Source organism: Rhodococcus opacus, assembly GCF_012396235.1.
GTDB classification, from domain to species: domain Bacteria; phylum Actinomycetota; class Actinomycetes; order Mycobacteriales; family Mycobacteriaceae; genus Rhodococcus_F; species Rhodococcus_F opacus.
On the sequence record NZ_JAAXPA010000003.1, the window covers coordinates 112,389 to 170,059 of the forward strand.

Consider the following 57,671-nt stretch of genomic DNA (forward strand, 5'->3'; position numbering starts at 1 on the left):
GTGGGTGTCGGCCGCCAACGGCATCCCCGCCCCCGGCGGAGCCGCACCGACCGGATTCATGGACGTCTTCAACGCGAGCACCGGTGCGAGCCTCGAGGCGCTGTCGCTGGCGAACACCCGTGCCTTCCAGGTCAAGATGGCGACCCTCGGCGCGAAGAACGTCACCTACAGCTTCCCGCCCCGCGGCATCCACACGTGGCGTTACTGGCAGCAGCAGATCCACGATCTGGCGGGCGACCTCGGCAACACGATCGGGTAGCTCGGAAGTAACAATTGCACCAGCTGTAACAGCGCGGCACTCCCACTCGTCTGTCGTTTGCGTGTAGAAAGAACCGGAACGCGAGGCCGTGCTCCGTGTTGGCCTCGACGCGCAGAGAGAGAGTGAACGTCATGCGAGTAGGCCTGTTCAAGGCAGAACGTCAGCGTTCGTCGGCCGGGAATGTCCGAAGGCGGACGCTGGCCTCGCTTGCCGCTGTGCTCGTGGTGCCGGTGGCGGTCGGGTTCACCCAGACCGCCACCGTCTCGGCTGCGCCGGTCGCCGCGCAGGCTCCGGTGGCCACGCAGGCTCCGGGCGGCGCGACGATCCATCACGTCGACTGGCTCACCGACCGTCGCGTGGCGATCTGGATCAACTCTCCGTCGATGGGCGTGCCGATCCAGGTGCAGATGCTGCTTGCGCGCGACTGGAACTCGAAGCCCACGGAGAAGTTCCCGTCCGTCTACATGCTCGACGGTCTCCGCGCGCAGGACAACGAGAACGGCTGGACGCTCGAGACCGACGCCGAGTCGTTCTTCGCCGACAAGAACATCAACGTCGTCCTCCCGGTCGGCGGCCAGTCCAGCTTCTACTCCGACTGGGTGGCCCAGGACAACGGTCAGAACTACCAGTGGGAGACATTCCTCACGAAGGAACTGCCCCCGATCCTCGAAAGCGACTGGCGCACCACGCAGACACGCGGCGTCATCGGACTCTCGATGGGCGGCACGTCCGCGATGTTCCTCGCGGCCCGCAACCAGGGATTCTTCACGTTCGCCGCGTCGCTGTCCGGCATGCTCACCACCACCGCGCTCGGGATGCCGCAGGCCGTCGCGTACGCGATGAGCGACGCAGGCGGATTCGACGCGGACGCGATGTGGGGACCCCCGACCAGTTCGGCGTGGGAGGAGCACGACCCCTACCTGCTGGCCGACAAGCTCAAGGGCGTCAGCCTGTACATCTCCAGCGGTAGCGGAACCACCGGCCCGTACGACCAGCCGTCCGGAATCCCCGGCGTCAGCACCAATTACGCGGGTATAGGCCTCGAGATCCTGTCGCGGCTCACGTCGCAGACGTTCGCGACCAAGCTCAACAAGCTGGGCATCCCCGCCCAGGTCAACTACCGGCCGTCCGGCACACACTCGTGGCCGTACTGGCAGTTCGAGCTCCACCAGCTGTGGCCGCAGCTCGCCGGCGCCGTCGACGTCGAACCCGACAAGCCGGTGTGCACCACAGGCGGTTCCATCGCCGGGGTCGCCGGCGCGAACCCGTGGATCGGCGACTGCCTGACCCCCGAGTACAGCCTCGCGGGCGGAACGGTGCAGGACTTCCGCAACGGCCGGATCTTCGCCAAGTCCGACACCGGCGCGCAGCCGGTGGCCGGCGCCATCGGCGGCGTCTACCAGGCGACCGGTGGTCCGGGTGGGCCGCTCGGCTACCCGACGACGCCCGAATTGGCCACCCCCGACGGTCGCGGCCGCTTCAACCACTTCGAGCACGGGTCCGTCTACTGGTCGCCGCAGACCGGGGCGCACGCCGTCCGCGGCGCGATCCGCGACGAGTGGGCACGTCAGGGCTGGGAGGGCGGACCGCTCGGATACCCGGTGGCCGAGGAAGTTCCGACGCCCGGCAAGGACGGCGCGGTGCAGGGCTTCGAGATCGGCGCCATGTACTTCAGTCCCGCGAACGGCACCCACCGCGTGCAGGGAATGATCATGGGCAAGTATGCCGAACTCGGTTACGAGGGCGGGTGGCTCGGCTTCCCGAAGACCAGTGAGATCGCCGTCAAGGACGGCGGCCGGTTCAACCAGTTCGAGGGCGGCAACATCTACTGGAGCCCGCTGTCGGGTGCGTGGGCCGTCGAGAACGGACCGATCTTCGACGCCTGGAAGAGCGCCGGCTACGAGGGCGGCCGGCTCGGCTTCCCGATCAGCGACAAGTTCGCCATCCCCGGCGGCGTCCAGCAGAACTTCCAGACCGGTTACGTCACAGTGATCGACAACAAGGCCGAGATTCACTGATGGCCGGATCGCAGTAGAAATCTCACTCGCAGCGGGCGGGGCCGGGTCCGGCGGACCAGGGTTCCGCCCGATCTGCGTCTGTACCCTGTCGAGAGACAACGACTTGGAAAGCAAGGACGGAAATAGATGCCGCAGCACTCACGTATCAGCACCACCTTCCGACGGACGATCGCCGTAGGCGCGCTCGCCGTCGCAGCGAGCGGATTGTTGGTCGGGTGCGGCAGCGACGATTCCACGGCGACGTCGAACCCGTCCACCAGCGCCACGACGACCGCTGCGGCGTCCAGCTCCGCCGAGAGCTCGGCGTCTGCCGCGCCCAGCGCGAGCGCCTCGGCCCCGGCCTCCGCGCCGGTGACGAGCCCGGGTGAGGCGGCGACGGCGCCGCCGGAGCAGCCCGAGGAAGTTCCGGGCGACTTCCCCGGCCCCAGCGAGGTCCCGGTCAGCGCCGAAGGCCAGAAGTTCCTCGACGCGCTGAAGGCCAAGGGCATCGAGCCGGCCGCCGACGGCACCATGGCCGTGAGCACCGCCGACTTCATCTGCCAGGCCAAGGCCGAAGGCAAGAGCGACGCCGAAGCGATGGTGTTCGTCACAGCGATGGTCGGCACCGAGGCGTCGGCTGCGGGTCAGGAACTGACCCAGGAGCAGGCGACGGCCAACGCCCAGACCTACATGGATGTCGCCCACGCGACCTACTGCAAGTAGACGTCGATGTCGTTGACCGGGCGCGGAACGCGGAAGAAGAAGAGCAGCCTCCTGCGCAAGCTGGTGGTGCTGATCGTGATCCTGCTGGTGATTCTCGTCGCAGTGATCGCGCTCTGGTATCTCCTCGCAGGGCGACTGCCCAAGCCGATCCCGACCCCGCCCGGTCCCGAGCGTCCCAACGCCCAGCCGGCCAGCTGCCCCGACGTCCAGGTGGTGGTCGTCCCGGGCACGTGGGAGTCCAGCCCGACGGACGACCCGTACAACCCGTCGGCCAACCCGGCGTCGCTGATGCTCAACGTGTCGCGGCCGCTGCAGGAGCAGTTCGAGCCGTCGCGCGCCGACGTGTACACGGTTCCGTACGTCGCCCAGTTCTCCAACCCGATCGCCTTCCCGCCGGACGGGCAGCAGTCGTACAACAACAGCCGCGGCGCGGGCACGGCCGCCACCAACGACATCCTGATCCGTCGTCACGCCGAGTGCCCGCTGACCAGCTTCCTGCTCACCGGCTTCTCCCAGGGCGCGGTCATCGCCGGCGACGTCGCGTCGAGCATCGGTGCAGGTGACGGTCCTGTTCCGGCCGATCTCGTGCTGGGTGTCGGGCTCATCGCCGACGGTCGCCGCGACCCGGCCGCCGCCACGAATGTCGGCCAGCCCGTCACCGGCGTCGGAGCCGAACTGTCGTTGGCCGGTCTGCAGATCCCGGGTATCACAATGACCGGCCCGCGCCCCGGCGGTTTCGGTGATCTCACGGACCGGGCGGTCGAGATCTGCGCCCCGACGGACGGAATCTGCGACGCCCCGGCGCAGGCGTTGAAACCGAGCAACTGGATCGGAAGCGGACTACGTCTACTCGAGTACAACAACAACCCCGTCCACGCGATGTACAACTCGTACGTCGTCGACGACTCCGGCACGACGGCCACGCAGTGGATCGCCGGGTGGGCTGCCGAGAAGATAGACGCCGCCCCGACCCCGGCACACAGTTGATTTTGTGGCGGGTGGGTTCACCGTGGTCGGTGAGCCGTGAAACGTCCCAAACAGATAGGCGAGACGCGTACTGGCCGGTAGTGTGCGTTTCTCGGCACCGGTAGAGTGCTGCACTGTTGCGGCATCACCGGTGCCCGACCCCACCGATGTTCACGTCCTGAAACGCGGGCGTTTCACCACAGGAGAAGCTATTCATGAGTTCCGACGCCAGCTCGTTGCGTAAGTTCCGATTCGCGGCAGGCGGAGAGGGCAACGCGGACGAGGGCGGCGCGCGTCGGTTCGTCAAGCTTGCGCAGAAGGCCGAGGAACTCGGGTTCGACAGCTTCATGATCCCCGACCACCTGGGTAACCAGGTGGGACCGATCGCCGCTCTCGGCGCACTCGCGATCGCCACGGACAAGATCCGGCTCGGCACCGCCGTCCTGGCCAACGGCTTCCGGCACCCGGCGATCCTCGCCAAGGACGCCGCCACCATCGACGTGCTGTCGGGGGGCCGCCTCGAACTCGGCATCGGCGCCGGCTGGATGAAGGAAGAGTTCGACAAGGGCGGCATCGACTACGAGCGCCCGGGCATCCGGATCGCCAAGCTCGAGGAGACCCTGCAGATCCTCGACGTGCTGCTGCGCGGCCAGGAGTGCAACTTCGACGGCAAGTATTACCAGATCAAGGGCCTGACAGGCAGCCCGCGACCGCGGCAGGGCCCGCGTCCCCCGATTGCCGTCGGCGGCGGCGGCCCCAAGATGCTGGCGCTCGCGGCCAAGTACGCCGACATCATCTCCGTGGCGACGCCCACCAGCAAGGAAGGCAAGCTCCTGCTCTCGGGTGTCACGCTCGAGAAGACGATGGAGCGCGTCGACCGTATCCGGGAAGCTGCCGGTGACCGGTTCGACGACATCGAACTGAACTGGACGATCACCACCATCGTCATCACCGACGACCGTGAGCAGACCGCCGAGATGGCGCTCGCCGCACTCGATCAGGGCTTCCCGCCCAACATCGAGGTCGACACGAAGCTGTCCGTCGAAGACATCCTGAGCTCGCCGTATCTCGCGATTGGAAGCTTCGAGGAGATCGCCGATCAGATACGCATGGTGCGAGAAAAGACGACAATGTCTTACGTCGGTGTGTTCCCCACACAGATGGATGCGTTCGCGCCGATCATCTCGCAACTGAAGGGCGAGTAGACGCAGCGTACCGAGGGCGGCGATGCCAATCTGTAACATATCGATGGTTTGGAATCGATGAACTTATTCGGGTGAGTGGCGAGTTACGTCATTCCCCACGAGTTGTACAAGATCCGATTCGGCGAAGGAAGTCTGGGGCGCAGTCATGCCGGTGGCATGCCTGTGTGATCGCTTCGGAGGAGATGGAATGAACGCGAAGTTCGATGATTTTATCGACGAGAAGGGCCATATCAGGCTCGACTCGGGAAGCACGCTGGTCGACTACGTCCAGCGGCACACCCGGGAGAACTCGGACGAGCTGGCATACCGCTACATCGACTATTCGCGGGACAGAGACGGCGAAGCGCAAGAGCTGACCTGGGAACAGTTCGGCCACCGCCTGCGCGCCGTCGCTGCGCGCCTCCAGCAGGTCACCAAGCCCGGCGACCGTGTCGCCGTCCTGGCGCCGCAGGGTCTCGACTACGTCATCTCCTTCTTCGCCGCCATCCACGCCGGAACGATCTCGGTGCCGCTGTTCGACCCCGACGAACCCGGCCACACCGACCGTCTGCACGCCGTCCTCGGTGACTGCAAGCCTGCCGCCATCCTCACGGCCACCTCCTCCGCCGCGGGTGTTCGACAGTTCTTCCGTTCCCTCCCCGCCGCCGAACGCCCCCGCATCATCGCCGTCGACGCCATCCCCGACAGCGTCGGCGAGTCCTGGGTGCGCCCCGAGATCGATCTCGACGACATCGCGTACCTGCAGTACACGTCCGGTTCCACCCGTGTGCCCGCCGGTGTGGAGATCACGCACCGCGCCGTCGGCACGAACGCGCTGCAGATGGTCGACTCCATCGAGCTCAACGAGAACTCGCGTGGCGTCACGTGGCTGCCGCTGTTCCACGACATGGGTCTGCTGACCGTCATCCTGCCCGCCCTGGGCGGCAAGTACATCACCATCATGAGCCCGCGCGCGTTCGTGCAGCGGCCGTACCGGTGGATCAAGGAACTGGCAGCGGTGTCCGACGGTGCGGGCACGTTCGCGGCCGCACCGAACTTCGCGTTCGAGCACGCGGCCGCCCGCGGTCTGCCGAAGAACGGTGAGAGCCTCGATCTGAGCAACGTGATCGGTCTCATCAACGGCAGCGAGCCGGTCACCACGTCGTCGATGCGCAAGTTCAACGAGGCATTCGCGCCGTACGGCCTGCCGAAGACGGCGATCAAGCCCTCGTACGGCATGGCCGAGGCCACCCTGTTCGTGTCCTCCACCCGGCACTCGGACGAGGCCCGCGTCATCTACGTCGATCGCGACGAGCTCAACGCAGGTCGCGTCGTGAAGGTGGACCAGGACGCCGAGAACGCCATCCCACAGGTGTCCTGCGGGTACGTCGCGCGCAGCCAGTGGGCCGCCATCGTCGACCCGGAGTCGCGCATCGAGCAGCCCGACGACCGGGTCGGAGAGATCTGGCTGCACGGCGAGAACATCGGCATCGGCTACTGGGGTCGCACCGACGAGACCGCCGAGACGTTCCACAACAAGCTCACCAACCGGCTCGCCGAGGGCAGCCACGCGGAGGGCACCCCCGAGGACGCCAACTGGATGCGGACCGGCGACTACGGCGTCTACATCGACGGCGAGCTGTTCATCACGGGCCGCGTCAAGGACCTCGTGATCGTCGACGGCCGCAACCATTACCCGCAGGACCTCGAGTACTCGGCGCAGGAGGCGAGCACCGCGCTCCGCCCCGGCTTCGTCGCCGCGTTCGCGGTCCCGGCCAACCAGCTGCCCGCCGTCGTGTTCGAGAACACACACTCGGGTCTGAACTACGACGCGGGCGACTCGTCCGAGCAGCTCGTGATCGTGGCCGAGCGCGCACCGGGTGCGGGCAAGGCCGACCCCCAGCCGATCGCCGACACGGTGCGGGCGGCGTTGTCGAGCAGGCACGGGGTCACCGCGCGCGACATCCTGCTGGTGCCCGCGGGCTCGATTCCTCGTACGTCGAGCGGCAAGATCGCCCGCCGCGCGTGCAAGGCGAGCTACATCGAAGGCACCCTGCGCGGCGGATACACGCAGACGGCCTTCCCCGATAGCGTTTCCGAATAGTCCACTTCCTGACGGGTAGCTTGGTGAGTTGATGGCTGAAAAAGATGATGACCGGACCAGCAGCACAGGTGACATGACGGTCGCGCAGCTGCGCGAGTGGCTGCGCAACTGGATTGCCGACGCAACCGGGCAACCGGTCGGTCAGATCACCGACGACCGTCCGATGGAAGAGTTCGGTCTTTCGTCTCGCGACGCGGTCGCGCTCAGCGGCGAGATCGAGGAACTGGTCGGCGTCACGCTCACCGCGACGGTCGCCTACCAGCACCCCACCATCGCGTCGCTGGCCACCCGCATCATCGAGGGCGAACCCGAGCAGCCCGACGACTCCGCCGACGCCGCGTACTACGCGTCGGTGCCGACGTCGGACGCGCACGACATCGCGATCGTGGGTCTGGCCTCCCGCTTCCCCGGCGCGGGTAAGACTCCCGCCGAGATGTGGCAGATGCTCGCGGAGGGCCGCGACGGCATCTCCGACCTGCCCGAGGGTCGATGGGAGGAGTTCACCTCCGACCCGCAGATCAAGGCGGCCGTCGAGAAGGCCAACACGCAGGGCGGCTACCTCGACGACGTGAAGACCTTCGACGCGGAGTTCTTCGCGATGTCCCCGCTGGAGGTCGCGAACGTCGACCCGCAGCAGCGCCTCGCGATGGAACTGACGTGGGAGGCCCTCGAGCACGCCCGCATCCCGGCCAGCGACCTCAAGGGTGAGCAGGTCGGTGTGTTCATCGGCAGCTCGGCCAACGACTACCAGTTGCTCGCGGTCAGCGACCCCGTCCACGCGCACCCGTATGCGCTGACCGGTACGTCGACGTCCATCGTCGCCAACCGGGTTTCCTACTTCTACGACTTCCGCGGACCGTCCATCGCCCTCGACACGGCGTGCTCGTCGTCGCTCGTCGCGGTGCACCAGGCGGTGCGCTCGCTGCGGTCCGGTGAGTCGGATCTCGCGCTCGCCGGTGGCGTCAACATGCTCGTCGCGCCGCCCGCCACGCTGGGCTTCGACCAGCTGGGTGTGATGGCCCCCAACGGCCGCATCAAGGCGTTCTCCTCCGACGCCGACGGCATGATCCGCGCCGAGGGTGGCGGCCTCGTCGTCCTCAAGCGTCTCGAGGACGCCGAGCGTGACGGCGACGAGATCCTCGCCGTCATCGCCGGTAGCGCGGTCAACCAGGACGGCCGCTCCAACGGTCTCGCGGCCCCGAACCCCGACGCGCAGGCCGACGTCCTGCGGCACGCGTACCGGGACGCGGGCATCAACCCGGCCGGCGTCGACTACATCGAGGCGCACGGCACCGGCACCATCCTCGGCGACCCCATCGAGGCAGATGCGCTCGGACGCGTCGTCGGTCGTGGCCGCGCCGACGACAAGCCCGCGCTGCTCGGCTCGGCCAAGACCAACTTCGGTCACCTCGAGGCCGCCGCAGGTGCGGCGGGCCTGATCAAGGTCGTGCTGTCGATGCGGGAGGACACACTTCCGCCGACGCTGAACTTCGCCGGACCCAACCCGTACATCGCGTTCGACAAGGCGCACCTGCAGGTCATTCCCGAGGGTGCGGCGTGGCCGCGCTACACGGGCACGGCCGTCGCCGGTGTGTCCGGGTTCGGTTTCGGTGGCACCAACGCGCACGTCGTCGTGCGTGAGTACACCGGACCTGCCGCGGACGACGCGGCCGAGGTCACCGAGCCCGCTGTTCCCACCGAGGAATCGGTGTCCGAGGCCGTCGAGCCGACGATCGTGCTCGCGGTGTCCGGTGCGTTGCCGTCGCGTCGCCGCCGGGCCGCCGCGGATCTGGCCGACTGGCTGGAGACCGAAGAGGGCAGCACCACTCCGCTCGCCGATGTCGCGCGTGCTCTCGCCCGCCGCAACCACGGCCGCTCGCGCGCCGTCGTCCTGGCGAAGACCCGCTCCGAGGCCGTCACCGGGCTGCGCGCCATCGCCGCAGGGAAGCCCGGGCAGGGTGTGTTCTCGGCGGATTCGCCGTCGTCGAAGGGCGCCGTCTGGGTCCTGTCGGGCTTCGGTTCGCAGCACCGCAAGATGGCCAAGCAGCTCTACCTGGAGAACCCGGTCTTCGCCGCCGCCATCGACGAGGTTGACGCGCTGATCGAGGACGAGGCCGGCTACTCCATGAAGGAGAAGTTCCTCGACGACGCGATCGACTACGACGTCGAGACCTCCCAGGTCGGTATCTTCACCATCCAGATCGGTCTGGCGGCCCTGCTGCGTCACCACGGCGCCGAGCCCGAGGCCGTGGTCGGGCACTCGATGGGCGAGGCTGCCGCCGCGTACATCTCGGGTGGTCTGCCTCTCGAGGACGCGGTGCGGGTGATCTGCGCCCGGTCCCGCCTCATGGGCGAGGCCGAGGCCACGCTCGAGGGCGACGACATCCGTCTGATGGCGCTCGTCGAGTACAGTGCGTCCGAGATCGAGACCGTCCTCACCGACTTCCCGCACCTCGAGGTCTGCGTGTACGCGGCCCCGACGCACACCGTGATCGGTGGCCCCGAGCCCGAGGTCAACGCGATCGTCGCGCGCGCCGAGGGCGAGGAGAAAATGGCCCGCGTCCTCAAGACGAAGGGCGCCAGCCACACCTCCCAGGTGGATCCGCTGCTGGGCGAGCTGGCCGCGGAACTGGCGGGGATCGAGCCGACCAAGCTGAAGCTGGGCGTGTACTCCTCGGTCGACCAGGACACGTACTACCGCGCCGGCCACGAGCCGATCCACCGCGAGGAGTACTGGACCAAGGGTCTGCGCCACAGTGTGTACTTCACCAACGCCGTGCGCCTCGCCGTGGGCAACGGGCACACCACGTTCGTGGAGCTGGCGCCCAACCCGGTGGCCCTGATGTCGGTGGCCGCCACCGCGTTCGATGCCGGCCTGCACGACATGCAGCTCATCCAGACGCTCAAGCGCAAGGAGGACGAGCCGCTCGGTGTCCTCGCCGCGCTCGCGCAGCTGTACGTGCACGGGCACGCCGTCGACCTGTCGTCGCTGCTCCCCGAGGGCGACTTCGCGTCCGTTCCGCGTACCGCGTGGATCCGCAAGCCGTACTGGGTGGAGACCCGCATCGACTCCAGCGGCAACACCCGTGTCCCCGGTGCGCACGTGTCGCTGCCCGACGGCCGCCACGTGTGGGAGGTCCAGGCCGGCGCGGTCACCGACCTGCCCGCACTGGTCACCGCCGCCGCGTCGCAGGTGCTGTCGGACGTGACGCTCGCCGCGTCCGTCCTGCACGCTCACGCTCCCGCGGAGGGCACGCTCACCACCACGCTCAACCCGCATCCGGGTGGCGCGTCGCTGCAGGTGCACGCGAAGAGCGGCCCGAGTTTCACGCTGCTGTTCGATGCCGCCGTCACGTCCGGTGCGGCGTTGCCCGAGCCGGTCGTCGCGCCGCCGGTGCAGTCGACCTCCCCGGTGGAGGAGCTGCCCGAGGTCGTCGAGGACATCGGCGAGAAGTGGGACCCGAACGGTTCGCAGACCCTCGAAGACCGTCTCGCGCTGATCGTCGCCGAGTCCATGGGCTACGCCCCGGAAGACCTGCCCGCCGAGATCCCGCTCATCGAGCTGGGCCTCGACTCGCTGATGGCCGTCCGCATCAAGAACCGCGTCGAGTACGAGTTCGACATCCCGCAGCTGCAGTTGCAGGCGGTCCGGGACGCGAATCTGATGGAGGTCGGCAAGTACCTGCGTTACGCGGTCGAGAACCGCGAAGAGGTGCAGGCGCTGGCGGACAAGCAGAAGGCCGAGAAGGAAGCGGAGGAGGCCGCGGAGGCCGCGGAGGCCGACCGTGACTCGGAGGCCGCTCGTGAATCCGAGGGCGCCGCGTCTCCGCTCGACGCGGAAAACACGTCCGTGGAGGCCGAGGCCGAGGCGATCCTCGCCGCGACGCCGGTGCCGGAGACGGCTGCTACTCCCGAGGCGGCCGCCGTGGACAGCAAGGAAGCGTTCGCCGACGCGACCGGTTCCGACGTTCCGCCCCGCGACGCCGCCGAGCGTCTGACGTTCGCCACGTGGGCCGTCGTCACCGGCGAGTCCGCGAAGGGCATCTTCAACACGCTGCCGATCCTGAACGACGAGACGGCGGAGAAGCTGGCGGCTCGGTTGTCGGAACGCGCGAACGGTGAGATCACGTTCGACGACGTTCTCGACTCCACCACCATCGAGGAACTCGCCAATGTGGTGCGCGGATTCCTCGAGGATTCCGGCAAGATCGACGGACTGGTCCGTGCGCTGCGGGCCCGCCCGGAAGGATCGGATGCCGTCCCCGTGTTCGTGTTCCACCCGGCCGGTGGTTCGACGGTCGCGTACGAGCCGCTGCTGAAGCGTCTGCCCGAGGGCACGCCGATGTACGGGTTCGAGCGCACCGAGGGTCCGATCGAGGTCCGCGCGGCGGAGTACCTGCCGCTGATCCGTGAGATCCAGGGTGACGGACCGTATGTGCTGTACGGCTGGTCGCTGGGCGGTGTGCTGGCCTACGCGGTGGCGAAGCTGCTGCGCGAGTCGGGTGCGGACGTCCGGATCGTCGGCCTGATCGACACGGTGATGGCCGGGGAGAAGGTCGAGGACACCCCCGACGAGATCCGTAAACGCTGGCAGCGGTACGCCGCGTTCGCGAAGAAGACGTACAACGTGGACTACCCGCTGCCGTACGACAAGCTCGCTGCGGCGGAGAGCGACGAAGAGCAGATCAAGATCCTGACGGAACTGCTCAAGCTGAGTGGTACGAAGATTCCCGGTGGAATCATCGAGCATCAGCGCACGTCGTGGCTCGACAACCGGGCCATCCAGACTGCCGAGCTCGAGCAGTACGACGGCGACGTCGTCCTGTACATGGCCGACCGCTACCACGACGACGTGATGAACCTGGAGCCCGCGTTCAAGACCCGGAAGCCGGACGGCGGCTGGGGCGACGCGGTGAAGAACCTGGAGATCATCCACGTGGGCGGCGATCACATCCAGATCGTCGACGAGCCGTACATCGCGAAGGTCGGTGCCGACCTCACCAAGAAGCTGGCGGCGATCCAGGCCGCCGGAACCGGAGCGCATCAGTGACCACCACGACCGCAGAGAAGCTTGCCGAACTGCGCGAAAAGCTCGAAACGGCGAAGGAACCCGCGGGCGAACAGGCTATCGCCAAGCGCGCGAAGAAGGGTATTCCGAGCGCGCGCGAACGCATCGACATGCTGCTCGACCCGGGAAGTTTCATCGAGGTCGGCGGCCTGATGCGCCAGCCCGGTGATCCGGGTGCCCTGTACAGCGACGGTGTCGTCACGGGCCACGGGACCGTCGAGGGACGACCGGTCGCGGTGTTCTCGCACGATCAGACCGTGTTCGGCGGTTCCGTCGGCGAGATGTTCGGCCGCAAGGTCGCCGCGATCATGGAGTTCGCCGCCAAGATCGGCTGCCCCTGCGTCGGCATCAACGACTCGGGCGGTGCCCGGGTGCAGGACGCGGTGACGTCGCTGGCCTGGTACGCGGAGCTCGGCCGTCGGCAGGAACCGCTGTCGGGGATGTGCCCGCAGATCTCGATGATCCTCGGCAAGTGCGCGGGCGGCGCGGTCTACGCGCCGATCAACACCGACGTCCTGGTGGCCACCGAGGAGTCGTACATGTTCGTCACCGGGCCCGACGTGGTCCGGAAGATCACCGGTGAGGACGTCAGCCTCGAAGAACTCGGTGGCGCCCGGAACCAGGCGCAGTACGGCAACCTGCACCATGTGGCGGCCGACGAGAAGGCCGCGTTCGAGTGGGTGCGCAAGTACCTCAGCTTCCTGCCGTCGAGTTGCATGGAGAAGCCGCCGGTGGTCAACCCGGGTCTCGAACCGGAGATCACGGACTCCGACCGCGACCTCGACACGTTCATCCCGGACGCCGACAACGCCGGCTACGACATGCACGACATCCTGCTGCGGATCTTCGACGACGGCGAGTTCCACGAGATCGGCGGGCAGGTGGCGCTGAACATCATCACCGGCTTCGCCCGCGTGGACGGACGTACGGTCGGGGTGATCGCGAACCAGCCGCTGGTCGCGGCGGGCGCGCTGGACGCCCAGGCCTCGGACAAGGCCGCACACTTCATCCGTATCTGCGACGCCTTCGACATCCCGCTGGTGTTCGCGGTCGACACCCCCGGGTTCCTTCCCGGCCTCGAGCAGGAGCGGATCGGCGTCATCAAGCGTGGTGGCCGGTTCATCTTCGCGTTCGTGACGGCGACGGTCCCGAAGGTGACCGTCGTGATCCGCAAGGCGTACGGCGGCGCGTACGCCGTCATGGGCTCGAAGCAGCTGGGCGCCGACATCAACTTCGCGTGGCCGACCGCCCGCATCGCGGTGATGGGCGCGGAGGGTGCTGTCGACCTCATCGGGCGCAGGCAGATCGAGGCCGCGGGTGAGAACGCTCCCGCGGTTCGCAGGCAGCTGATCAACTTCTACAACGAGAACATCGCGACGCCGTACATCGCGGCGGAGCGTGGCTACATCGACGCCGTCATCGAGCCCGCCACCACCCGGCTCGAGATCCGCAAGGCGCTGACGATGCTGCGCGACAAGAAGGTGCAGCGCAACCCGCGCAAGCACGATCTGATGCCTCTGTAGGTCGCCACCGCGGCAGTGACTCATGCCGACCGCAGCTTCGGTTCGGTGTGGACGAACACCGGCGGCCGGGGGCGCGACGCCGCCAGCGTGCGCGCCGCGCGGAGGTCGGCGAGCACTGTCGCCGGGTCGGCCTGAATCTGCTTCGGCAGGTGCGTCACGACGATGATGTCCTCGCGCTGCATACGCGCCCGCCGCCTCATCGTCGCCTCGTGGAGTTCCGGCGAGAAGTGGTACTTCAGCGAGTCGATCTCCCAGGCGACGGCGACGTCGTCCAGCCAGCCGTCGGGACGGGCGATCCACAGCCCGGCGGCGGACAGGACGTCCACGTTGTGCAACATCGGCGGAAGACCGCTCGTCGCATACACCTTCTGCGCGTGCACCTCGGCGACGGAATGCGCATCGTCGCTCAGTTCACGCAAGACCGCGCGGGGCAGGCGGCTTCCGCGGTCGCTGCCGTGCTCGAGTTCACGCACGAGGTCGTCGACAGTCACGTCGCCGCGCTGGATCCCGCCGGCGAGGAGCGCCCGACAGCTGTCGGCCTGAAGCGTGCGACGACCGGCGTCCAGGAGGCTGCGCGCCGGGGGAGCGAGGCGCAGGAGCCCCCGGTGGACCGGTGCGGGCATGCGCCACGTCCGCTCGACCTTCACGTACGCCCAGTCCCGGCGGTGCCGGGTGGACGGGATGAGCAGCAGCACGTCGTTCCGGGACGCCGACGAGGTGTAGCCGAACGCGGCGAGCGCGGCGTGACCGGACAGCAACGCGTCCGGACCGCCGTATTCGAGCGCCGCCAGATTGCGCTGCAGCATCGTCGGCGGCCCGTTGTGCAGCAGGACGACGCCGGGGAGGATCCGCTGCCACGGACCGCCGTCGGCGCAGCGTGCGGAGATGGTGTCCTTCGCGACACCCAGCCGTTCCAGGGTGGCCGCGCGGACCACACCGTCGCGGCTGACGGCGGCTATCGCAGAGGGATCTTCGGCCCAGGTTCCTCGTCGCATGGGTCAGAGCATGCCGCGGGCGAATCGGACCGTCGCCGGAAAGCCCACGTCGGAAATTGCCCTGTGGATGGACGGAAGGTTGTGGACAACTCCGCGGGCGGCGGAGCCGTTTCGCCGTGTCGGCCCGCCCAGCGCGGCGCCCGATGTGACATTCGTTCAGTCAGAGTGAACGCGTGTGACATCGGGCGACGCAAGCAGAGCAGAAGCGAATAGGCAGGTCTACGGGCTGCTGTACACCCGCAGGGTGCCCGGCTTCCACAGTCCGGATCGGGTGGCGGTCTCGGTGTCGACCGTGGCCGCGGTGGCGTCCGGGTAGTACCGGTCGAAGCGCTCGAGGGAGCCCCAGTCGCGGCCCCAGTCGTCCCGCATGTAGGTGGGGATGGCGGTGGCGCTGGCGAGTAGTTCGGTGAAGCCGAGGGGGCCACCGTTCTCCGGGGACTGCCAGGTGTCGGTGGAGCTGACGGCCAGCGGACGGTCGGGGAGGATGCGGTAGTTCGGCATCTCCGCGACACCGTACTGGTGGTCGAACGGACGCTGGCACGGGAACTGGAGCCCGACGGCCCAGTCCAGCAGCACCGGCTGCGAGCTGCCGATCGTCGAGTTGAGGGTCTCGAGCTTCGGAACCCGCGGCGGGGTGAAGGCCAGCCACTGGTCGCCGGTGAGGTTGGGGTCGTTGGCGACGATCCGCACGGAGTCGGCGTCGGGGGACAGTTCGCTGATCGGGACGCGCAGGTTGCGCCACGACGGTGCGGGCCCGATGTCCTTGGGCAGGTAGGTGCCCTGAGCCTGCACGGTGCCGTCGGGCTGACGCTTGCCGTATTCGAGGAGCAGTGACTGACCGTAGGTGAGGGCGCCGGTCGAGTCGACCGACCAGATGCGGCCCGCGGCGGACATGACGATCAGCGGGGCGTCGTCGCTGCGCTCGGGGAGTGCGTACCAGCTGGACGACAGCGTGGCCGGTTCCTGCACGCCTTCCTGGTAGCTGCCCATGACGGGTGTGGTGCCGGGGTCGAGGCCGAACGGCAGCTTGGCGGTGCTGCCGTTGACGCCGACGTTGCCGGTGCCGCCGCTGGTTCCCGCGCTCGATCCGGTCTCGAAGCTGGGCCCGACGCTCTGGTTGTCGGTGTTGCCCATGCCCTGCTTGACCTCGACGTAGTCGGCGGTCAGGTCGGACGGCACCCCGTTGGGGGAGAAGCCGACGGGGTTGGCGCCGCCGAGCGGGTCGGCGGGGTTCGCCAGCGGCTGCGCGGGATCGTTGAGGGGTGTGAGGTTGCCGCCGTTGGTGTCGCCTTCGACGAGGACGTCCTCGGCGAGGCCGCACGTCTGCCCGGTGAGGGAGTCGAAGTTCGACCGTGCCAGCGAGTACGCCGGGTACTGGGAGACGGCGCCCTTGAGGAGCGAGAGGACTTCGAACAGCACCATGATGCCGGCGATGACGGTGAGCGGGGCGGCCGCGAATTTCCTGATCCGCCTGCCCTTCTCGGTGTTGGCGCGGGCGGGTGGCGCGGCGAATCCCTCACGCAGGTACTGCCAGGCGGCCAGTGCGACGGCCAGCCCGAACAGGACGAGGAAGAACGTGTTGGACTGGCGGCCGCCGATGGAGACGGTCTTGTCGAACCACGGCACGCCGTAGCTCGAGACGTACCAGTAGCCGTTGATGCCCGCGAACGTCAGGGCCAGCATGAGGAGCAGGCCGGCGAGGAAGATCGTGCGGTTGCGGCGCGACCGCAGCGCGGACGCCGACACCGCGACGGCGGTGAGTGCGGCCAGGGAACCGGCGATGCCCGCGTACGCCCCGAAGTGGTGGGTCCACTTGGTGGGGTTGAACATCATGAAGAAGATCGTGCCGAACACGACACCGAGCAGACGCCACGACGGGCCGGTGGCGGCGCCGGGGATCCGCTTGCGGCGCAACAGGATGAACAGCGTCGTCAGCAGGCACAGGATCATCGTCAGGAACGCGAAGCGGCGAGCCACCGAACCGTCGACGGTCGGGACGAAGAGGTAGTAGTAGCGCAGGAAGTCCTTGTACCACTCGAGGTTCGGGCCGATCAGGGTGCGGACCCGGGTGGCCTCCATCACCGCGGCGACGGTCTGGTCGGCGAACACCACGACCAGGACGATCGTGCCCGCGGCCGCGATCGGAGCCAGCAGCGGCAGCGTCCCCACCTGGCGGTGGCGCTTGACGACGATCCGGACGAGCGGACGGGCGCCTGCGAGCAGGGCGGCCACACACATCAGTCCCGTCGGGGCGGCCGCGAGCGTGAACGCGCCGATCAGCACGGCAACAGCCGCGGGGAGGAGACGTCCGGTCGCGATGGAACGCTCGATGGAGCACCACGTGAGCAGGGCGCCGAGCGCCACGATGGGCTCGGGCCGCAGGCCGTTGTTGTAGGGCAGCCAGAACGCGAGGAAGACGAGTCCGCCGGTCCACAGCGCGACCTTGTTGCGCCGGACGGACCGGCCGAGGCGGGGAGCGACCTCCCGGCTGATCACCATCCAGCACAGGATGCCGGCGATGAGGGCGGGCAGTCGCATGAACGGGCTGGCCGTCGAGATCTTGGCCATCGCGGCGAGGACGTCGTAGTACCAGCCGAACGGCGCCTCGGGGACACCGAACCAGCGGAAGTAGTTGGCCATGTAGCCGGCGTGGTCGGAGACCCGGGCCATGGTGAGCAGGTAGCCGTCGTCGGACGTGTTGGCGCCGATGAAGTGCCACAGCACCAGCGTGCCCACGACGATCGTGTCGAGTCCGGTGAATTTCCACCAGTGCGACGGCAGGAAATTGCGGTGCCCGCGCCCGTCCGTGCCGTCGAGGCGGCCGAGGGCGACCAGGGCAATGGCCGTGGCGAGGAGGGCCACGATCATGGCGACGAGCTTGATGAGTGTGGGGCTCGACGAGAATCGGGAGTCCACGTTCATCGTGAACGACAGGCCCGCCGGCGCCGCCCCGTCACGGAGGTCGCTGAACACGCCCACCACCTGCGGGCGGAGGTCGCCGGTGAGGGAACCGGCGATCGGGTCACCGGTCGGAGTGGTCAGACCCACGAACTCGGCGGACGTCGCGTCGATGTTCGACGTGATGCGGATCTCGGTGCAGGCGCCCGACTGCACCTGTTCGCGCGGCGCCGTCGCGATGGTGACGTTGCGGTCGAGCACGTCCACGGACTTGTCCGACACCCGCACGAACATCGCGTTCAGTGCCGCACCCTCGCCCTGCGCGGGGGCCGTGGCCAGCAGGATTCCGCCCTGCGGGGGCAGCCCGGCCACCGCCGAACACGGGATCGCCGCCGACAGGTCGACCGGGACCTGCGACATCAGCGGTGCCTCGAGGTCGCCGACGACGCCGTTCTCCGGCCAGTTCACCGCTGCGGTGGTCTGCTGCACCGGCATGAACGGGGTGGCCACTGCCAGCACGAACCCAATGAGGCCGGTGACGATGGCGATCAGACGGGCGGTCCGGTACTCACTCCGCCGGTCCTGGCGAGCAGGCGGCGAAGTGGATGCGGGATCGGAGACGGAAGTTGTCAGAGCGTCGGGCACGGTTGTCGATGGTATGTCAGGAACCTGAGTAGGCATATTGCCGCCTACCAGAGGGTAGGGACACGTCTAGTAGTAGCGCACCGGTCCGGGCGACCAGGTACCCGACCTGGTCACCTGTTCGGATTCGACCCGCGCGGGCGTCGCCGACTCGTCGAGCGACGTGTACCGCTCGAGCGAGCCCCAGTCGCGGTCCCAGTCGTTCGACAGGTAGGTGGCCAGGGTGCTCGCCGACAGCAGCTGGTCGGTCCAGCCCAGCGGGCCGCCGCCGAACTTGTCCTGCCAGGCATTGGTGGACTCGGCACCGATGCGGTCGGGGAGGACGCGCCACTGCGGGACCTCGGCGACGCCGTAGCGGTGGTCGAAGGGCCGCTGGCAGGGGAATGCGAGCCCGACGGCCCAGTCGAGGAGCACGGGGTCGCTGGAGCCGACGACGGTCTGCAGTGTCTGCATCGACGGCACCCGGGGCGGCGTGACCGCCAGCCACTGACCGGGGTCGGTGTCCGGGTCGTCCGCGACGAGCCGGACCGTGTTCGCCTCGGCGGGCAGCTGGTCGAGTGGCACGCGCAGGTTGCGCCACGACGGGGACGGTCCGATGTCGATCGGGTCGACGGTGCCGAGCGCGGTGACGGACCCGTCGGGGCCGGAGACGCCGTACTCGACCTTCAGGCTCTGGCCGGGGGTGACGACGCCGTCCGCGTCGACCGACCGGATGCGTCCGGCGGCCGAGATGGTGAGGATCGGTGCGTCGTCGCTGCGGTCGGGCAGGCCGTACCAACCGGTGGTGAGGGAGGCGGGCTTCTGCTCCCCGCCCTGCTGATAACTGCCGAGGACCGGGGTCCGGGCGGGGTCGAGGCCGAACGGCAGCGTCACGGTGCTGCCGTTGACTCCGGCGGTGGCCTCGGTGCCGCCACCGGTACCGGAGCTGGTTCCCGTCGTCGTCTCGTCGGTCTCGGTGTCGACGGTGTTCGCGCCGCCGGTGGCGATCTTCTCGGAGTCGGCGGTGAGGTCGTCGGCGATGCCGTTGGGGGTGAAGCCTTCCGCGGCGGTCGTGCCGAATGCGCCTGCGCCGTTCGGGTCGGTGACCGGGGTGAGCGGCTGCAGCAGGGCGGCGGTGGGGTCGGTCTCGACGAGGACCTCGTCGGCGAGCGCACACGAGTTGCCGGTCACCGACTCGATGTTGGCTTTGGCGATGGAGTACCCGGGGTACTGCGCGACGGCCCCCTTCAGCAGCGACAGCACCTCGAACAGGACGACGGCCCCGGCCGCGACGGTCAGCGGCGACGGCGCCAGCATCCGGGCACGCTTGCCGTTGGGTTTCCTGCCGTTCTCGTACGGTTCGCGGACGTGGTACCAGGCGGCGAGGAGCAGCGTGAGCACCGTGAGGCCCAGGAACAGCGTGGAGAAGCCCTTGCCCGCGATCATCGGCGGCTTGTCCCACCACGGGACGCCGTAGCTGGACACGTACCACCAGCCGTTCGAGCTGGTGAACGCGACCGCGAGGATGAACAGGACCCCCGCGGCGAACAGGGTGCGGTTCCGTTTGGAGCGGATGCTCGCGGCACCCACCCCGACCGCCGCGAGCACCGCGACCGAGCCGGCGAGACCCGCGTACACACCGAAGTGGTGGGTCCACTTGGTGGGCGTGAACATCATCAACAGCAGTGACGCGAACACGATGCCGAGGATGCGGCGGGACGGTCCGATCGCGGTCCCGGGCACCTTCCCCTTGCGCAGGATCAGCATCACGCAGACCACGACGCACAGCAGCATCACGAACACGCCGAATCGGCGGGCCAGCGAGCCGTCCGGCGAGATCCCCATGAGCGAATCCCAGCGCAGCCGCTCGTCGAACCAGGCCACGTTGGGGCCGAGGGCGGTGCGGACGCGCGTCGACTCGAGCACCGTCGCGAGTGTCTGATCCGCGAAGACCGCCACCATCACCACGGTTCCGGCGGCGAGGATCGGCAGGATCTGGGACGCGAATCCCACCCGGTGGCCCCGTGCGATCACGATCTGCAGGATCGGCCGCGCGCCCGCGATCAGGGCGGCGATACAGATCAGGCCCGACGGTCCGGCCGCGAGGGAGAACGCGGCGATGAGCACGGCGACGGCGCCGGGGAGAAGTCGTCCGGTGGCGATGGCGCGCTCGATCGAACACCACGTGAGGAGGGCGCCGAGCGCGATGACCGGTTCGGGACGCAGCCCGTTGTCGTACGGCAACCAGAACGCGAGGAAGACCAGTCCGCCGGTCCAGAGGGCAGTTCTGTTGCGGCGCACGGCCACACCGAGGCGGGGAATGACCTCGCGGCTGATCACCATCCAGCAGAGGAGGGCGGCGAGGAGCGTCGGCAGTCGCATCCACATGCTCGCGGTGCTCACCTTCGCCAGCGCCGCGAGGAGTTCGTACGACCATCCGAACGGTGCCTCGGGGACGCCGAACCAGCGGAAGTAGTTGGCCATGTAGCCGGAATGCTCCGACACGCGGGCCATGCCGAGGAGGTAGCCGTCGTCGGAGGTGTTGGCGCCGACCACGTGCCACAGCAGCAGCGTCCCGATCACGACCGCGTCGACACCGGTGAACTTCCACCAGTGCGCGGGCAGGAAGCGGCGCGCGCGGCGGCCGTCGATGCCGTCCACGCGGTGCAACGCGTACAGCGAAGTCAGTGTCGCGAGGACGCACACGATCATCGCCAGCAGTTTGAGCAGGGTGGGGCTGGACGAGAATCGGGAGTCGGGGTGGACGCGCACATTCAAATCCGCCGGCGCCGCGCCCTGCAGGTCGGTGAACAGGCCGACCATCTGCGGGCGCTGGTCGCCCTCGACGGAACCGGCGAGGGGTTCGGCGGTGCCGGTGATCTCGGCAGACGTCCGCTGATGGTCGGATGTGACGGTGAGGGCGGTGCAGCCCCGGAGGTCCGCGGCGTCCGCCGAGATCAGGGAGATGCCGCGAATCGTGACGTCGACCGTGCCGCCGGCGCCCCCCTTCACGACGAGACCGTTCTTCTCGAAGTCGGGCGCGCGATTCGGGAGGGTGGAGACGACGGTGCCGCCGTCGGGTCCGAGTTGCGTGAACACCGAGCACGGCACGTTCACCTGTATGTCCAGCGGTGTGTACGAGACCAGCGGCGCCTCGACGCTGTTCAGGGTGCCGTTCTGCGGCCAGTCGATCGACGCGGCGTCCTGCTTCACCGGCAGGAACGGGGTGGCCAGCGCGAGCACGAACCCGATCAGGCCGGTGACGATCGCGACGAGCCGGGAAGTGCGGATGGTCCGAAGGTCAGGCGGCGGGGGTTGGGACGGCACAGAACGATGTTAGGCGATGGTGGCTCTGCCACCCGTGAGTACTTGTTAACGCCCGGACGTTAAGAAGTACTCACGGGACCGAAGGTCACGACCGCGGCGACGTCGTCGAGGGAGAGGTCGAGAACCCGGGCGACCGCGGCGATCGTGAAGAACGCGGGTGTCGCGATGCGCCCGGTCTCGATTTTGCGCAGGGTTTCGACGGAGATACCCGCGTCGAGTGCGACCGTGACCATGCTCATGTCTCCTCGCGCGGATCGCAGCAGCTCACCCAGCCTCTGCCCGCGTTCGAGTTCCTCTGCTGTCAACGGCACACGCACCATGTGCCATATAGTAATACCGGTATAGAAATTGGAAACCGTCGTGGAGGGTGTTGTGGTCGAGTTGAAGACGGCGGCCGAGGTGCAGGCGATGCGCGCGGCCGGCCGGGTGGTGGCCGACGCTCTGGCAGCCGTACGTGAGGCGGCAGTGACCGGGGTGACGCTCAAGGGTCTCGATGCGGTGGCCGCCGCGGTGATCCGCGACGCGGGAGCGGAGCCCGTGTTCCTGAACTATCACCCGAACTGGGCGCCCAGCCCGTTTCCCGGGGTCATCTGCGCGAGCGTGAACGATGCTGTGGTGCACGGCATTCCCGGCGAGTACCGTCTCCGCGACGGTGACCTCGTCAGCATCGACTGTGGCGCCAGGCTCGCCGGCTGGTGCGGGGACGCCGCCGTGAGCTTCGTCGTGGGAACGGCGGACCCGGCGGACGTGGCACTCGTCGAGGCCACCGAAGCCGCTCTCGCGCACGGCATTGCGGCCGCACGGCCGGGAAACCGGTTGGGAGACATCGGTGCCGCCATCGGATTGTTCGCGCGCGGCGCGGGGTACGGGATGCTCGCCGACCACGGCGGGCACGGCATCGGCAGGCAGATGCACGAAGATCCGCACGTGCCCAACGAGGGACGTGTCGGGAAGGGAATGCTGCTGCGTCCGGGGATGGTGATCGCGATCGAACCCATGCTCATCGCCGACGGCACGGACGACTACCGGCACGAGGCAGACGGCTGGACGCTCCGCACGGCGACGGGCGCCCGTGCCGCGCACAGCGAGCACACCGTCGCGATCGGTACGGACGGACCGGAAGTGTTGACGCGGTAAGACTTTCCTACGTCAGTGCTCGTACGTCCCACACCCACACGCCGTCGACCGGCTTCGCGGGTGCCCCGACGAGCTGCTGGACCGTCTCGCGCAGAACGCGATCGTTCTGGGTGTGCGGCAGGACCAGGACGTCGGCGTTCCAGAATTTCAGGTCCGTCAGTGCCTGGGCTTTCGTCGCCTCGTCGATGGCAGGCACCTGGCCGGACGACTGCGCGGACGCGAGCAGTAGTGCGGTGGGGCGGTCGTCGGGACCGTACTTACCCCGGTCCTCGCTGCCGGCCGGGCCGACGAAGTACCCACCGGCGATGGGGAATGCGAGATCCTGCTCGGTCTGCCAGCGCAGCATCCGCGCGTTCTCCGGGGAGGGAAGCGGCACCGTGACGACGGAACCCTCGGTGACGTACTCCCGCCACGTGCCGTCGGCGAAGAAACTCGGTGCGGTATCGCGTTGGACGACGGCGAGCGGCGTGGGCGCCAGCGGAAGCAGCGCCACCGCGAGCCAGCCGACCCACAGCAGGGTGGTGGTCCGCTGGCCCTCGCGGGCGGACGCCAGGGCGCGGTCGGTGCCCAGCGCGAGCAGCAGGGCGGCGGCGGGCAGGCAGCCCATCGCGAAGCGCGATTCGAGTACGGATTCGAGGAGCGGCAGGTGTGAGATCAGCTTCCACGGCAGGGGAATTCCGGTGTCCCAGCCGCCGATCGTCAGCGAAGTCCCGAGCGACAGGACGCCCATCACGGCGACGGTGGCGGCCGCGGCGCGCGCCAGCGGCATGCGCCACAGCCACAGGGCCGACAGGCCGAGGAGGATCAGCAGGGGCCAGCCGAAGTACGCGTTCTCCTCGGTGGCGTTCATGCTGAACTCGGCGGACCCGGGCTCGCCTGCCAGCGAGGACGTCGGAAAGCTGGTGAACGCTTCGGTGTCGTTGCCGACCGGGCCGTGTTCGATCGCCCGGTAGCTGTCGGGTCCGAAGAACTGCCACCACAGGGGCACGGCGGCGATGGCCAGCGCGATGCCGCCGGCGATCGCGAATCCCGTGATGCTGCGCGTGACCGCCGCGAATGCCGCGCGCGGACGCGACGCCGCGAAGGCGGCACCGAAAACCGCGAACGCCAGCGCGTAGATCAGCAGGGGTTCTTCGCCGAGGAAGATCTGATAGGCGATCAGCAAGCCGAGGACGATGCCGTCGCGCACCGGGCGCGCACCGCTGCCCAGCCTGATCACGGCCAGCGCGATGAAGGGCAGCAGGAACAGGGCGACGAAGTTGGGGTGCCCGTTGGTGTGCGAGATCAGGGCGGGGGCGAAACCGCACAGACCACCGCCGACGGCGGCCGCGAGTCGCGACGACACGACATGCCGCGAAAACACCCAATACCAGGCAATTGCCGTGCCCGACAGGCCAAGTGTGAGCGCGAGAGTGAAGGTGACGTTCGGTCCGAACAACAGCGTGACCGGCGCCAGCGGAATGCTGATGCCGAACATCGCCGTGTTGCCCATGAGGTTGACGCCCAGCGGGTAGTTCTGCAGGTCGCTGGAGAGCGGATTGTCCAGATGGACCAGTGAGCGTGCCGCGACCGCGAAGAACCATTCCCACATCGTCTGGTCCTGGCCGCTGCGTACCAGATAGCCGGTCCCGAGGTGTTTCCACTGGCGGGCCAACACGAATGCCGCGAGGCCGACGTAGAAGACGATCGCCGCGACATCGGCCGGGTGCGGCCGGAGACGGGAGCGGAGAGGGCGAGCAGTGGTGCTGGTGCTCTCTGCCTGCCGAGTGGTCTCGACCTGGGTGAGTATCTCAGTCACGCAGCTGCGCCTCCGGTTCTCGGGTCGATGTCAATCGACCGAGGGTACCGGAGGTCGCTGAGAGCTTCCTGGGTTGCGATCGCGTGATTGTTGCGTGTATCACATCAAGTTGATTTGTGAACTTCTGATCAATACAGGGATATTCTCCTGCCCCACTGGTTACGCTCAGCATGCTTTTTCGTATCGGTTGCAGTGCACTCTGAATGGGGTCGGCATGACGGACATCAGCACATCTCGATTTGGGTACAAACGGTTTACACGCTCGGTGGCAGTCGCTGGCATCGCCGCGCTCGCCATGGTCATGGGCAATGGCACCGCGTCGGCCGGCGTGGACAATTCCAGTTCCGTGATCGATGCAGAGGGAAATCGCATCGAAGTCGTGCAGGGCGACACGGTGTATCAGACAGTTCCGCCGCTGGACGGCGTACCCACCAGCGTGGAGTTCTTCCACAACGGTTACGCCGGGGTCGCCATCACCGGGCCGAACGCGGAGGAGTTCGAGGGAACTCAGCTCACCGTCGGCTATCAGATCGGTTACCCGGTCGCACTGGCCGGCGCGACGATCGTCCTGAACACGCCCGGACTCGGGTTCGCGATCGGGTCGAGCAACGGTATCGACCTGGGGCTCCTCCCGGAGCTCTCGTTGGGTCTGAATGCGGGGACGAACGTCGAACTCGCCGGTGACATCATTCCGTCGCAGGAACTCGACATCGACCTGGAGCCCGGTGGAATCACCACGGTTCCGATCCTCGAGGGTCAGGAGTTCGACGGATCGGCAGCTGTGGTCAGGATGCAGGGAGTCCATGGCTCCATCTCCGGTGCTATCGGGCCGGTCACCATCCGTCCGTACGCAATGGCCGTGACGGAGAACGGTGACACCGTGATGACTTACGGTGTGCCGCAGAAGCTCAACTAGGCAGCCCGCCCGACAGGGTGCCTGACAGGGGTCGCCGGACTGATGTCCGGCGACCTTTGTCGACTGACATGGACGACGACGTCGCCTGTGATCCACACGGCGGCGCCGAGCAAGGCGATCACGAAAAGCACCCAGTGCCCGGCGTAGACACCGACGATCGCTCCGATCGTCACGGCGAGTCCGGCATGCACCACCACCTCACCGCCGGCGGTGCCGAGGAGATAGTCCTCGGCACCGCTACCGGCACGTCGAGGCTCCACTGCATCCGGCATGACCGCTCCTCGCGACGACCCGACAATTCCCCTCGGGGCGCGGGAAATACCCGCCTCCCTGATTGGCTGCGGGGTTCCCACGAGGTGGCGAGATAAACGCGAACAGACCGATCAGTTTCTTGTGACGACCACGAACGGCCCGGTCTCCGACACCGTGAATCGGGGGTCGTCGAACAGTTCCTTCGGGAACGTGACGGTGTAGCGGCGCACGTTGGGGTCGTTGGGATACACGTCCTCGGCGAGCCGCAGCGTGTACCCGTCGGGGCCCTGGCGGAACACGAACGCGTCGGGGGCGCGCCACGGCGCCGTGTCGAGTGCGGTCACCAGCTGGTCGGGCGTCTCGAGCTCGCTCCAGTCCGCGATGGTCCCGGCGCGTCCGGCGAAGTCCGCCAGGGGATTCGAGTAGTGCGACGTCAGCGCCTGGAACCCGAGGTAGGGGTAGAAGCTGAGGAAACTGGTGTCGGCGGTGAGGACCACCGTGTCGTCGCGGTCGCGGGGGACCTGCGCCTGGATCAGCTCGTCGACTGCCGCGTAGTGGGCGGCGGCGCCGGGTGGGCGCTGGTCGGCGCGTTCACCGTTGCCGTCGGTGTCGGTGTAGGCGACAGCGATGTCGGAGTCGAGGAACTTGGGGATGTTCTGGACGAACGACAGCGCGCCCAACACCCCGATCACCAGGACCGCCCCTTTGACCCGCGGGTTGTCGCTGGTCGCGAGCACGAGCCATCCTGCGAATTCGACGAATCCGAAGACACCTGCCGCGCCGAGCAGGACGATCAGCACAGGCTCGAGCCGGAACGAGAGGAGGGTGCTGCCGAGCACGGTGAACGCCATCGACAGTAGCGACCACAGGTAGATGGCCACCACTCCGACGCCGAGTGCCTGCGCGCGCCGCGACGTCGACGCGCGGGCGACGAGCCAGATGGTGCCGAGCAGGCACAGTGCCCCGGTGAGGGAGAAGTGGATCATCGGCAGCGGCAGATGCGCGCCTGCCTCGGGCAGATAGTGCAGCGCTGTTCCCGACGCCGCGGGCGAACCGCCCACGACCTTCAGCAGATACGGCAACCAGACGGTCAGCGCGAGAAGGCCGGACACGGCGGCGATCACGATCAGCCGGACCAGCGGATCGATCGCCGCCCGCCACGACTTCTGGGCGCGAATCCGCAGGGTCGCGGCCAGCAGTGCGAGCAGGGTGATCGCGAAGGCGGCGAGTCCGAGATACAGCGTGTAGAACGTGGCGGCGAGGCCGAGGAACAGACCGGTGCCGATCACGGCGCCCCAGCCGCCGCGACCGTCGACACGGTGCAGCCCGCCCCAGGCGAGGACGAGTGCGGGACCGATCAGCAGGGTGATGACGGCGCCGTACGGTTCGGGTGACCCGTAGGCCAGGACGAGTGCCGTGGTCGCGAGGGACACCACGATGGCCAGGTCGTGGCGGATCAGGTTGCTCCACAACACCAGTGCCACGACGGCTGCGACGGCGAGCGATCCGATGGCGTACGGCTTGAAGGCGTCCCAGCCGTCCATGCCGAGGAGGTTGGCGACGCGCCCGCCCACCCAGAACCATCCGGCGGGGTAGTACGGCGGCAGGTCGGCGTACGTCATGTCGCGCAGTGCCGCGGAGTCGGTCAGCCGCGTGAGGTATTCGGTGCGGAACTCCTGGTCGACGGAGACGCCGTGTAGATAGAGCTTGGTGGCCGCGAGAGGCAGGCCGAGGGTGACGGTCACGAACCCGGACAGGCTCGCCCACGACAGCAGCCGGGCGAACCGCGGAGTCCGGTGCAGTCGCACGAGCAGCACCGACACCGCGATTCCCGCGATGGCGACGACCTGGCCGACCGTGGTGACGGCCTGAGTCACGTTGGACGAGTTGAACGCCGGCCACTGCACCCGCGCGAACGCGAACAGTCCGACTGCCGCCACCACTGCGGCCACGACGGCCCCCAGCAGCATTTCGAGAGCTGTCGACAGGGACCGTCGGGCCGGTGCTACGTCTGCTTCCGTCACGAGGGCGAAGCTTAGATGGGCAGCTTCTTGAAGATCGGTCGCGGGATGTGCCGCAGGATCATCATCACGTAACGGAAGGCGCCCGGCGCCCACACGAGATCCTTGCCCTTCTCCGCCGACGTGACGGCGAGCTTGGCCACGTCTTCCTTGTTCACGGTGAGCGGGGCTTCCTTCACGTCCGCGGACATGCGGGTGCGGACCTGGCCGGGTCGGATGACGAGGACGCGCGGACCGAATTCACGCAGTGCCTCACCGAGTCCGAGGTAGAAGCCGTCGAGTCCGGCCTTGGTGGATCCGTATACGAAGTTGGAGCGCCGCACGCGCTCGCCTGCGGCGGACGACATGGCGATGATCTGGCCGAAGCCCTGTGCCTTCATCTTCTCGCCCACGAGCACGCCCACCGACACCGCGGCCGTGTAGTTGACCTCGGCGATCTGGACGGCCTTGCGCTGGTTCTGCCACAGTTCCTCGGCGTCGCCGAGGAGGCCGAACGCGACGATGGCGACGTCGACGTCGCTCTTCGCCCACGCTTCGTCGATGACCTTCGGGTGGCTCTCGGTGTCGACGGCGTCGAAGTCGATGACGTCGACGGCGTTGGCGCCGGCCGCCTTCAGCTGGGCGACGGCGGCATCGCGACCGGGATCACCCGGCAGCGCGGCGAGGATCACCCGCATCGGCGCCTTCTTCAGGTACTCCTCGCAGATCGCGAGACCGATCTCGGAGGTGCCACCGAGCAGCAGGAGAGTCTGGGGGTTCCCGACAGCGTTGATCACTAGAGTTCCAACCTTCTGGACATATCGGAGGCGAAGACATTGGTGGGGTCGTACTTGCGGCGGGTGGCGATCCACTCGTCGATCCGCGGGTACATGGCGTGGAAGGTCTCGGCGGTGGTCCGCGAGTCCTTGGCCGTGTAGAGGCGGCCGCCGAACTTCAGGACCCGCTTGTCGAGTTCGGTGACGAACTCGTTCAGGCCGGGCTTGATGCGGAAGTCGACGCAGATGTTCCAGCCCGGGATCGGGAAGCTCAGCGGGGCCTGGTTGCCCTCGCCGAACAGCTTGAACACGTTGAGGAACGAGTAGTGCCCCGACTTCTGGATGTCGCGGATGATGGCCTTGAATTCCTCGACCGCGGTGGTCGGCACCACGAACTGGTACTGCAGGAATCCGTTGGATCCGTAGGCGCGGTTCCACTCACCGAACATGTCGAGCGGGTGGTAGAACTGCGTCAAGTTCTGAACCTTGTCGCGGTACGTGCCCGACTTCCGGAACCACAGCTCGCCGATCATCGAGAAGTTGAACTTGTTGGCGAGGCCGTTCGGGAAGACGTCCGGGAACGTCAGCAGCTGCGGCGCGTCGAACGCGAGGGGGTTCTTCTGCAGCTTGGCCGGCAACTGGTCGAGCTTCGCGAGCGAACCGCGGGAGATCGCGGCGCGACCCAGCTTCGGCGGCGCCGCGATGGCGTCGAACCAGGCGCTCGAGTACTCGTAGTTGGATTCGCTGCCGTCGCTGTGCAGTGCGATGGTCTCGTCGAGCGTCTGGGTGACGTCGCCGTCGGCGATGAAGTACGCCGTCTCGGTGGGCGTCATCTTGATGGTGGCCTTGAGGATGATGCCCGTCAGGCCCATGCCGCCGATCGTCGCCCAGAACAGTGCGCCCTTGGGGTCGTTGCGGCCGCCCTTCGGCGTCAGCGTCCGCACCTTGCCGTCGGCCGTGAGCAGGTCCAGGGACACCACGTGATTGCCGAAGCTCCCGGCGCTGTGATGGTTCTTGCCGTGGATGTCGGAGCCGATGGCGCCGCCGATGGTGACCTGCCGGGTGCCGGGCAGCACCGGAACCCACAGACCGAACGGCAGGGCCGCCTTCATCAGCTGGTCCAGGTTGACGCCGGCGTCGACCTCGACCAGGTGGGTGTCGCGGTCGATGCGGTGGATCTGGTTCAGCGCATTCATGTCGATGACCAGGCCACCGGCGTTCTGCGCCGGGTCGCCGTAGGAGCGGCCGAGGCCACGGGCGATCACCCCACGCTGAAGGTGAGCGGGCTTCGACTCGTTCTGCTCCGCGACCTGGGCAACCGCTCGCGCGATCACTTCCACGTCGGGAGTGGACAGCACCTGCGCGGTGGTGGGCGCGGTGCGTCCCCAGCCGGTGAGGGTGCGGGTCTGTGTGGGGAGCGCCTGGGTGGGCGTCTCTTCTGCTGTCGTGGACATCGAGGTAGAGGGTACCCGGAGGCCGGCCCCGTGGGCCCGTGCGTGCTTATCCACCGCGGGCGGTCGACAAGTACTCACGGGGCGCTAGCCTCGTCGTCGTGTCAGAAACCCAGCCGAGTCACGAGCACGAACCGCACGTTCCGCTCCCCGTCGAGATCCCCGTCACCGAGAACATCGCGGACGACGCACTGGACCTGAAGACGCAGATCATCCGTTTCGTCCTGACCGGTGGATTGTCGGCCATCGTCGACTTCGGGCTGTACTTCCTGCTGTTGGAAGTGGTCGGGCTCCCCGTGAACGTGGCGAAGTCGATCAGCTTCATCGCGGGCACCACCACCGCGTACCTGATCAACCGCCGGTGGACGTTCAAGGCCGAACCGAGCCGCGCCCGCTTCGTGGCCGTCGTCATCCTCTACGCGGTCACGTTCGCCGTGCAGGTGGGCCTCAACTGGGTGATGTACCACGCATTCCCCGACGAATGGTGGCGTCTGCCGCTCGCGTTCGTCATCGCCCAGGGCACGGCGACGGTCATCAATTTCGTCGTGCAACGCGCGGTGATCTTCAAGATCCACTAGGCGCTGCCGGGCAACCGCACGGCAATGCCCCGGCGGGTGCTGCGATGACCCCTATCCGGGTGTTTCGGTAACGACTCAGCAACTTCTCTGGTGTGGCGGGTGTGTTCGGTGAGAATCGATCAATGCTGATTGTTCTCGATACCTCGGCCGTCACTCGCGACGTGCGCTTCGAGACGTTCGTCCGCGACGCCCTCGATCAGGGGAGCCGGGTACTCGTGCCGCGCCTGGTCCTCGTCGAGGTCGCGCACCGGTACCAGCGCGAATCGGTCGCGATGATCGAGGCCCTCACCGTCCAGGCGCGCATGTACGACCGGCTCGGGCTCCGGGAGGATCTGTCGGTCTTCGTGGATGCCGCCCGGGCCAAGGCCGACGGGTACGTCGACTCGCTGGCCCGGCAGCTCGAGGCGATGGGCTGCGACGTGATCGAGCCGGCGCACGCGTCGCACCTCGAGATCGCCGGTCGCGAGTTGCAGCGTCGTCGCCCGTACGTGGACAAGAAACGGCACGGCTACACCGCCACGGTGAACTGGCTGACGGTCCTGGACATCGCCGATCGCCGCCCGTCCGAGGACGTGGTGTGGGTCAGTGCCAACTCCCGGGCGTTCGGTAGCGGCGAGCCGTCGACGTGGCACGACGAGATCTGGGCCGAGCTGCAGGAACGTGGTCTCGATCACCGGGTGCGGTGGGTGGTCGACCTGGACGACGTGGACGTTCGGGAAACCGGCCAGCCCCGCCGCGAACGGGTCTTCGAGCCGGTCGTCACGTCGCCGCCCGTGGCCGCCGTCAAGGCGCCACTCCCGCCTCGGGCGCCCGTCGCGGCCCCCGAACCCGTGGAACCCTCGGGTCCGGCTCCCGCCGCGGCCGTGCCTCCCGTGCACGTGGCGCGACCCCGGGTGGCACCGCAGCGCATCCTGCCCTCGGGAAATGCGGACACCGGCGGCCGCCGCGGCATCGGCAGGGTGATGGGCGGACGCAAGCGGAAGGTCACCGTCGTGGAGGAGCTCGACGACCTCGATTTCGGCTGAGCCGGACGCCCGATGTCCCACTTGGCACGCCCGCGATAACGATTCGGGCAAAGGGGATAACGACTTGGGGCCGAAGCCACCATGAGTGACACACGATCGCGGCGGGTACTCCAAGGTTGAAGTTACGTATCCGTCAAGGGCGACGGGTATCGGCGACCAGGGGAGAAGGCATGAAATCTGTGCCGAACGACCGCAAGCCGTCCGCGCAGCAGCGGAACGGGACACCGATCGTCCAATACCGTTCGGGTGCGAGGCTCGCGGGGCCGAGTATCGAATCCCAGGTTCTCTACCAGGCATGCAGGTGGTTTCTCCGGCCTGTGGTGCGGATGGCCCCGATCAACGAATCGGCGATTCGCAGGGCCGCGCTGCTGGACATGGCGGCGGGGATCCGTCCGGCTTCCGGTATCCGCCGCCAGAAGGTGCGACTGCCCGGATTCGACGCGGAGATCGTGCGCGCGCCGGGGGTGTCACCGGATCTCGGTGACGGGGTCGTCCTCTATCTGCACGGCGGCGGGTTCCTGTGCTGCGGGCTGAACACGCATCGGCCGGTGGTCGCGACGATCGCGAAGCTGACCCGGCTGCCGGTGATGCACGTCGGCTACCGGCAACTGCCCGACACGAACATCAGCGGTTCGGTCGACGACTGCCTGACGGCGTACAAGTGGTTGCTGGAGAACGGAGCCCGCGCGGGCGGGACGGTGTTCGCCGGTGACTCGGCGGGTGGGTTCCTCGTCTTCGCGACCGCGCTGAAGGCGCGCGAGGAGGGCGTCGATCTGCCCGCGGGCCTGGTCGGACTGTCCCCGCTGCTGGACCTGGACTGCGCGGACAAGCTGGTGCACGCCAATGCGGCCCGCGACGTGTTCGCGCCAGTGGAGGCGCTCGTCACCATCGGCAAGCTCGGCGGCGAGGTGGACGGCGTGCTCGACCCCGCGCTGTCACCCGTGAACGGCGCTCTCGAGGGTCTGCCGCCTGCGCTGCTGGTCGCTGCGGAAGGCGAGGTGCTGCGGTCGGATTCGGAGCTGATGGCGTATCGGCTGAGCGCTGCGGGTGTTGCGACGACGCTGCAGATCTGGGACGGCCAGGTGCACGCGTTCCCGGCGTTGTGGCCCGGGCTGCCGGAAAGCCGTGCGGTGCTTCGGCGTATCGCGCGTTTCGTCGCGTCGCGTGTGCGGCCGGAGGACGGTGTCGCCCGGGACAAGACCGCCTGACTACCGCGGCGGGCCCTTCTCGAGCACGATCGTCGTCGATCGCTGTCGGCCGGTCTCGTCGAACCAGCGCAGCGCGACCTCGTCGCCGGGGTGCCGTGCGATCATGCGTTCGCTGAGATCGTCCGAGGACCCGACGGGTGTTCCGTCGAATTCGGTGATGACGTCCCCGATCTCGATGCCTGCGTCGTCGGCGGGAGTGCCGATGCTGACCCAGAGCACTTCGGCGCCCCGATCGTCGTCGGTGACGCTGATCCCGAGGAGCGGGGTGTCGCCGATGTGCACGGTGGCGGACGTGGTTCCGGCGCGGACCTGATCGACGATCGTCATCGCGGTGTCGATGGGCACCGCATACGATTTCGGCTGGGCGGGAGCGGGTTTCGCGGGGTCGGAGTCGGCGTTGCCCGCGGTGTTGACGCCGATGACGGCGGCGGTGGCGTCGACGAGGGGTCCGCCGGAGTCGCCGGGACGTACGGCCGCATCGATCTGGATCAGCCCGTTCAGCCGGTTCCGGGAACCGTCGGTGGAACTGCGGGCGGTGATCGTCTGCCCGACGTCGGTCACGAACCCGCGGGCCGCCACCGGAACTCCGCCTCCCTCCGCGTTACCCACCGCGGTCACCGGGTCACCGATGCCGATGGTGGTGTCCTTCGCGAGGGTCGCCACCGGGAGGTCGCCCGCGCCCTGGAGCCGGAGTACCGCGACGTCGCGGGAACTGTCGTACCCGAGGACGTCCGCGACGTACTCCGCACCGTTGCCCAGGCTCACCGCGCTGATGTCGAGGGCACCGTCGATCACGTGATGGTTGGTGAGGACGACGCCGTCGGGGGTGAGCACGATCCCCGTTCCCGCGGTTTCGACGAGACCCGAATCCGCGACGAGCGTGACGATCGCCGGGATCACCGTGGCCTCGACCTCCGTCGGGGTCAGGACCACGGGCGGCGGCGGAGGAGGCGCGGCGGGCTGGGCGACCGTCGCCGCAGGCGGTCCCGGTTCGCGGACCGGTGGTGCGCTCAGCAGCAGGCTGCCGATCACTGCCGTGGCCACGGCGAGGACCGTTGCGGCGCGGGGCATCGTCATGCCGGTTGTCGTCGTCGCGGAGTCGGTTCAGGGCTGTTTCAGCGACCCCCAGCCGTGCCAGGTGTCGATCTCGATCCAGGCGCTGACCCGTTTCCGGTCGCGGACGGGGTACGGCTTGCCGGTGTAGTGCGTGGCGAGGCGGTCGATGTCGGCCAGTTCGCCGTCGTCGACGAATTCGGTCACCCGGCCCTGGATGCTGACGTGGGTGATCCAGTCGTCGGGGTCCATCGCGGTGAGGCTGACGCGGGGGTCGCCGCGCATGTAGTCCAGGCGTCGGCGCTCGGCATCCATGTTGACCAGCACCTTGCCGTCCTCGAACAGGTACCAGGTGGCCACGGACACGGGCTGGCCGTCGGGTCGGACGCAGGCGATGGTGGCGTAATTGGGCCGAGCGAACATCTCGGCGGCTTTCGGGGTCAGAGGTGGCTTCGACATGTCCGAAAGATACTCCTGAGGCCGTCGGCCCTGTGCGTGGTTGGCGAGTCCAGGTCCTCGTCAACCCCGCACGGGGCAGGCGGCCTAACGCCGGTCCCGGAACCGGGGTTCGCGCTTGTCCTTGCGTGCGGCGGTGGCCTCCTCGAAGTTGTCGGTCAGCAGCCGCACGAGCAGCTGCCCGAGACCCTCCTGGTGGATGTGGGCTTCGAGTGAGGCGGCGTCGAGCCCGGACCACAGCGTGCGCTTCGTCAGTTCCAGGCCGGGCCGGGAGAACCTGGACATGCGCTCGGCGAGGTCGAAGCATTCGTCCAGGAGGTCCTCGCCGGGCACGCACCGCGACACGAGTCCGATCCGCTCGGCCTCGTCGGCGTGCACGTCCCGCCCGGACAGCATGATCTCGAACGCCCGGGACGATCCGACCGCCCGGGGCAGCAGGTAGCTCAGGCCCAGCTCGCTCGCGGTCAGGCCGTTGTTGATGCCCGCCGCCCGGAAGTAGGCGTCGTCCGCCGCGATCCGGATGTCGGAGGCGAGCGCCAGGCACAGGCCGCCGCCGATGGCCGCGCCGTTGACGGCGCTGATCACCGGCTGGTGCATCCGGCGCAGCGAGAGCACCACGTTGTCGAGCATCTCCATGGCCCGCAGGGCGACGGTCGGCGGGGTGAGGCCGTCGACGTGGGGGAGCGTGCCCGCGGATCTCTGGTCGGCGCCGGAGCAGAAGCCGCGGCCCGCGCCGGTGATCACCACCGCGCGCACCGCGTTGTCGTTGCTGATCTCCTCCAGTGCGTCGCGGAACGGGATCATCACGTCGAACGCCATCGCATTCATGCGTTCCGGGCGGTTGAGCGTCACCAGGGCGATGCCCGGCCGGGGATGGTCGACGACGACGAAGTTCACGCCCTCGATACTAGAACACGTTTCAATTCTCTGGATCGATTTGTGGTCGCGGACGCCCGGGGGCGACCGTGCGCGCGAGGATACCGAGCGTCGCGCGCAGAGCGGCCTCGGAAATCACCGGGAAGATCCCGGACTCCCGCCACACCGGGTCGATGGACGACCAGTCGTAGAACGACGTCACCATCGTTCCCTCGTCGATCGGCTCGAGTCGGTAGCCGTACACGTGCCCGATCTGCGGCCGGATCTGCCCGAGGACCTTCCAGGAGATCTCCCGGTCGGGCACGAACGTCTCGATCGTCACCGTCACGTCGTAGAGACCGAGGTCGAAGTCGTTCAACGCGTCGCGGTCCATGTGCACGACGAACGTGTCGCCGGCCGCCGTGACGCGGTCCCCTTCCGCGGACATCAGCATCCCGGAACTGTCGATCGCCACATGTCCCTCGGGATCGCAGAGCAGGCCGAAGATCGTCGCCGGGTCCGCGGCGACAGCCCGCCGGACCTCCAACCGCTCGCCGGTGTCAGTTGTCATGTCCGCATCCTGCCACCCCATGTGAGTGCCATCGAGTGCTCGGGCACGCAAAAACACTCACATGGGGAAGGTGGGCAGGACTCCGGCGTCCATGGCCTGTTTCAGAGACGGTGCGGCCGAATCCTTCTCGGACAGCTGGAAGGTCAGCGGGTTGCCGTCCCGGCCCACCGTGGGCCAGTCGATTCCCAGTTCGGGATCGAGTGGATGGAGGTCGTGATCGAGGGCCGGGGTGTACTCGATCGAGCACAGGTACATCACGGTCGACGCGTCCTCGAGGGACAGGATCGCGTGGCCTACACCGGCCGGGAGGTAGACGGCGCGGCGGTCGGCGTCGTCGATGAGCACCGAATCCCACTGCCCGAACATCGGCGACCCGACGCGCAGGTCGACGATCACGTCGAGGAACGCACCCTTGACGCACGTGACGTATTTCGCCTGTCCGGGCGGGTTGTCGGTGAAGTGGATGCCGCGCAGGACACCGGCGGCGGACACCGAGCAGTTGGCCTGCGCGAGTTCGAGACTGTGCCCGACGGCGGCCTCGAACTCCGAGCCCTTGAACCATTCGAGGAACACGCCGCGGTCGTCGCCGAACTGCCTCGGGGTGATCTCCCAGGCGCCCGGAACCTTCAGTTCCCGATACTCCACGTCACCAGTCCTTGCCGCGTTCGAGAAGTTCGAGGAGATAGTCGCCGTATCCCGACTTGCCGAGAGTCTCGGCGCGGGCACACAATTCGGCGTCGGTGATGAACCCGCGGCGCCACGCGACCTCTTCCGGGACGCCGATCTTCAGCCCCTGCCGGTGTTCGAGCGTGCGCACGAAGTTCGACGCCTCGAGCAGTGAATCGACGGTGCCGGTGTCGAGCCACGCGGTTCCGCGGGGAAGCACCTCGACCTGCAGCCGTCCGGCCTGCAGGTACGCCTGGTTGACGTCGGTGATCTCGTACTCGCCGCGGTCCGACGGCTTCAGAACGCGCGCGATCGAGACGACGTCATTGTCGTAGAAGTACAGGCCGGGGATCGAGAAGTTCGACTTCGGGGTGGCGGGCTTCTCCTCGATGGACATCGCCCGGCCCGTGTCGTCGAATTCGACCACACCGTACGAACTGGGATCGGACACCCAGTAGGCGAACACGGCGCCGCCGTCGATGTTCTCGAAGCGGTTCAGCCGGGAACCGAGACCGGGGCCGTAGAAGATGTTGTCGCCGAGCACGAGGGACACGGACTCGTTGCCGATGTGGTCGGCACCGAGCACGAACGCCTGCGCCAGGCCGTTCGGTTCCTCCTGCACCTTGTACGTGAGGTTCACCCCGAACTGGGAGCCGTCGCCGAGGAGCCGGCGGAACTGCTCGGCGTCGTGCGGGGTGGTGATGACGAGGATGTCCCGGATGTTCGCCAGCATCAGGGTGGAGAGCGGGTAGTAGATCATCGGCTTGTCGTAGACCGGGACCAGTTGCTTGCTCACTCCGAGAGTGATCGGGTGCAATCGGGACCCGGTGCCCCCTGCCAGGATGATTCCGCGCATGTGCGCAGTGTTCCAGTGTTCGCGTCGGATAGAAACTCGGGCGCGACACTAGGGTGGGTGCACATGAGGCTTCTCGTGACAGGCGGCGCCGGGTTCATCGGTGCGAACTTCGTGCACCAGACGGTGGCCGAGCGCCCGGACGTGCAGGTGACGGTGCTCGACGCGCTGACGTACGCCGGCAACCGGCAGTCGCTCGACCCGGTGGCCGACCGCATCGAGTTCGTGCACGGCGACGTGGCGGATTTCGCGCTGGTGGACCGTCTGGTCGCCGGCTCGGACGCGGTGGTCCACTTCGCCGCGGAATCGCACAACGACAATTCGCTGGCCGATCCGACGCCGTTCGTGCAGACGAACGTGATGGGCACGTTCTCGCTGTTGCAGGCCGTCCGCGCCCACGACGTCCGGTATCACCACATCTCCACCGACGAGGTGTACGGCGACCTCGAACTGGACGACCCCGAGCGCTTCACCGAGTCGACCCCGTACAACCCGTCGAGCCCGTACTCGGCCACCAAGGCGTCCAGCGACCTCCTGGTGCGGGCCTGGGCGCGGTCGTTCGGGGTGCGGGCCACCCTGTCGAACTGTTCCAACAACTACGGCCCGTACCAGCACGTCGAGAAGTTCATTCCGCGCCAGATCACCAACCTGATCGACGGGGTGCGCCCCCGTCTGTACGGCAGCGGGAAGAACGTGCGCGACTGGATCCACGTCGACGACCACAACGCGGCCGTCTGGACGATCCTGGAGAAGGGGAGTCTCGGTCAGACGTATCTGATCGGCGCGGACGGCGAGGTCGATAACCGGACCGTCGTCGGAACGCTGCTCGAACTGTTCGGCCGCGACGCCGACGACCTCGACTTCGTCACGGACCGCCCGGGCCACGACCTGCGCTACGCGATCGATTCGACGCGGCTGCGCACCGAACTGGGCTGGACGCCGCAGTACAAGGATTTCCGCAGCGGGCTCGAGGCCACCGTGCGCTGGTACCGCGACAACGAGTCGTGGTGGCGGGCGCAGAAGGAATCCGCGGAGAAGGCGTACGCGGCCTCGGAATCCGTCATCGGCTGACGGTTCCGCGAAACGCCCACGCTCTCGCCGTCAGTGCGATGCGGCCTGCCTCGTCGCGCCTCGAGCGGGCATCGAGCAGGTCGCGAAGCTCGTCTCGGCGCACGGCGGGCAGCGACGCGCAATATCCGGGTGCCGGTCCCTGCCCGCCCAGAAACGGCCGCCAGAAATCGTCGAAGTCGGAGAACACGGTGGGCACGTCGAGTGGGTGCACCTCCGCCGCGGCCAGCCCTGCGGTGGACAGTGCGTCGCGGAGAGGCTGGGGCCGGCAGAGCGGGAAGCGGACGCCCTCGTCGAGGTCCGCGGCCGCCTCGTCGAGTTCGCGAGCGGCGTCCCAGAATGCGCGAATCATCTGCATTCCCTCGACGTAGTCCCACACGTACCCGGCGACCGTCCCGCCGGTTCGCGTCACTCGGCGCATCTCGGCGAGCCCGTCGATCGGATGGGGAACGAAATTGAGGACGAGCCCGGACACCACGCGGTCGAACTCGCCGTCCTCGGCGGGGATGGATTCGGCGGTGCCCGACCGGACGTCGAAGCGGGGATCGTCCGTGCCCGCCCGAGCCGCCGCCGCGAAGGGCTGCGACGGTTCGACGCCGACCACCCGGGCCGGATCCGCCGTGCGGAGAACGGTGTGGGCGAGGGCGCCCGTCCCGCAACCCACGTCGCACCATGCGCTGCCCGGGCCGGCGGCCAGCCACCGCAGGAACTGCGTCGCGACCGGCCGGCTCCAGCGGCCGATGTAGCGCTCGTACGCGGGATCGATCTCCCAGGCGTCCGTCATCGCGATCTCCTCAGGACGGCTGCGGTACCCGGGAATCCTCGTGGACGAGGGCGTTGCGCAGCGAACGCGAACCGGCGATCGCGGCGACGAAGCCGGCGAGCACCTCGCACAGCGTGAACACCAGGCGTGACGCGAGGGCCAGCCCGAGCGCGACCCCGCTGTCCATGAACGGGGACAGAGCCGCGACGACGACGGCCTCGCGGACCCCGATGCCGGACGGCGCGACGACCACCAGCACGCCGACGCACATGCCGAGGGCGATCGCGCCGATGCACTGCACCAGGGTGCCCGCCTCGAATCCCGCCGAGCTCGACGCGAGGAACCACAGATGCACGCCGTAGAGGACCCAGCTGACGGCGCACCAGCCGAGGGCCAGCCCGATCTTGTGCATGGTCAGCTGCCGCTGCAGCGGGGCCCGCCGCAGGATCCGCAGGGCCAGGTTCACCAGCCGGGTGAGGACCGGTGGGTAGCAGCAGACGAGCGCGATCGGGACGAGAACGATCACCGCGACCGCCGCGACGGTGCTGATGTGGAACAGGGCGGGCAGCGCCAGCAGCCCGACGACCAGCGCCGACGTGATGCTCAGCCCGACGGTGACGAGGACGGCGACGAATCCGTTGGCCCGCGACACCCCGGCCCGGCGCACGAGCTCGGTCTGGAGGACGAACGCCCACACGCTGCCCGGCAGATACTTGCCGAGCTGACCGACCAGGTAGCAGCGGGCGGCGTCGAAGGCGGGGATCGGGTGTTCGAGGGCGCCGAGCGCGTGCTGCCACGCGCGCACCGCCGCGCCCATGCCGAGGAAGACGAACACCGCGGAGACGGCGAGCGCCCACCAGTCCAGCTGGGTGATCGTGTCCCTGACCTCGGCCCACTGCGATTTCACGGCGAACACGACGGCGACGGCGATCGCGAGGGTGACGAGGATCCGCAGCGCGTTCATCAGGACGGCGCGACCGCCGCGGTCGGGGACAATCTCGGGATCGGCGTCCACGAGGACCACCCCCTCACCGGCAGTGCGCTGCGGCAGTGCAGCGTTCGTTTCCGACGATAGCAATCGGAGGGCGCCGGATCAGGAAACGAGCGGTTTCACCGCCAGCTCCCGCCACCAGGCGAACGCGTCGGCGAGCGAGTTCGGGAGTTCCGCGTCGGTGTCGAGCCGCCCCGAGGCATACACCTTCGCCACCGCCGTGATGTCCCGGTCGGCGATCCCGGCGCGGCTCATGCCCACCCGGTTGGTGCCGCGAAGGGCGGCGGGGTTGCCGAACACCGTGGCGAACGGCGGAATGTCCTTGGCGACGACCGATCCCATTCCGACCATCGCCCGCGCACCGATCACCCGCCGCTGATGCACCACCGCGCTCATACCGAGATTGACGCCGTCGCCGAGAGTCACGTGACCGCCGAGGGTGCTGGACGGCGAGAGGACACAGTCGTCGCCGATCCGGACGTCGTGCTCGACGGACGTGTGGTTCATGACGAATCCGCCGCGCCCGATGGTCGTCGGCCGCTCGGCCCCCTGCTGGACGGCGCTCATCTCCCGGATCACGGTGCCCGCGCCGATCACGACCCCCTGATGCGGACTGATCTCCGTCCACGTGCGGGGATGCGTCTTCCCGATCCACTCCGGCGGCGCCCCGAGCGTCGCGTGCGCGCCGATCCAGCAGTCGTCGCCGATGTCGAGCGGGCCGGTGAGGACGGCATACGGTCCGATGCTCACCCGGTCCCCGATCGTGACGCCGTCGCCTATCACGACGGTCGGGTGGATCTCGCAGTTTTCACCGATGGTCATGAAAGTTGGCGATTCCTTCCAGGAGCCGTGCAGACCGTGGGAACCTTCAAGAGGGTGCAATCTGTGAAGACGGTGTGAACGCACGTCAATCTATCGGAGGAACCGTGATCGCGATCTCGAGTATCTCTTTCGGAGAGGACGTCGAGCGCGAGGTTCTCGACACCCTGCGATCAGGGATGGTCGCGCAGGGACCGAAGGTCGCGAGGTTCGAGGACGGGTTCGCCGAACTCGTCGGCACTCGGCACGCCGTGGCCGTCAACAGCGGCACCACCGCGCTGATCGCGGCGCTGCGGGTGCTGGACCTCCAACCGGGCGACGAGGTGCTCACCACCCCGTTCACGTTCGTGGCCACGCTCAACGCGATTCTCGACTCCGGCGCGACGGCCCGGTTCGCCGACATCGGGGCTGCCGATTTCGCACTCGACGCCGACATCGTGTCGCAGTGCGTGAACGAGCGCACCCGGGTGCTGATGCCGGTGCATCTGTACGGGCAGACCGCGGACATGGGTGCGCTGATGCCGTTGGCCGAGACCCGGGGACTCGCCGTCGTCGAGGACGCCGCGCAGGCGCACGGTGCCACGTTCGACGGCAAGGGTGCGGGCAGTTTCGGGCTCGGCTGCTTCTCGTTCTACGCCACCAAGAATCTCACCACCGCCGAGGGCGGCATGGTCACGACGGACGACGACGCGGTGGCCGACCGGTTGCGGGTGCTGCGGAATCAGGGCATGCGACGCCGCTACGAGTACGAGATGGCGGGCCAGAACTTCCGGATGACGGATCTGCAGGCCAGTCTCGGGTTGCCGCAACTGGGTTCCTATCTACAGCAGGTGGAGTCGCGCCGGCGCAACGCCGAGGCGCTGCGGACCGGTCTGAAGGACGTCGAAGGTCTCGTTCTGCCTTCGGAACTCGCGGGCCGCGGACACGTGTGGCACCAGTTCACCGTGATCCTCGCACCCGATGCGCCGATCGACCGCGACACCCTCGCGCAGCGTCTGGGAGATCGGGGGGTCGGCAGCGGTGTCTACTACCCGAGAACCGTCTACGACTACGACTGCTACCGCGAGCATCCCCGGGTGATCATCTCGCCCACGCCGGTCGCGACGTCCGTGGCCCGCCGGTGCCTGAGCATTCCCGTCCACGCCGCGCTCTCCACCGACGACGTCGACCGGATCGTCGCCGCGGTGCGCGAGGCGATGGAGGCATGATGACGTCCACGCGACCGCGGATCGCGCTCATCGGATCCGGCAGGATGGGTTCGCTGCACGCCCGCGTTCTCGCGCAGTCCTCGCTGTGTGACCTCGCCCTGCTCGTGGAACCGCGGGAGGAACACGGGCGGGAGGTCGCCGCACGGTTCGACACCGAATGGGCTGCGGATTTCGACGAACTGGACGGCATCGACGCCGCCGTCGTCGCGGCGGCGACACCCGCCCACTACGAGTTGGCGGGCCGCGTCCTCGACCTCGGCAAGCCGGTGCTCGTCGAAAAGCCGCTCGCCGCAACGTACGAGGAGAGCACGGATCTGGTGAAACGTGCCGCCGCGACGGGTGTCCCGCTGATGTGCGGCCTGCTCGAGCGATTCAATCCGGCGGTCCGGACGGCCCGCGAATTCGCCGGTGACGTTTGGCAGGTCAACGGAATCCGGCACTCGCCGTTCGTCTCCCGCATCCCCACCGGCGTCGCGACCGACCTGCTGATCCACGACGTCGACCTCGCGATCGGTTTCGTCGGATCACCACCCGTCGGCGTGAAGGCCGAATTCGGGTACTTCCACGACAGTTCGCGGCGCAACGAGGCCGAGGACTGCGCGGAGGCAGTGCTGCGTTTCGAATCCGGTGCGGTGGCCACCATCTCGGCCAGCCGGGTGAGTCAGCGGAAGGTCCGGCAGCTGTCGCTGCTGGAGCCGGACCGCCTGATCGAGATCGACCTCCTGCGCCGCGACATCACCATCTACCGGCACATCGACGACGACCTGCCCGCCGACCGCGACGGCTACAAGCAGCAGACGGTGATCGAGATCCCCACCCTCCGCTACAGCGACGAACCCCTCGCCGCCCAGCTCGCGCATTACGTCGGACTGATCGGCGGCGAGGGGGAGGCCGATGCGGAGCGCGACTCGATACTGCCCGCGCATCGCGTGGTCCACGAGGCGACGGTGTCGGCTACCGGCTGAGCGCTCCGGCGACCGCCAGGCGGGTGTCGTCCATGACGAGATCGGCGTTGATAGCTGCCGCGGCGCTCAGGCCGGCTCCGGCGGCGACGATCACCTGCGCCTTCGGGTCTGCGACGTTGCCCGCCACCCACACCCCCGGAACCGCGGTGGCGCCGGTCGCGTCGGAGGCGACGGCGGTGCCGATCACGTGTCCGGCCATCTCCATCTCGGTGGTGTCCAGGCCGAGGCTCGTAAGGAAGTCGGCGCGGGCCCTGAACACGGGCGGGACCACCACGGCGGTGAGGGAGAAGACCTGACCCGTGCGCAGCCGGACACCGGTCAGCCGGTCGTCCTGCACCTCGAGCCCGGCCACACCGCCGTCGATCACGGCGATACCGCGTGCGGCGAGCTGCTCGTACTCCTCGCCGGTGGGTTCGTCCGCGTCGTTCAGGAACAGCGTCACGTTCTCGGTCCACTGCCGCCACATCAGCGCCTGGTGCACCGCCAGCGGACTGCCGGCGAGGACGCCGACCGGCTGGTCTCGGACCTCCCAGCCGTGGCAGTACGGGCAGTGCAGGACGTCGCGTCCCCATCGCTCGGCCACCCCGAGGGTGTCGGGGAGCACGTCGACGAGGCCGGTGGTCACGAGCAGTCTCCGCGCCCGCACGGTCGCGCCGTCGGCGAGTGTCACCCGGAACTGGCCGTCCCCGATCTTGTCTGCGGACGTGACGGTGCCGGTCACGATCTCGCCGCCGTACCCGGCGACCTCCTCGCGTCCGATGGCCAGTAGTTCGCCGGGAGGGGTGCCCTCTCGGCCGAGATAGTTGTGAATGTGCCCGGCCGGTGCGTTGCGCGGGGCGCCCGCGTCGATCACGAGCACCGAGCGGCGTGCCCGCGACAGGGCCAGTGCCCCGCCGAGTCCGGCCGCGCCGCCACCGACGACCACTACGTCGTAACTGTCTTCCATCGCGTTCTCCTTCGTTCGTCGACCTCGTGACGTCCACTGTCCGGTGAGGCCGCGAAGCTGGCAAGCAAGTTTGCCGCTGTGGCAACATGGTGGGTGTGAACGACGTACCCGATCTGGACGGCGTCCTCGACGCCGTGGGACCGCGGCTGAAAGCACTCCGGCAGCAGCGCGGTGCCACCCTCGCCCAGCTTTCCGAGTCCACCGGGATCTCGGTGAGCACCCTGTCGCGGCTCGAGTCCGGCCAGCGGAAACCCACCCTCGAGCTGATGCTCCTGCTGGCCCGCGCCCACCAGCTGCCCCTGGACGAACTCGTCGACGCACCCGCCACCGGCGACCCCCGCGTCCATCTGCGACCCCTCGAGCGCAACGGCTCGACGATCATCCCGCTGACGCGCAGGCCCGGCGGGATCCAGGCGTTCAAGCACGTGATCCCACCGGGTGACCCGAACGGCGTCCCGAACCTGCAGGTCCACGAGGGCTACGAATGGCTGTACGTCCTGTCCGGCCGGCTGCGACTGCTGCTCGGCGAACACGACGTGATCCTGACGCCGGGGGAGGTCGCGGAGTTCGACACCCACGTCCCGCACTGGTTCGGCAACCCCGGACCGCAACCGGCGGAGATCCTCAGCCTGTTCGGTCCCCAGGGCGAGCGGGCGCACGTCCGCACGGTCCCGCGGGGAACGGCAGTCGAGCGCGACCGTCGGTAGAATTCGCCCGGACCGGTGACGAGCGCTCCCTCCGAGGCGCAGGACGTGATGGGGAGGCCCCGTGCGACGCTGGATTCTCGGTGTTCCCGTGGCGGTCCTGATTCCGCTCCTCGCCGGCTGTTCCACGACTGTGGCACCGCCCGTCGCGCAACCGCAGCCGCAATCGCCGCCCGCAGGTGCGACTCTCGTGGGCCTGGGGGATTCGATCCCGGCCGGTGACGGATGCCCCGGCTGCACGCCGTTCGTGGAACTGTTCGGCGATCAGCTATCCGGTGACGACGCGCTGCCCGTCCAGGTGGCCAACCTGGGTGTCGGAGGCTGGACCAGCACCGACCTGCTCGACTCCCTCGAACCCGGCGAATACGACGCCGACGCCGTCCGCGACGCCGACCTCGTCACCGTCACGATCGGCGCCAACGACTTCTACGCCGAACTCGACGACTACCTGGACGGCGACTGCGGTGGCGACGACGGCCTCGGCTGCTTCGAACCCGTCCTCCCGCAGCTACAGACCACGCTGACGTCCGTGCTCGACCGCATCGCCGAACTGCGGGCCGGTCAGCCGACCGCGGTGCTGGTCACCGGGTACTGGGACGTCTTCCCCGACGGCGACGTGGCCCGCGAGTTGTACGGCCCGCAGTTCCTCCGGGACAGCGCCGTACTGACGTTGCGCGCCAACGACGTCATCTCGGAGGTCGCGGGTGCCGAGGGCGCCACCTACGTCGACCTGTTCAGCACGTTCAAGGGGACGTGGGGCGACGGCGACCCCACGGGACTGCTGGCCGACGACGGCGACCACCCGAACCAGATCGGCCACCAGCTGATCGCCGACGCGTTGTCGTCCGCGTCGGTCGCGGGATCCGGCTCCACCGAGGCGTCGGCGTTCACGTCGTCCGAGTGGTCGCCGCGCTGAGCCTGCGCCGGCGCACCACCGCATCGACGACGGACAAGATCAGCACCACGACCGTCGCTGCGCCGAATGCCGCTACGGACAGGTTCTGCCGCGGCGGCCGGAACGACACGACCAGATCGTGGTCACCCGGCGGCACCGACACCTCGAGCAGACCGTGCCACCCGGCGGTCGCGTCCACCGGCTCGCCGTCGACGGTGGCCGAGTAGCCGGGCCACGCGAGGCGCGCGAACCAGACGGTGCCGCCGCTGCCCGCCACCCGCACGGTCTCCGTCGCCGCGCTCGTGTCGGACGAGAGCACCCGGACGCCGTCGGACGCGAACGCCACGCGTCCGGGCAGGGGCAGCGGCCGGTCCCGCTTGAACACCGTCCGGGAGTCGCCGCGTTCGGTGACGTGCCAGCCGGGTGGGGGCGGTGCCGTCGCGACCTCGGGCACGAGCCCGTGCTCCACGACGAGCGTCGACACCCGGAGGTAGTCGATCAGCGGGATCGGGATGTCCGCGTTCACCGGCTGCCAGAGCGCCCCGTACACCCCGGGGCAGACGGCGCCGCGGTAGTCCATGCACAGGGCTTCCTGGAACTCGGTGAACCCGATACCGGTGTAGGCGTTGATGCTGCCCTCGACGGACGACGCCATGATCTCGTTGCCGAACAGGATCCGGCCGGCGGTGACGTCCTCGTGGGACGTGTCGCCCAGGTCGGCGAGTTGCAGCACGGTGCCCTGGTAGCGGTCGGTCTGCTCGGACAGCACCGATGTACTCGCCGGGTCGACGCGGCTGCCGCGCTCGACGTCGCGGGTCAGGGACCAGACCTGCGCGGCGGCCACCACCACGGTGCCCAGGACGAGGGCGGCGACGAGAGCATTCGGCCCCCGCGTGCGCCAGCCGGTGTACGCGAGCACGCACAGCGCCGCGACGAGCAGCGCGAACAGCGTGTGCCGCAGCGTCAGGGCGGGCGAGGACGAGAACGCCAGGTAGTAACCCAGCGCGATCAGCACCGCCGACGCCGTCGCCCGGTGACGCACCCGGTCGCGCGCGATCCCCAGCGACAGCGCGAGCGCCAGGCCGATCACCACGCACAGGTACAGGTATTCGACGAGCCGGATCGGCCACCGGAACATCCCGACGTTCGACGGTCCGAACGTGAAGAGGAAGTAGACGACCGCGATCACGGCCAGGCTGATCAGTGGTCGCCCGTGCGCGCGACGGAACTCCGCGGACGCGAACAGTGCGCGGATCCGTCCCCACGGAAGCCATGGCAGCACCGGCAGCACGAACCACGCGAGGTACAGCGACGGGATCACCTCGACGGGGCCCCCGAACGTCATGATCACGGGGAGATACGACGGGCTGCTCATTCCCGCGAGGCCGCCGATCTGCGGTTGCAGGAACGTGTCGTTGAAGATGCCGGTGCTGCCGGCGCGGGTGGTGACGTCGACACTGAGGAACAGCGGCAGGTACGTCACCAGCGCGGCGGTGCCCGCGCACGCGCCGGTGACGACGAGCACGAGCAACCGGAAGAACTGCCGCTCGACCAGCAGGCCGATCCCGATGCCGAGGAGTACGACGACGGCGCCGAGCGCGGCGTACGGGTTGCCCATGCTCACTGTCAGCGCACCGATCACGAAGGTGACCAGCGGGTTCGTGCGACCGCGGGAGAGGCGGAGCGCCGACCACCAGAACAGCGTCACCCACGCGACGGCCATCATCCCGGACGGCCAGCCCGCCGCCTCGTAGAACAGGGTGAAACCGCTGAACGGAATGGTCAGTCCGGCGAGGATCGCGGGACCGCGGCGGGCGCCGTATTCGCGGCACAGCAGATACGTCGCGAGGGCGAACAGCGCAAGGAACTCGGCCATGATCACGAACGCCGCGACGGACAGGTTCTCGAACTTCGCGGCCAGGACGTAGTTGGCCAGGTTGACCGGGTTGTACAGACCGTACGCGGCCTCGCCCGCGTAGTTTCCGCCGATCCAGGCGTCGGGATTGACGGTGAGCCACCGCCCGGCCAGGAGTTCCGTGCCGATCCGGTGCCAGGACGGGACGAACGATTCCAGCATGTCGCCGCCGTAGTAGAAGCGGTCGTACACGATCCGCGGAATCGTCGCGACGGCCACGGCAGCCACCGCGACCGCCAGTGCCACCATCCACTCGGGCATGCGGTGTATCGATCGGGTGAACGTCGAAGACACGGACGCGGAGGGTGCCACGGACTCCGAGCCTACGAGTTAGGCTGCGCCCGTGCGCCTTTTCGGTTGTTCCCACGACCAGAAAGGCGCACGTGCGCCGAAGGCGCTGTCGGTCGTCGTCCCGGCCTACAATTCCGCCGCCGTCATCGAGCAGACCGTCCACCGGGTCGCCGAACGACTGGCCGGCCGCGACGTCGAGATCATCGTTGTGGAGAACGGATCCACCGACGACACCGTGGACATCTGCACCCGCCTCGCCGCGGACTGGACGCCCGGACGTGTGTCGCTCACCGTCCTGCGGAGTGAGAAGGGCATGGGCAACGCGTTGCGGACCGGAGCGGAGGCGAGTCGCGGCGCGCACGTGCTGCTGACGGCGGACGACCTGCCGTTCGGGTTCGACGACCTCGACGGCGCCGAGAAACTCGCCGCCGGCCACGACGGCCGGCTGCCCGAAGTCGTGATCGGTTCCAAGGCCCACCCCGACTCGCAGGTGCGGCGCGGCGCCCTCCGGGGCACCCTGACGTGGGGTTTCGCGGCGCTGCGTCGGGTGGTCCTCGGGATGCGCACCGGCGACCCCCAGGGCACCGTCCTGATGGACGGCGACCTGATGCGGGGACTGGTTCCCGACCTCGTCGAACCCGGATTCCTGTTCACCACCGAACTCGTCTACCTCGCGGAGCGGGCGGGCATCGTGCCGGTCGAGGTCCCGGTGCGTCTGAGCGACGACCACGACAGCCACGAAACCCGCATATCCAGGGCAGATGTGCTCGCGATGGGGGTGGGGCTGTTCCGGCTGCGGGCCCGTCACCGGGACGGAGGTCGCCTTGCATGGTCGGGGAGCGGGTCGCGAGGTTGATACCCTGCGAACCGAGAAGAGGATCGTGCTGTCGCCGTGGCGCGGTCCAGCCCACCTCTCGCGGGGAACAGTAGGAGCACTATGAACGAGTCTGCGTCGGTAGCACCTGTGGACGGGAGCACGGCCGCGGTACGGAGTGCTCTCACCGAGCATCGCGCACCCGACCGCCTCGTGGTGGCGCGAGGTCTCTTCACGGGACCGACCACCCGGGTCAAGGACGACCTGTACGCCAGGATCGTCAAGGGCCGTGCCCACCGCGAGCGCCACGTCGTGCACCTCGAGAAGGGTGCGACGGTCGACACCGACACCTACTTCGGCCGGTTCGCGGCCAGCTACTACCAGCGCTGGACCACGGTCACCGACGTGACCGTCGGGTTCCACCACGAGGCCGGCGGACGCGCCGTGGTGGCGCTGCGCGGCTCCGATTCGGGCGGAAACTCGCGCATCCTCGCGACGACGGAGATCGACGGCTCGGGCACGGCGACGCTGTCGGCGAAGCTGGACGCCTACCTCGACGGCGGCTCCCTGTGGGTGGAGTTCACCGCCGTCGACGGCCCCCTCGCGGTGAGCGAACTGGAGTGGACCGTCGCCGCGCCGTCGGTGATCCGGCCCGCCGCGATCGCGATCTGCACGTTCAACCGCGCCGACGACTGCGCCGAGACCGTCGCCGCCATCGCGAACGACTCGACGATGGCGTCCGGCATCGACGCCGTGTACGTGGTCGACCAGGGCAGCGACCACGTGTCGGACCGGGAGAAGTTCACCGAGGTCGCCGAGATCCTGGGCGACAAGCTCGTCTACCTGCGGCAGCCGAACCTCGGCGGGGCCGGCGGATTCACCCGCGGCATGTACGAGGTCTCGGGCATCAACGAGCACGCCAACCTGATCCTGATGGACGACGACATCCTGTGCGAGCCGGAGTCGATCCTGCGGATGAACGCATTCGCCAACGTCACCACCGAGCTGACGCTCGTCGGCGCGCAGATGCTGTACCTGATGAACCCGGAACACCTGCACGTCAGCGCAGAGGAAGCGGACCTGTCGAAGCTGAAGGCGGGCCGCTGGGCGGCCGGGTCGCGGCACGACATCAACCTGATCAAGAAGAAGCAGCACAAGCGCGTCGACGCCGGCTACAACGCGTGGTGGTCGTGTCTGATCCCCGCCGAGGTGGTCGCGCAGATCGGGCTCCCGCTGCCGATGTTCTTCCAGTGGGACGACATCGAGTACGGCATCCGCGCCCGCGCCGCCGGATTCGTCACGGTCACCCTGCCCAACGCCGGTGTGTGGCACGCGGACTTCCACTGGAAGGACCGCGACGACTGGGCCAAGTACTTCAGCATCCGCAACTCGCTGATCGCCGCCGCGCTGCACAGTGACTTCGACGCCAAGTCGCTGAGCAAGATGATGACGCGGGAGGTCACCCAGTACCTCGTGTCGATGCAGTACGGGTTGGCGTACACCATGATTCGCGGGATCGAGGACTTCCTCGAGGGCCCGAAGGTGCTCGAGGACGGCGGTCAGGCCGTGCTGGCGTCGATCCGCGAGGAGCGCAAGCGGTTCCCCGAAACCGTCAAGCATCCCGCGTCGAACATTCCCGGGATCCGCAACTCCGATCTCGTCACCCGGTACGCCGGTTTCGAGCCCGACAAGAGCAAGCTCGACCTCGTCCTCGCCAAGCGGGCCGCGTACCAGTGGCTCGGCCGCACCCAGCACGGTGTCGCGAGTATCCCTGTGGCGGAGGCGCACTGGTGGCACGTGTCGCTGTTCGACACCGCCGTCATCACCGACGCCTCCCAGTCCGGGGTGCGGGTGCGCCGCCGCGACAAGGAGACGGCCCGGGAGCTCACGGCCCGGACCGTGAAGCTGATGAAACGGTTCCGCGAGGATGCGGCGTCCACGCAACGCCGGTACCGGGACGCGTTGCCGCAGCTCACCAGCCGGGAGAACTGGGCTCGCCTCTACGATCAGTGACGTCGGCCGGACCGTTGCGGGCCCGCGATGTTCGCGGGCTGCTCCGGGATTCGTTCCTCGTCTTCGCTGTCGGTGTGGTGCTCGGCGCGGCGTGGAGTTGGCGTCCGTCGTTCTGGTACGACGAGGTCGCGACGCTGTACTCGAGTCAGCGGTCCCGGCCCGACCTGTCGAATCTGCTCGGCCACATCGATGCCGTGCACGGGCTGTACTACGTCGGGATGCACTACTGGTTCGCGGCGTTCGGTGCCTCCGAGTTCTCGGCGCGGTTCCCGAGCGCCCTGGCCACTGGCGCGGCGGGCGCAGGCGTGGTGGTGCTCGGTGCGCTGATCTCGACCAGGCGGGTGGCGGTGCTGTCCGGGATCCTGTTCGTGATCCTGCCCAGTGTCATGTGGGCGGCCGCGGAGGCCCGCGGGTACGCGGCCACGGCGGCGGCCGCGGTCTGGCTGACCGTGATTCTCCTTGCGGCACTGAGGTTCCGGCGCTGGTGGCTGTGGGCGCTGTACGCCGCAGGCCTGGCGGTGTCGATCGTGTTGTTCGTCTACCTGATCACCCTCGTTCCCGCGCACCTGCTGACGATCCTGCTGCTGCGCGAGGCCCGGCGGTCCTGGCTCGGTTGGACGTCGGGCACGGCCGCGGGGGCGGTGGTCGCGGCGCCGTTCGTGGCACTGGTGCGCCGGGAATCGGTCCAGGTGGCGTGGATCCCGCCGCTCGACGGGCACCTGCCCCGGGCCGTCGCCGAGTACCAGTGGTTCGTCGGCGCACCGTGGTTCGCGGTGCTGTTCGCCGTGCTGGTGGTGGCCGGGTCGGTGGCGCTGGTGCGCGGTCACCGGCTGCCCCCGGTACTGTCCGTCGCGTTGCCGTGGATCGCGGTGCCGATGGCGACGCTGCTCGCGTACTCGCTCCTGCGCAGCCCGGTGTATCTCCCGCGGTACTTCACATTCACGACGCCCGCGGTGGCCCTCGTCGGCGGACTCTGCCTGGCCGCCCTGACCCGGAAGTGGTGGCAGTCCGCCGCGGTGATCGCGGTGTTCGCGGTGGCCGCATCGCCGAGCTACCTCGAACAGCGCGAGCAGTGGGCGAAACCCAGCGGCATGGACTTCAGCACCGTCAACGGTTTCGCCGGGGAACACCTCCGCCCCGGCGACTGCGTGCTGTTCGACAAGCCGGCCTGGAACCCCACGTCGCTGCGGCTCGTGAAGAACGTGCGGCCGGAGGCCTTCGACGGCACTCGCGACATCGGGCTCGGGACCACGGCCGCGAGCCGGGGGTCGCTGTGGGACGACGAACTCGCGGTCCCTGACCTCGCGGGCGCGCTCGACTCGTGCTCCGTGGTCTGGTTCTTCACCGACTACGAACGCGACACCGAGCGCATCATCCGGCACACGTCCAACGAGGTGTGGACGCTGCCGCCGTACCACTTCGAGGACACCGAGGCGTTCGCCGCTCTCGCGCGGTCCGGACTGCGGATCGACGCACGCGCGACGTTCAACGTCACGCAGGCGGTGAAGCTGGTGCGGTGATCCGCACGACCACCTGCTCGTGGTTCGCGGTGTAGCTCAGGTACTCGAAGCCGACGCCGGTGCGGTCGACGAACTCCGTCCACGCCCGGTACTCGTGCTCCTGCCAGCCCGGGAAGTTGAAGAACTCGTCGAACACGATCACCGTGCCCGCGACCAGCCGCCGTTCGAGCCGGTCGAGCACCGACTTCGTGGACGAGTACAGGTCGGCGTCGAGATGCACGAACGACACCGGTCCCGGGTGTTCCTCGAGGAAACCCGCCAGCGTGTCCTCGAACAGTCCGGGCACCAGCTGCGCGCCCCGCACGTGCGGCAGTTTCTGCTGCGCGAACTCCCCGGCCGGGAATCCGGTGCGCCAGGTCTGCGGCAGACCGGAGAACACGTCGAACCCGAACACCTCGTGCTCGGCGTCCTTCAACTGTTCGACGATGATCCGGAGCGTGGTGCCCGACGCCACCCCGAACTCGAGGGCCAGCCCCTCGACCTCCACCTGCGACAGTCCGTAGCGCAGTGTGTCCTGCGGATTCCAGAACACGGGCGCCTTCGGCATGTGCTCGAGCACGAACGCCGCGGCCTCGTTCGTGGCCCGCACGTCCAGCGCCTGCGTGATGTCGCGGCGGGCCTGCTGCTCGAGTTCGCCGAGCCGCTGCTGGACGTCGGAGATCTCCATGCGGGCATCGGACAGCTCGGACAGCACCCGCGCGAGTTCCTGGTTGGTCGCGCTCAGCTCGGCCAGGGTCTGGTCGTGCTGGTTCTCGGTGAGTTCGCGGGACCGCCGATCCGATTCGGCCACCACCTCGGACATGGCACGTTGAAGCTTGAGACGGGCCTTTCTCCGAAGATCGAACATATACCCATGTTGCCAGTCCGCATCCCGGCTCACCGCTCGAACCGGGATGCGGGTCGGGCGCCCGTGTCAGTGACCGCGACTGCGGTACATCTGACGTTGCCAGCGGGCGATGCTCTTCCACTCGCGTTCACGCTCGGCCCGGAGCCTCGCATCGGTGCGTGACGCGATCCAGCCGTTCTCGCGAATCAGCTTGCGGTAGCTGGCAAGCGTCTACGTAGATCTCATACCGTCTGCCACTGGTGGGGCGGACGCTTGAGATGTACGTGTGTCACGGCTACCGGTATCACCGTGCGGTGGTGTGGGTTTGACCGTGTCCCACACCGACGCTTGTGGTGCAGGAACATGCTGTTTCGGATTCACCCCCACCCGCCGTGTTGTGGGGGGCAGGCTGCGGCGGACCCGGCGGTGCCGCGGTCTGCTCGGTGTGGGACCGTTCTTGTCGCGGCACCGGCGCACCGGCGCATGTTCGGCCACCCGGACCACGGGCATCCGCCCACGCCGCCTGGTGACTTTGCTTCTGCCGAGCAGTGCGCGTTTGGCCAGGTTCACCCCGGCCATGTGGTCGCGGTTGCCGCCGACCTGGCAGGCCGGGCACCAGGCGGTGTGGTAGCCGCCGGGGCGGGAGAGCGGTTCGTCGCAGCCCGGACACCATGCGGAGGAGCCCCGGGCGGGCACCGAGACCACCGTGACGCCGACACCTGCGGCGGTGTGCGCGAGGGCAGTGACAGCGTGGCGGCGGGCGGACTGCGCGGCCCGGTTGTTGTTGACCCGTCCGCGTCCGCGGGTCTCGAGGGTGGTGAGATCTTCCACCGCGATCACCTGCGCGCCCGCGGCGGTGGCGTAGTCGGTGACCTGGCGGGCGAAATGGAAGGCCAGTTCCCGGTTGATCATTCCCCTCTTGACACCCACCGCGGTGCGGTGGGCGTCGAGGACGGCGATCTTCGCCTCCAGCCGGGCGCGTACCTCGGGCGGGGCGGCGGCGGCGAGCCGCGTCAACCGGGCCGCCTTGCCGTGCAGCAGCTGCCCCTCGGTCTGCAGGCGTGCCAGTTTGATCCCGAGGCCGCGGTCGTCGTAGGTCCAACCTCGGTAATCCGAGGACAACCCGTCAGCACCCTCGGCCACGAGGGCGGCGGCACCCAGACTGGTCGGGGACCAGTCCACCCCGACCGCGACCGCGGCCGAGTCCAGGTCGTCTGCGGGGACGAGTTCGGTCGCGGCGCACCGCCAGAGCAGACCCCGGCCGTCGAGGACCAGGGTCGGCAGATGCCAGTCGGTAACGGCTCTGCCGTGCAGATGCTCGGGGATGGCGGCGGTCAGTCGGACACTGCGCCACTGCGCCCGCCCCGCCGGGGTCGGACTGGTGGGCAGCTTCACCGTCAACACCAGCTCACGGCCCGTCACGGTGATCTGCGCGAGTTGCCGATCGGCGGCCGACAGCCGGGCCATCGCGCTCGTCTGTGGCGGTCCCTGTATTTCGGTGATCCGCAACCGGCCGGCCGGTGCCCCGCCGCCCCCGCGGGCGGCGAGCTGACGCCGCACGCCCCGGGCGAAACCCGCCGGCACAGAGTCGCCCGGCTCGGTGGGTGCGGTCAGACGACCGGTGGCCGGGTCGAACCGGGCCGAGAGCGCCGCGATCGCGGTGTCCCGGTAGGCCAGGGTCCGCAGGGTCGCCACCACCTGCGCGGTCACCACCCTGCTCACCCGCGACGGCACGTAGACCCCGTCCGGATAGAACGGAGTCCAGCCGAGACGGGCCGCGGCGACGTGACCTTGCGCGGGCAGCCTGCGGTCCTGGCGGTCAAGGCCGGCGGCGAGCACATCGAACGTCGCCGGCTGCCACAGCCGCGACACCAACTCGGCGCCGGCCGCGGCGACCAGGTCGAGCAGCCACCCCACCCGGACATCGACGTCGTCGAGACCGATCGGCTCGCCGGTCGCATCGTCGACCGCCACATGGGCGCGGGTGGTCACCGAAAACTGCCGCGCCGCAGTCGATCCCGGCCCGCTCATGCCGGGCCCAATTCACGATCGGCGAGCACCCCCGCGGCCGAACAAGATTCGCGATCCCCCGAGATCCTCACCAGCCACCCCTTCCCAACCGTGCGCCGGCATCGCCCCGAAGCCGGTATTGAAGAAGTCGGTGTTGAAACTGCATCGACCGCGGCTGATTACAACCGGCCGGACAACGATGCCAGCAACGCGATGACGTCATCCACCAACTCCCCCAGCGATACCTCGCCCGCCTCTCACAGAACCCGACTGTAACGCCGACCCCCGACAAGTACCGCCCGACCCACGCCACCGGCGAATCGGGCCAATCGATCTCGCCACCACCCGCACCACCGTGAACCCCGCCCTTGGCCGCGTCGTCGAGCATCCGGCCGCGCCCCTCGCCACTCCCTCGAGTCCCGAACCGCGATCCTTTGGAGACCCCACACACCTCACCAGTAAACGCTCTCCCGAAACACCTTTTCCTGATCGGCCAGCGAAGCCTCCCGCCCGGTCGAGCCCGACACCCGGCATTACAATGCCTCCACCTCTCCGGCGTCGCTCCCGCACACTCCGATACAGGCCGGCCCAGGTAGGCGTCGGGGTCCACGCGATCACAGTTTCGGTCCCCCGAAACCGGTGCGCCGAGAGGGCAACCGGCCCTCCGATGCCGCCGTGCGCGTCCTAACTGCCGACGGGCCCAAGTATTGCGCAGCCTCACCAATTCGCGTCGTAGATAGTGTCAGAACATACCGGATAGTATTAGATATCGAGGCAACAGTTGAGAGCCTCCGCTCGGGCAATTCGCCGCGCTCCACCGCGCCCTGCACCGCGCAGCCGGGTTCGGCCGTGTGCGAGCAGTCCGCGAACCGGCACTGCGCCGCGAGTTCCTCTATCTCGGGAAACGTCTTGTCGATGCCGTCGGCAGCGTCCCACATGCCGACACCCCGCAGTCCCGGCGTGTCGATCAGGGCGCCCCCGGAGGGCAGCGGCAGGAGTTCACGGTGCGCCGTCGTATGACGTCCCTTGTGATCGCCCTCGCGGACACGTCCGGTCGCGAGCACGTCTTCGCCGAGCAACGCGTTCGCGAGCGTCGACTTGCCCGCGCCGGACGGTCCGATGAGCGCGACCGTCCCGTCGATCACGGCGGTGAGGACGTCGATGCCGTCGCCCGTGTCGGCGCTCACCGCGAGCACCGTCGCACCCGGCGCCACCGCTGCCACCTCTGCGGTCGCGAGGGAAACATCCTGCACGGTATCGGATTTGGTGAGCGCGACCACCGGCTGGGCGCCGCTCTCCCACACCAGGGCCAGCAGGCGTTCGATGCGTCCGAGATCGAGGGCGGTGTCGAGTCCGGCGGCGATCACCACCGTGTCGACGTTGGCCGCGAGGAGCTGGCCCTCCGACCGGCCGGACGCGGACGCCCGGACGATCGCGCTGCGCCGCGGGAGGAGGTCGGCGACGGCGATCTCGTCGCCGTGACGGTGGAGCGTCACCCAATCGCCGGTGCAGAGAGTGTGCTCGCCGGCGAGCGCGCGGACGACGCCCGCGGGAGTGGCGACGTCGCAGCGACCGCGGTCCACGCGGATCACCCGCCCGGGCTCGCGACCGTCGGCCGGGTAGTTGTCGAAGGTGTCGGAAAGTGTGTCGTTCCAGCCGTAGGGCAGGAGTTGTCCAGGGTCGAACATGGTGGGTGTGATCCTCAGGTCGATGAGTGCCGACCGGACCACTGCACGGGTTCGGTCAGGCGAGGGGGAAGGGGGAGTGGACGCACACGGCGTCGACCGACGAGACAGTCATCGGACACTCACTCCTTCGCAACACGTCGAGATTCTCAGACCGGAACCCCACGATGCTCCCACCCGGCGGAACCCGGACGCAACCGAATTACGGGCGCTCGAACCGCTCCTGGCGGCCCAGCTTCCGCAACCGCATCCACTCACGCAGACCCTGCGGATCACGCCTCGTGACGAGGAAGTACCACCCGAACCGCACCCATTCCTGCGGCAGCAGCTTCCGCATGCCCGGCTGGGACAGCAGGTAGCCGCGGTTGCGGTACGTGAAGAACCGTTTCGTCTCGTTGTCCGGGTACTGCGTGTGCATCCGGCCCCCGAGGATCGGCTTGAACTCCTCCGCGCCGTTCGGGTGCACGTACGCCGTCTGCAGGCACGTGCCGAACGGCAGCCCCGATCGCACCAGCCGGCGATGCACCTCCACCTCGTCGCCGCGGACGAACAGACGCAGGTCGGGAACGCCGACCGTGTCGATCGCCGACGCGCGGAACAGGGCGCCGTTGAACAGCGACGCGATGCCCGGCAGCAGGTCGGCAGAGTCGTCGCCGTCCGCGAACAGTTCGGAACGCAGCCGTCGCCACTCCACACCGCGGCGCAGCGGGAACGCGAGACGGTCGGGGTCGTCGATGTCGCAGACCACCGGGGAGACCTCGGCCAGCCCGTGCCGCTGCGCGCAATCGAGCAGCGTCTCCAGGACCTTCGGTCCCTCGGGCCGTCCGTCGTCGTCGGCGAGCCACACCCAGTCGGCGCCGAGCGAGAGGGCGTACAGGATCCCCAGCGCGAAGCCGCCCGCCCCGCCCAGATTGTGCTGCGAACCGAGGTAGCTGACGGGAATCCCGGACGATTCGACGAGCTCACGCACGTCGTCCT

Annotated in this window: 45 protein-coding genes (2 of these 45 cut by a window edge); 21 read left to right on the top strand and 24 right to left on the bottom strand. The window is 68.5% G+C overall.

The window, feature by feature from the left end; translation table 11 throughout:
- The 8 genes from HGB39_RS04590 to HGB39_RS04625 all read left to right on the top strand — a co-directional run.
- On the top strand, positions 1–259 hold the end of the coding sequence (locus tag HGB39_RS04590) for an alpha/beta hydrolase (protein WP_080606195.1). The gene continues 737 nt to the left of window position 1, outside the view; 259 of the gene's 996 nt are visible here — the last part of the coding sequence; its start codon lies off the left edge, out of view; the stop codon is at positions 257–259.
- Between the two features lie 131 nt (positions 260–390).
- Positions 391–2,277 carry an alpha/beta hydrolase-fold protein gene (locus HGB39_RS04595; protein ID WP_064080285.1) on the top strand — a complete coding sequence of 629 codons (1,887 nt, stop codon included), beginning with the start codon at positions 391–393 and terminating at the stop codon, positions 2,275–2,277.
- Positions 2,278–2,403: 126 nt separating this feature from the next.
- Positions 2,404–2,979, top strand: coding sequence for a DUF732 domain-containing protein (locus tag HGB39_RS04600; protein ID WP_064080280.1), 576 nt, complete (start codon positions 2,404–2,406; stop codon positions 2,977–2,979).
- Between the two features lie 6 nt (positions 2,980–2,985).
- On the top strand, positions 2,986–3,966 hold the full coding sequence (locus HGB39_RS04605) for a cutinase family protein (RefSeq protein ID WP_005565878.1): 981 nt from the start codon (positions 2,986–2,988) through the stop codon (positions 3,964–3,966).
- 194 nt (positions 3,967–4,160) lie between these two features.
- Entirely contained in the window at positions 4,161–5,150 is a 990-nt protein-coding gene (locus HGB39_RS04610) for an LLM class F420-dependent oxidoreductase (RefSeq protein ID WP_005248835.1), read from the top strand.
- Between the two features lie 187 nt (positions 5,151–5,337).
- Positions 5,338–7,233: a long-chain-fatty-acid--AMP ligase FadD32 gene (gene fadD32, locus HGB39_RS04615; RefSeq protein ID WP_005260435.1), complete on the top strand. Its 1,896-nt coding sequence runs from the start codon at positions 5,338–5,340 to the stop codon at positions 7,231–7,233.
- 73 nt (positions 7,234–7,306) lie between these two features.
- Positions 7,307–12,283 carry a polyketide synthase Pks13 gene (pks13, locus tag HGB39_RS04620; RefSeq protein WP_005565876.1) on the top strand — a complete coding sequence of 1,659 codons (4,977 nt, stop codon included), beginning with the start codon at positions 7,307–7,309 and terminating at the stop codon, positions 12,281–12,283.
- On the top strand, positions 12,280–13,824 hold the full coding sequence (locus tag HGB39_RS04625; protein WP_005565873.1) for an acyl-CoA carboxylase subunit beta: 1,545 nt from the start codon (positions 12,280–12,282) through the stop codon (positions 13,822–13,824). Before pks13 ends, HGB39_RS04625 begins: the two co-directional genes overlap by 4 nt.
- 20 nt (positions 13,825–13,844) lie before the next feature.
- Here HGB39_RS04625 and HGB39_RS04630 read toward each other — a convergent pair whose 3' ends face one another.
- The 4 genes from HGB39_RS04630 to HGB39_RS04645 all read right to left on the bottom strand — a co-directional run bounded on the left by HGB39_RS04630 (position 13,845) and on the right by HGB39_RS04645 (position 21,985).
- Positions 13,845–14,819 carry a hypothetical protein gene (locus HGB39_RS04630; RefSeq protein WP_043789361.1) on the bottom strand — a complete coding sequence of 325 codons (975 nt, stop codon included), beginning with the start codon at positions 14,817–14,819 and terminating at the stop codon, positions 13,845–13,847.
- A gap of 219 nt (positions 14,820–15,038) precedes the next feature.
- A complete protein-coding gene (locus tag HGB39_RS04635) occupies positions 15,039–18,362 on the bottom strand; it encodes an arabinosyltransferase domain-containing protein (protein WP_005565870.1) in 3,324 nt (1,107 codons plus the stop codon).
- Between the two features lie 66 nt (positions 18,363–18,428).
- Positions 18,429–21,665: an arabinosyltransferase domain-containing protein gene (locus HGB39_RS04640; protein WP_005565868.1), complete on the bottom strand. Its 3,237-nt coding sequence runs from the start codon at positions 21,663–21,665 to the stop codon at positions 18,429–18,431.
- A gap of 59 nt (positions 21,666–21,724) precedes the next feature.
- Positions 21,725–21,985: a helix-turn-helix domain-containing protein gene (locus HGB39_RS04645; RefSeq protein WP_005572349.1), complete on the bottom strand. Its 261-nt coding sequence runs from the start codon at positions 21,983–21,985 to the stop codon at positions 21,725–21,727.
- A gap of 52 nt (positions 21,986–22,037) precedes the next feature.
- On the opposite strand from HGB39_RS04645, the gene map reads away from it, so the two are divergent.
- Positions 22,038–22,802, top strand: a complete 765-nt coding sequence (map, locus tag HGB39_RS04650) for a type I methionyl aminopeptidase (protein ID WP_043793150.1) — start codon at positions 22,038–22,040, stop codon at positions 22,800–22,802.
- Between the two features lie 7 nt (positions 22,803–22,809).
- On the opposite strand, the gene HGB39_RS04655 is transcribed toward map, so the two are convergent.
- A complete protein-coding gene (locus HGB39_RS04655) occupies positions 22,810–24,600 on the bottom strand; it encodes a hypothetical protein (RefSeq protein ID WP_005572352.1) in 1,791 nt (596 codons plus the stop codon).
- Positions 24,601–24,814: 214 nt separating this feature from the next.
- On the opposite strand from HGB39_RS04655, the gene HGB39_RS04660 reads away from it, so the two are divergent.
- Entirely contained in the window at positions 24,815–25,516 is a 702-nt protein-coding gene (locus HGB39_RS04660; protein WP_037202806.1) for an MspA family porin, read from the top strand.
- Here HGB39_RS04660 and HGB39_RS04665 read toward each other — a convergent pair.
- From HGB39_RS04665 to dprE1, 4 genes are all read right to left on the bottom strand, one after another.
- On the bottom strand, positions 25,513–25,788 hold the full coding sequence (locus HGB39_RS04665; RefSeq protein WP_005572354.1) for a hypothetical protein: 276 nt from the start codon (positions 25,786–25,788) through the stop codon (positions 25,513–25,515). The genes HGB39_RS04660 and HGB39_RS04665 overlap by 4 nt on opposite strands.
- 111 nt (positions 25,789–25,899) lie before the next feature.
- Positions 25,900–27,792, bottom strand: a complete 1,893-nt coding sequence (locus HGB39_RS04670; protein WP_211281122.1) for a galactan 5-O-arabinofuranosyltransferase — start codon at positions 27,790–27,792, stop codon at positions 25,900–25,902.
- Positions 27,793–27,803: 11 nt separating this feature from the next.
- The gene (dprE2, locus tag HGB39_RS04675; RefSeq protein ID WP_005248822.1) at positions 27,804–28,565 is read right to left on the bottom strand and encodes a decaprenylphospho-beta-D-erythro-pentofuranosid-2-ulose 2-reductase; all 762 of its coding nucleotides are present in this window, start codon (positions 28,563–28,565) and stop codon (positions 27,804–27,806) included.
- Positions 28,565–29,998, bottom strand: coding sequence for a decaprenylphosphoryl-beta-D-ribose oxidase (gene dprE1 / locus HGB39_RS04680; RefSeq protein WP_005248821.1), 1,434 nt, complete (start codon positions 29,996–29,998; stop codon positions 28,565–28,567). The genes dprE2 and dprE1 overlap by 1 nt, the downstream gene beginning before the upstream one ends.
- Positions 29,999–30,096: 98 nt before the next feature.
- On the opposite strand from dprE1, the gene HGB39_RS04685 reads away from it, so the two are divergent.
- From HGB39_RS04685 to HGB39_RS04695, 3 genes are all read left to right on the top strand, one after another.
- Positions 30,097–30,573 carry a GtrA family protein gene (locus tag HGB39_RS04685; RefSeq protein WP_005248820.1) on the top strand — a complete coding sequence of 159 codons (477 nt, stop codon included), beginning with the start codon at positions 30,097–30,099 and terminating at the stop codon, positions 30,571–30,573.
- Positions 30,574–30,695: 122 nt separating this feature from the next.
- A complete protein-coding gene (locus HGB39_RS04690) occupies positions 30,696–31,598 on the top strand; it encodes a PIN domain-containing protein (protein ID WP_064080281.1) in 903 nt (300 codons plus the stop codon).
- Between the two features lie 170 nt (positions 31,599–31,768).
- Positions 31,769–32,806, top strand: a complete 1,038-nt coding sequence (locus tag HGB39_RS04695; RefSeq protein ID WP_005565986.1) for an alpha/beta hydrolase — start codon at positions 31,769–31,771, stop codon at positions 32,804–32,806.
- On the opposite strand, the gene HGB39_RS04700 is transcribed toward HGB39_RS04695, so the two are convergent.
- From HGB39_RS04700 to rfbA, 6 genes are all read right to left on the bottom strand, one after another.
- Entirely contained in the window at positions 32,807–33,883 is a 1,077-nt protein-coding gene (locus HGB39_RS04700) for a S1C family serine protease (RefSeq protein ID WP_005565987.1), read from the bottom strand.
- Between the two features lie 27 nt (positions 33,884–33,910).
- Positions 33,911–34,318: a PPOX class F420-dependent oxidoreductase gene (locus HGB39_RS04705; protein WP_005253231.1), complete on the bottom strand. Its 408-nt coding sequence runs from the start codon at positions 34,316–34,318 to the stop codon at positions 33,911–33,913.
- Between the two features lie 84 nt (positions 34,319–34,402).
- Complete coding sequence (locus tag HGB39_RS04710; RefSeq protein WP_005565988.1) at positions 34,403–35,212, bottom strand: enoyl-CoA hydratase; 810 nt, start codon at positions 35,210–35,212, stop codon at positions 34,403–34,405.
- A gap of 22 nt (positions 35,213–35,234) precedes the next feature.
- A complete protein-coding gene (locus HGB39_RS04715) occupies positions 35,235–35,741 on the bottom strand; it encodes an SRPBCC family protein (protein ID WP_043789429.1) in 507 nt (168 codons plus the stop codon).
- A 57-nt stretch (positions 35,742–35,798) separates the two neighbouring features.
- Positions 35,799–36,386 (bottom strand): dTDP-4-dehydrorhamnose 3,5-epimerase family protein, encoded by a 588-nt coding sequence (locus tag HGB39_RS04720; protein ID WP_005565990.1) that lies wholly within the window; start codon positions 36,384–36,386, stop codon positions 35,799–35,801.
- 1 nt (position 36,387) lies between these two features.
- Positions 36,388–37,263: a glucose-1-phosphate thymidylyltransferase RfbA gene (gene rfbA, locus HGB39_RS04725; protein WP_005565991.1), complete on the bottom strand. Its 876-nt coding sequence runs from the start codon at positions 37,261–37,263 to the stop codon at positions 36,388–36,390.
- Positions 37,264–37,326: 63 nt separating this feature from the next.
- Here rfbA and rfbB point away from each other — a divergent pair, with 63 nt between their 5' ends.
- A complete protein-coding gene (rfbB, locus tag HGB39_RS04730) occupies positions 37,327–38,331 on the top strand; it encodes a dTDP-glucose 4,6-dehydratase (RefSeq protein ID WP_005565992.1) in 1,005 nt (334 codons plus the stop codon).
- On the opposite strand, the gene HGB39_RS04735 is transcribed toward rfbB, so the two are convergent.
- The 3 genes from HGB39_RS04735 to HGB39_RS04745 form a co-directional block, all read right to left on the bottom strand.
- The gene (locus HGB39_RS04735; protein WP_064080282.1) at positions 38,321–39,112 is read right to left on the bottom strand and encodes a class I SAM-dependent methyltransferase; all 792 of its coding nucleotides are present in this window, start codon (positions 39,110–39,112) and stop codon (positions 38,321–38,323) included. The two genes, rfbB and HGB39_RS04735, sit on opposite strands and share 11 nt — an antisense overlap.
- 10 nt (positions 39,113–39,122) lie before the next feature.
- Complete coding sequence (locus HGB39_RS04740) at positions 39,123–40,115, bottom strand: lysylphosphatidylglycerol synthase transmembrane domain-containing protein (RefSeq protein ID WP_005571176.1); 993 nt, start codon at positions 40,113–40,115, stop codon at positions 39,123–39,125.
- 69 nt (positions 40,116–40,184) lie between these two features.
- Positions 40,185–40,904 (bottom strand): DapH/DapD/GlmU-related protein, encoded by a 720-nt coding sequence (locus HGB39_RS04745; protein ID WP_005571175.1) that lies wholly within the window; start codon positions 40,902–40,904, stop codon positions 40,185–40,187.
- A 104-nt stretch (positions 40,905–41,008) separates the two neighbouring features.
- Here HGB39_RS04745 and HGB39_RS04750 point away from each other — a divergent pair, with 104 nt between their 5' ends.
- Positions 41,009–42,109 (top strand): DegT/DnrJ/EryC1/StrS family aminotransferase, encoded by a 1,101-nt coding sequence (locus HGB39_RS04750; RefSeq protein ID WP_005571174.1) that lies wholly within the window; start codon positions 41,009–41,011, stop codon positions 42,107–42,109.
- Positions 42,109–43,074: a Gfo/Idh/MocA family protein gene (locus tag HGB39_RS04755; RefSeq protein ID WP_005571172.1), complete on the top strand. Its 966-nt coding sequence runs from the start codon at positions 42,109–42,111 to the stop codon at positions 43,072–43,074. The genes HGB39_RS04750 and HGB39_RS04755 overlap by 1 nt, the downstream gene beginning before the upstream one ends.
- Here the strand turns inward: HGB39_RS04755 and HGB39_RS04760 are convergent.
- On the bottom strand, positions 43,064–44,020 hold the full coding sequence (locus HGB39_RS04760; protein ID WP_005571170.1) for an NAD(P)/FAD-dependent oxidoreductase: 957 nt from the start codon (positions 44,018–44,020) through the stop codon (positions 43,064–43,066). The genes HGB39_RS04755 and HGB39_RS04760 overlap by 11 nt on opposite strands.
- A gap of 86 nt (positions 44,021–44,106) precedes the next feature.
- Between HGB39_RS04760 and HGB39_RS04765 the strand changes: the two genes are divergently transcribed.
- A complete protein-coding gene (locus HGB39_RS04765; protein WP_005571169.1) occupies positions 44,107–44,727 on the top strand; it encodes a helix-turn-helix domain-containing protein in 621 nt (206 codons plus the stop codon).
- Positions 44,728–44,788: 61 nt separating this feature from the next.
- The gene (locus HGB39_RS04770; RefSeq protein ID WP_005571168.1) at positions 44,789–45,640 is read left to right on the top strand and encodes an SGNH/GDSL hydrolase family protein; all 852 of its coding nucleotides are present in this window, start codon (positions 44,789–44,791) and stop codon (positions 45,638–45,640) included.
- Here the strand turns inward: HGB39_RS04770 and HGB39_RS04775 are convergent.
- Positions 45,612–47,795 carry a glycosyltransferase family protein gene (locus HGB39_RS04775; RefSeq protein WP_064080283.1) on the bottom strand — a complete coding sequence of 728 codons (2,184 nt, stop codon included), beginning with the start codon at positions 47,793–47,795 and terminating at the stop codon, positions 45,612–45,614. The two genes, HGB39_RS04770 and HGB39_RS04775, sit on opposite strands and share 29 nt — an antisense overlap.
- A gap of 82 nt (positions 47,796–47,877) precedes the next feature.
- Here HGB39_RS04775 and HGB39_RS04780 point away from each other — a divergent pair, with 82 nt between their 5' ends.
- The 3 genes from HGB39_RS04780 to HGB39_RS04790 all read left to right on the top strand — a co-directional run bounded on the left by HGB39_RS04780 (position 47,878) and on the right by HGB39_RS04790 (position 52,172).
- A complete protein-coding gene (locus HGB39_RS04780; protein ID WP_005566810.1) occupies positions 47,878–48,681 on the top strand; it encodes a glycosyltransferase in 804 nt (267 codons plus the stop codon).
- 81 nt (positions 48,682–48,762) lie between these two features.
- On the top strand, positions 48,763–50,652 hold the full coding sequence (locus HGB39_RS04785; protein WP_043789897.1) for a glycosyltransferase: 1,890 nt from the start codon (positions 48,763–48,765) through the stop codon (positions 50,650–50,652).
- Positions 50,649–52,172, top strand: coding sequence for a glycosyltransferase family 39 protein (locus HGB39_RS04790; protein ID WP_005566807.1), 1,524 nt, complete (start codon positions 50,649–50,651; stop codon positions 52,170–52,172). The genes HGB39_RS04785 and HGB39_RS04790 overlap by 4 nt, the downstream gene beginning before the upstream one ends.
- Here the strand turns inward: HGB39_RS04790 and HGB39_RS04795 are convergent.
- From HGB39_RS04795 to glfT1, 4 genes are all read right to left on the bottom strand, one after another.
- On the bottom strand, positions 52,144–53,019 hold the full coding sequence (locus tag HGB39_RS04795) for a class I SAM-dependent methyltransferase (RefSeq protein WP_043789894.1): 876 nt from the start codon (positions 53,017–53,019) through the stop codon (positions 52,144–52,146). The two genes, HGB39_RS04790 and HGB39_RS04795, sit on opposite strands and share 29 nt — an antisense overlap.
- A 210-nt stretch (positions 53,020–53,229) precedes the next feature.
- Complete coding sequence (locus HGB39_RS04805) at positions 53,230–55,029, bottom strand: zinc ribbon domain-containing protein (RefSeq protein ID WP_064080284.1); 1,800 nt, start codon at positions 55,027–55,029, stop codon at positions 53,230–53,232.
- Between the two features lie 593 nt (positions 55,030–55,622).
- Positions 55,623–56,738: a ribosome small subunit-dependent GTPase A gene (gene rsgA / locus HGB39_RS04815; RefSeq protein WP_005571492.1), complete on the bottom strand. Its 1,116-nt coding sequence runs from the start codon at positions 56,736–56,738 to the stop codon at positions 55,623–55,625.
- 157 nt (positions 56,739–56,895) lie between these two features.
- Positions 56,896–57,671: the 3' portion of a galactofuranosyltransferase GlfT1 gene (gene glfT1, locus HGB39_RS04820; protein WP_005571491.1), read on the bottom strand. Its footprint extends 136 nt past the window's final position; the window shows 776 of its 912 coding nt (coding positions 137–912); its start codon lies off the right edge, out of view; the stop codon is at positions 56,896–56,898.

Coding starts and splice junctions, on each gene's coding strand:
- HGB39_RS04595 (WP_064080285.1), top strand. CDS start 391: ATGCGAGTAGGCCTGTTCAAGGCAGAACGTCAGCGTTCGTCGGCCGGG.
- HGB39_RS04600 (WP_064080280.1), top strand. CDS start 2,404: ATGCCGCAGCACTCACGTATCAGCACCACCTTCCGACGGACGATCGCC.
- HGB39_RS04605 (WP_005565878.1), top strand. CDS start 2,986: ATGTCGTTGACCGGGCGCGGAACGCGGAAGAAGAAGAGCAGCCTCCTG.
- HGB39_RS04610 (WP_005248835.1), top strand. CDS start 4,161: ATGAGTTCCGACGCCAGCTCGTTGCGTAAGTTCCGATTCGCGGCAGGC.
- fadD32 (WP_005260435.1), top strand. CDS start 5,338: ATGAACGCGAAGTTCGATGATTTTATCGACGAGAAGGGCCATATCAGG.
- pks13 (WP_005565876.1), top strand. CDS start 7,307: ATGACGGTCGCGCAGCTGCGCGAGTGGCTGCGCAACTGGATTGCCGAC.
- HGB39_RS04630 (WP_043789361.1), bottom strand. CDS start 14,819: ATGCGACGAGGAACCTGGGCCGAAGATCCCTCTGCGATAGCCGCCGTC.
- HGB39_RS04645 (WP_005572349.1), bottom strand. CDS start 21,985: ATGGTGCGTGTGCCGTTGACAGCAGAGGAACTCGAACGCGGGCAGAGG.
- HGB39_RS04660 (WP_037202806.1), top strand. CDS start 24,815: ATGACGGACATCAGCACATCTCGATTTGGGTACAAACGGTTTACACGC.
- HGB39_RS04665 (WP_005572354.1), bottom strand. CDS start 25,788: ATGCCGGATGCAGTGGAGCCTCGACGTGCCGGTAGCGGTGCCGAGGAC.
- dprE1 (WP_005248821.1), bottom strand. CDS start 29,998: ATGTCCACGACAGCAGAAGAGACGCCCACCCAGGCGCTCCCCACACAG.
- HGB39_RS04690 (WP_064080281.1), top strand. CDS start 30,696: ATGCTGATTGTTCTCGATACCTCGGCCGTCACTCGCGACGTGCGCTTC.
- HGB39_RS04695 (WP_005565986.1), top strand. CDS start 31,769: ATGAAATCTGTGCCGAACGACCGCAAGCCGTCCGCGCAGCAGCGGAAC.
- HGB39_RS04700 (WP_005565987.1), bottom strand. CDS start 33,883: ATGACGATGCCCCGCGCCGCAACGGTCCTCGCCGTGGCCACGGCAGTG.
- HGB39_RS04705 (WP_005253231.1), bottom strand. CDS start 34,318: ATGTCGAAGCCACCTCTGACCCCGAAAGCCGCCGAGATGTTCGCTCGG.
- HGB39_RS04715 (WP_043789429.1), bottom strand. CDS start 35,741: ATGACAACTGACACCGGCGAGCGGTTGGAGGTCCGGCGGGCTGTCGCC.
- rfbA (WP_005565991.1), bottom strand. CDS start 37,263: ATGCGCGGAATCATCCTGGCAGGGGGCACCGGGTCCCGATTGCACCCG.
- rfbB (WP_005565992.1), top strand. CDS start 37,327: ATGAGGCTTCTCGTGACAGGCGGCGCCGGGTTCATCGGTGCGAACTTC.
- HGB39_RS04735 (WP_064080282.1), bottom strand. CDS start 39,112: ATGACGGACGCCTGGGAGATCGATCCCGCGTACGAGCGCTACATCGGC.
- HGB39_RS04745 (WP_005571175.1), bottom strand. CDS start 40,904: ATGACCATCGGTGAAAACTGCGAGATCCACCCGACCGTCGTGATAGGC.
- HGB39_RS04755 (WP_005571172.1), top strand. CDS start 42,109: ATGACGTCCACGCGACCGCGGATCGCGCTCATCGGATCCGGCAGGATG.
- HGB39_RS04760 (WP_005571170.1), bottom strand. CDS start 44,020: ATGGAAGACAGTTACGACGTAGTGGTCGTCGGTGGCGGCGCGGCCGGA.
- HGB39_RS04765 (WP_005571169.1), top strand. CDS start 44,107: ATGGTGGGTGTGAACGACGTACCCGATCTGGACGGCGTCCTCGACGCC.
- HGB39_RS04775 (WP_064080283.1), bottom strand. CDS start 47,795: ATGCCCGAGTGGATGGTGGCACTGGCGGTCGCGGTGGCTGCCGTGGCC.
- HGB39_RS04785 (WP_043789897.1), top strand. CDS start 48,763: ATGAACGAGTCTGCGTCGGTAGCACCTGTGGACGGGAGCACGGCCGCG.
- HGB39_RS04795 (WP_043789894.1), bottom strand. CDS start 53,019: ATGTTCGATCTTCGGAGAAAGGCCCGTCTCAAGCTTCAACGTGCCATG.
- HGB39_RS04805 (WP_064080284.1), bottom strand. CDS start 55,029: ATGAGCGGGCCGGGATCGACTGCGGCGCGGCAGTTTTCGGTGACCACC.